This window comes from Parabacteroides sp. AF19-14, assembly GCF_003635485.1.
In the GTDB taxonomy this organism is placed as follows: Bacteria; Bacteroidota; Bacteroidia; order Bacteroidales; family Tannerellaceae; genus Parabacteroides; species Parabacteroides distasonis.
In genome coordinates this window covers 288,358-337,161 of record NZ_QTMJ01000004.1, presented here as the reverse complement: position 1 = coordinate 337,161, position 48,804 = coordinate 288,358, and the positions used below count along the sequence as shown (strand labels likewise).

General features: G+C 46.7%; 42 protein-coding genes (1 of these 42 only partly in view). 27 read left to right on the top strand and 15 right to left on the bottom strand.

All coding sequences use genetic code 11. The annotated features are described in order from the left end of the window. Window positions 1-197: 197 nt before the first annotated feature. From DWX33_RS06365 to DWX33_RS06350, 4 genes are all read right to left on the bottom strand, one after another. Entirely contained in the window at window positions 198-665 is a 468-nt protein-coding gene (locus DWX33_RS06365; protein WP_005857915.1) for an HU family DNA-binding protein, read from the bottom strand. Window positions 666-965: 300 nt separating this feature from the next. Next, window positions 966-1,172: a DUF4248 domain-containing protein gene (locus DWX33_RS06360; RefSeq protein ID WP_057326494.1), complete on the bottom strand. Its 207-nt coding sequence runs from the start codon at window positions 1,170-1,172 to the stop codon at window positions 966-968. A gap of 117 nt (window positions 1,173-1,289) precedes the next feature. Next, complete coding sequence (locus tag DWX33_RS06355; RefSeq protein ID WP_122380043.1) at window positions 1,290-3,095, bottom strand: DUF3987 domain-containing protein; 1,806 nt, start codon at window positions 3,093-3,095, stop codon at window positions 1,290-1,292. 68 nt (window positions 3,096-3,163) lie between these two features. Further along, on the bottom strand, window positions 3,164-3,733 hold the full coding sequence (locus DWX33_RS06350; RefSeq protein WP_057329605.1) for a BT4734/BF3469 family protein: 570 nt from the start codon (window positions 3,731-3,733) through the stop codon (window positions 3,164-3,166). A gap of 185 nt (window positions 3,734-3,918) precedes the next feature. On the opposite strand from DWX33_RS06350, the gene DWX33_RS06345 reads away from it, so the two are divergent. The 21 genes from DWX33_RS06345 to DWX33_RS06245 all read left to right on the top strand — a co-directional run bounded on the left by DWX33_RS06345 (window position 3,919) and on the right by DWX33_RS06245 (window position 28,830). After that, the gene (locus tag DWX33_RS06345) at window positions 3,919-4,413 is read left to right on the top strand and encodes a hypothetical protein (RefSeq protein ID WP_044544873.1); all 495 of its coding nucleotides are present in this window, start codon (window positions 3,919-3,921) and stop codon (window positions 4,411-4,413) included. A gap of 49 nt (window positions 4,414-4,462) precedes the next feature. After that, window positions 4,463-5,716 carry an AAA family ATPase gene (locus DWX33_RS06340; protein ID WP_122380042.1) on the top strand — a complete coding sequence of 418 codons (1,254 nt, stop codon included), beginning with the start codon at window positions 4,463-4,465 and terminating at the stop codon, window positions 5,714-5,716. Next, window positions 5,713-6,300 carry a hypothetical protein gene (locus tag DWX33_RS06335; protein ID WP_122380041.1) on the top strand — a complete coding sequence of 196 codons (588 nt, stop codon included), beginning with the start codon at window positions 5,713-5,715 and terminating at the stop codon, window positions 6,298-6,300. Before DWX33_RS06340 ends, DWX33_RS06335 begins: the two co-directional genes overlap by 4 nt. A 689-nt stretch (window positions 6,301-6,989) precedes the next feature. Beyond that, the gene (locus tag DWX33_RS06330; protein ID WP_147425496.1) at window positions 6,990-8,519 is read left to right on the top strand and encodes a lipopolysaccharide biosynthesis protein; all 1,530 of its coding nucleotides are present in this window, start codon (window positions 6,990-6,992) and stop codon (window positions 8,517-8,519) included. Between the two features lie 20 nt (window positions 8,520-8,539). After that, entirely contained in the window at window positions 8,540-9,655 is a 1,116-nt protein-coding gene (locus DWX33_RS06325) for an EpsG family protein (protein WP_122380039.1), read from the top strand. 45 nt (window positions 9,656-9,700) lie between these two features. After that, window positions 9,701-11,506 carry a glycosyltransferase family 2 protein gene (locus tag DWX33_RS06320; protein WP_122380038.1) on the top strand — a complete coding sequence of 602 codons (1,806 nt, stop codon included), beginning with the start codon at window positions 9,701-9,703 and terminating at the stop codon, window positions 11,504-11,506. Between the two features lie 12 nt (window positions 11,507-11,518). After that, entirely contained in the window at window positions 11,519-12,187 is a 669-nt protein-coding gene (locus DWX33_RS06315; protein ID WP_122380037.1) for an HAD family phosphatase, read from the top strand. 146 nt (window positions 12,188-12,333) lie between these two features. Beyond that, window positions 12,334-13,029, top strand: coding sequence for a hypothetical protein (locus DWX33_RS06310; protein ID WP_122380036.1), 696 nt, complete (start codon window positions 12,334-12,336; stop codon window positions 13,027-13,029). Between the two features lie 25 nt (window positions 13,030-13,054). Further along, window positions 13,055-14,155: a polysaccharide pyruvyl transferase family protein gene (locus tag DWX33_RS06305; RefSeq protein WP_122380035.1), complete on the top strand. Its 1,101-nt coding sequence runs from the start codon at window positions 13,055-13,057 to the stop codon at window positions 14,153-14,155. Further along, window positions 14,152-15,363: a Coenzyme F420 hydrogenase/dehydrogenase, beta subunit C-terminal domain gene (locus tag DWX33_RS06300; RefSeq protein ID WP_122380034.1), complete on the top strand. Its 1,212-nt coding sequence runs from the start codon at window positions 14,152-14,154 to the stop codon at window positions 15,361-15,363. Before DWX33_RS06305 ends, DWX33_RS06300 begins: the two co-directional genes overlap by 4 nt. Before the next feature lie 24 nt (window positions 15,364-15,387). Then, the gene (locus DWX33_RS06295; RefSeq protein ID WP_122380033.1) at window positions 15,388-16,503 is read left to right on the top strand and encodes a glycosyltransferase family 4 protein; all 1,116 of its coding nucleotides are present in this window, start codon (window positions 15,388-15,390) and stop codon (window positions 16,501-16,503) included. 366 nt (window positions 16,504-16,869) lie between these two features. Continuing rightward, a complete protein-coding gene (locus DWX33_RS06290; RefSeq protein ID WP_008772476.1) occupies window positions 16,870-18,168 on the top strand; it encodes an AAA family ATPase in 1,299 nt (432 codons plus the stop codon). A 17-nt stretch (window positions 18,169-18,185) separates the two neighbouring features. Then, window positions 18,186-18,620, top strand: coding sequence for a hypothetical protein (locus DWX33_RS06285; RefSeq protein ID WP_122380032.1), 435 nt, complete (start codon window positions 18,186-18,188; stop codon window positions 18,618-18,620). Between the two features lie 14 nt (window positions 18,621-18,634). Continuing rightward, window positions 18,635-18,820 (top strand): hypothetical protein, encoded by a 186-nt coding sequence (locus DWX33_RS06280; protein WP_122380031.1) that lies wholly within the window; start codon window positions 18,635-18,637, stop codon window positions 18,818-18,820. 202 nt (window positions 18,821-19,022) lie between these two features. Next, window positions 19,023-20,909, top strand: a complete 1,887-nt coding sequence (locus DWX33_RS06275) for an amidophosphoribosyltransferase (protein ID WP_022192178.1) — start codon at window positions 19,023-19,025, stop codon at window positions 20,907-20,909. Next, complete coding sequence (gene carA / locus DWX33_RS06270; protein ID WP_008772473.1) at window positions 20,906-22,087, top strand: glutamine-hydrolyzing carbamoyl-phosphate synthase small subunit; 1,182 nt, start codon at window positions 20,906-20,908, stop codon at window positions 22,085-22,087. Before DWX33_RS06275 ends, carA begins: the two co-directional genes overlap by 4 nt. A gap of 119 nt (window positions 22,088-22,206) precedes the next feature. Then, complete coding sequence (carB, locus tag DWX33_RS06265; RefSeq protein ID WP_005863118.1) at window positions 22,207-25,434, top strand: carbamoyl-phosphate synthase (glutamine-hydrolyzing) large subunit; 3,228 nt, start codon at window positions 22,207-22,209, stop codon at window positions 25,432-25,434. 72 nt (window positions 25,435-25,506) lie between these two features. Continuing rightward, window positions 25,507-26,088, top strand: a complete 582-nt coding sequence (locus DWX33_RS06260; RefSeq protein WP_005857857.1) for a Crp/Fnr family transcriptional regulator — start codon at window positions 25,507-25,509, stop codon at window positions 26,086-26,088. Window positions 26,089-26,147: 59 nt separating this feature from the next. Continuing rightward, window positions 26,148-26,888, top strand: coding sequence for a (Fe-S)-binding protein (locus DWX33_RS06255; protein ID WP_122380030.1), 741 nt, complete (start codon window positions 26,148-26,150; stop codon window positions 26,886-26,888). Further along, window positions 26,885-28,252 carry a lactate utilization protein B gene (locus tag DWX33_RS06250; RefSeq protein ID WP_009275003.1) on the top strand — a complete coding sequence of 456 codons (1,368 nt, stop codon included), beginning with the start codon at window positions 26,885-26,887 and terminating at the stop codon, window positions 28,250-28,252. Before DWX33_RS06255 ends, DWX33_RS06250 begins: the two co-directional genes overlap by 4 nt. Then, complete coding sequence (locus DWX33_RS06245) at window positions 28,252-28,830, top strand: LUD domain-containing protein (RefSeq protein WP_022192174.1); 579 nt, start codon at window positions 28,252-28,254, stop codon at window positions 28,828-28,830. Before DWX33_RS06250 ends, DWX33_RS06245 begins: the two co-directional genes overlap by 1 nt. A gap of 58 nt (window positions 28,831-28,888) precedes the next feature. On the opposite strand, the gene DWX33_RS06240 is transcribed toward DWX33_RS06245, so the two are convergent. The 8 genes from DWX33_RS06240 to trpB form a co-directional block, all read right to left on the bottom strand. Then, window positions 28,889-30,031: an iron-containing alcohol dehydrogenase gene (locus tag DWX33_RS06240; protein ID WP_122380029.1), complete on the bottom strand. Its 1,143-nt coding sequence runs from the start codon at window positions 30,029-30,031 to the stop codon at window positions 28,889-28,891. 42 nt (window positions 30,032-30,073) lie between these two features. Continuing rightward, window positions 30,074-30,847, bottom strand: coding sequence for a tryptophan synthase subunit alpha (gene trpA, locus DWX33_RS06235; RefSeq protein ID WP_008779670.1), 774 nt, complete (start codon window positions 30,845-30,847; stop codon window positions 30,074-30,076). A 25-nt stretch (window positions 30,848-30,872) separates the two neighbouring features. Then, window positions 30,873-31,538, bottom strand: coding sequence for a phosphoribosylanthranilate isomerase (locus tag DWX33_RS06230; RefSeq protein ID WP_122380028.1), 666 nt, complete (start codon window positions 31,536-31,538; stop codon window positions 30,873-30,875). Further along, window positions 31,535-32,329 carry an indole-3-glycerol phosphate synthase TrpC gene (gene trpC / locus DWX33_RS06225; RefSeq protein ID WP_122380027.1) on the bottom strand — a complete coding sequence of 265 codons (795 nt, stop codon included), beginning with the start codon at window positions 32,327-32,329 and terminating at the stop codon, window positions 31,535-31,537. The genes DWX33_RS06230 and trpC overlap by 4 nt, the downstream gene beginning before the upstream one ends. A gap of 16 nt (window positions 32,330-32,345) precedes the next feature. Continuing rightward, window positions 32,346-33,341, bottom strand: coding sequence for an anthranilate phosphoribosyltransferase (gene trpD, locus DWX33_RS06220; protein WP_122297685.1), 996 nt, complete (start codon window positions 33,339-33,341; stop codon window positions 32,346-32,348). A gap of 169 nt (window positions 33,342-33,510) precedes the next feature. Next, window positions 33,511-34,077, bottom strand: a complete 567-nt coding sequence (locus DWX33_RS06215; protein ID WP_005857839.1) for an aminodeoxychorismate/anthranilate synthase component II — start codon at window positions 34,075-34,077, stop codon at window positions 33,511-33,513. A gap of 59 nt (window positions 34,078-34,136) precedes the next feature. Beyond that, window positions 34,137-35,540 carry an anthranilate synthase component I family protein gene (locus DWX33_RS06210; protein ID WP_122380052.1) on the bottom strand — a complete coding sequence of 468 codons (1,404 nt, stop codon included), beginning with the start codon at window positions 35,538-35,540 and terminating at the stop codon, window positions 34,137-34,139. Window positions 35,541-35,550: 10 nt separating this feature from the next. Then, the gene (gene trpB, locus DWX33_RS06205; protein ID WP_122380026.1) at window positions 35,551-36,744 is read right to left on the bottom strand and encodes a tryptophan synthase subunit beta; all 1,194 of its coding nucleotides are present in this window, start codon (window positions 36,742-36,744) and stop codon (window positions 35,551-35,553) included. A 451-nt stretch (window positions 36,745-37,195) separates the two neighbouring features. Here trpB and DWX33_RS06195 point away from each other — a divergent pair, with 451 nt between their 5' ends. Together DWX33_RS06195 and DWX33_RS06190 are read left to right on the top strand one after the other, a co-directional pair. Further along, window positions 37,196-38,629 carry an aspartate ammonia-lyase gene (locus tag DWX33_RS06195; protein WP_005863095.1) on the top strand — a complete coding sequence of 478 codons (1,434 nt, stop codon included), beginning with the start codon at window positions 37,196-37,198 and terminating at the stop codon, window positions 38,627-38,629. Between the two features lie 118 nt (window positions 38,630-38,747). Continuing rightward, entirely contained in the window at window positions 38,748-39,683 is a 936-nt protein-coding gene (locus DWX33_RS06190) for a sugar phosphate isomerase/epimerase (RefSeq protein ID WP_005857832.1), read from the top strand. Between the two features lie 50 nt (window positions 39,684-39,733). On the opposite strand, the gene DWX33_RS06185 is transcribed toward DWX33_RS06190, so the two are convergent. The 3 genes from DWX33_RS06185 to DWX33_RS06175 all read right to left on the bottom strand — a co-directional run bounded on the left by DWX33_RS06185 (window position 39,734) and on the right by DWX33_RS06175 (window position 41,502). Next, window positions 39,734-40,306 carry an RNA polymerase sigma-70 factor gene (locus DWX33_RS06185; RefSeq protein ID WP_057326480.1) on the bottom strand — a complete coding sequence of 191 codons (573 nt, stop codon included), beginning with the start codon at window positions 40,304-40,306 and terminating at the stop codon, window positions 39,734-39,736. A 66-nt stretch (window positions 40,307-40,372) separates the two neighbouring features. Then, window positions 40,373-41,119 carry a 2,3-diphosphoglycerate-dependent phosphoglycerate mutase gene (gene gpmA / locus DWX33_RS06180; protein ID WP_048928687.1) on the bottom strand — a complete coding sequence of 249 codons (747 nt, stop codon included), beginning with the start codon at window positions 41,117-41,119 and terminating at the stop codon, window positions 40,373-40,375. A gap of 14 nt (window positions 41,120-41,133) precedes the next feature. Further along, window positions 41,134-41,502: a DUF488 domain-containing protein gene (locus tag DWX33_RS06175; RefSeq protein ID WP_121772484.1), complete on the bottom strand. Its 369-nt coding sequence runs from the start codon at window positions 41,500-41,502 to the stop codon at window positions 41,134-41,136. 160 nt (window positions 41,503-41,662) lie between these two features. On the opposite strand from DWX33_RS06175, the gene DWX33_RS06170 reads away from it, so the two are divergent. From DWX33_RS06170 to DWX33_RS06155, 4 genes are all read left to right on the top strand, one after another. Then, window positions 41,663-42,682 carry a FecR family protein gene (locus DWX33_RS06170; RefSeq protein WP_122380025.1) on the top strand — a complete coding sequence of 340 codons (1,020 nt, stop codon included), beginning with the start codon at window positions 41,663-41,665 and terminating at the stop codon, window positions 42,680-42,682. A gap of 165 nt (window positions 42,683-42,847) precedes the next feature. Further along, window positions 42,848-46,030, top strand: a complete 3,183-nt coding sequence (locus DWX33_RS06165; protein WP_005863087.1) for a TonB-dependent receptor — start codon at window positions 42,848-42,850, stop codon at window positions 46,028-46,030. A gap of 29 nt (window positions 46,031-46,059) precedes the next feature. Further along, a complete protein-coding gene (locus DWX33_RS06160) occupies window positions 46,060-47,724 on the top strand; it encodes a SusD/RagB family nutrient-binding outer membrane lipoprotein (protein WP_005863085.1) in 1,665 nt (554 codons plus the stop codon). 172 nt (window positions 47,725-47,896) lie between these two features. Continuing rightward, a protein-coding gene (locus tag DWX33_RS06155) for a SusC/RagA family TonB-linked outer membrane protein (RefSeq protein WP_122380024.1) crosses the window boundary here: on the top strand, window positions 47,897-48,804 show its 5' portion. Its footprint extends 2,398 nt past the window's final position; 908 of the gene's 3,306 nt are visible here — the first part of the coding sequence; it begins with the start codon at window positions 47,897-47,899; its stop codon lies beyond the right edge, outside the window.

The following is a 48,804-nucleotide window of genomic DNA, read 5'->3' as shown; positions in this document are numbered from 1 at the left end:
GATATAAGAGGAAAGCACCGCTTTCCTTCGGACGGCCTCAGCGGACGGGCGTCAAGCGAAGAGACCGTAGCGAACGTGAGGAGCATCCCTGTCTGAGCGAAGCGAGTTGGGATGCGACAGCGAGCGTAGGTCTCGAAGTAGCCCGTCAGCGTCAGCCTTGACCTTTTGGTTACTTTTGGGTCAAGCCAAAAGTGACACTAGATCTCATCAGGCGACTCAGAATCGGAACCGCCCCCTTCCTCCACCGGCGTCCCGAGTATCGTCACCTTGAGCAACGAAGTCTTCTCGCCCAGCAGCGAGTAGCGTCGTGCCCCGTTCAGTATGGTATAGGAAGGCGAGAATCCCGGCACGATAGTCCGTATATGCGTAGCCTTGACCTCGGGGGCGGTCGCTACCCCCTTCTCCGTGACGAAGCGGTTATAGACGGTTCCGAACCCCAGCAGCTCCACCTTGTAGCCTTTCTGGAGGTTCTTGATGACATACCGCTGGTAGCGGTCCAACACGTTCAATACGTCACCCTTCGTGAGCGACGACTCCTCGGCGATCTGGTCGGCCGCGTCTTGCGTGGACAGGGTACCGAAATAATAGGGAACCGGCTTGTACACCTCCTGCTTGGGATCCGTCTTGGGGATAAAAAATTTTCGTGCTTGAAATGCTTGTGGCATGGTAATTGAAAATTAAAAGTTGATAATAGAAAATTAATTATTTGCTGATCAACGTTACAAAGATAGGTTCCGCCGTAAGAGGCGGTGATGCCGGTTGATGCCCGAGGCAGGGAATAACGATTAATTAACATGGGACACGGTGATAACCGCCGGTTTCTTACGCTGCCCATCGTAAGCCCCTTTGAATAGGCATTATAAGAAGCCTTGGATGGGCATTGTAAAGACCTTAGAATGCCTGTTCTAGTTGACAAGTGACAATAGGCCGTTTTAATTTACCGCTGTGCGTAACTGTCAACTAATTTACGGTTCACCAAGATAGAGTATGATCAACCCCACCTGTCGTGGCGTAAATATACGTTGCTCGGGGCGGTAGCCCGTCTCCCGCAGCTTATCGTACAACTCCGTGCATCGGATGATCCAACGGCGTAGACGGTTACAAGCTTGATGGGAGGCCAGCTCAGGGAAATAGGATGCCGCCAATGCGGACTTTCTTAATGGTAAGGACATTTGATTTATGATTTATAGATTTGGGAGAATGAAACTTTCAAACTTTCAAACATTCGTCCCCCCCCTCACACACACGCCCGTTGGGTACATTATATAGGGGTGTGAGGGAGGCCGGGATTACTTATGGGTGACACGGTCGCCGAAGCTGTACTCGCCCCGGCCGTTCTTCTCCAGCGTGCCTCGTTCCTGCATTCGCTTGAGACAGGTATCTAGGGTGGCGGTGGGGATGTTGTTCCTCTCTGCTTCCTCCAAGGCCTGTTGTCGGTTGAAAGAGAGTGGAAGGGCCGCGAAGAGGGCCTCTTGGGGCGTTGGCGTACGAGAGCGTGGCACCTCGTCAGACGGAAGCAGGGAGAGTATGCCCGCCGAATGACGGTAGAGCGGCTCCACGAGCGAGAGGACGGCTTGAAAATCGTCATCGTTGATGCGTAATTCTAGGGAAGGAACGATACCGTCCCGTACGTTCTCCTCCGGGATCTCGGGGGCAGGCGAGAGACCGGGACAATTGAGAATTGAAAATTGAGAATAGAGAATGGCTTGTGGGATGAGGAGACTCTCCACCGATCGCAGGAAGGCCACCACGGAAGCGATCCGGCAGATATTGATGGCGATACGGGCCACGGAGCTTCGCATCGGATAACCGTAGGAAAGACCGGCGTGCCCGAATATGCGTGCGAAGCAGCTGTTGAATCGCTCCTTTTGCGTGTCGGAGAGATGGAATTGTATGACATTGACCCTCTCATGTAGGTAGTCCACGAGCATTTTCCACTGTCTCCCCCAATCGGAGAAGAGGCTATCCATGTCCTCGTCGCCCTGCTCGAACTGATCCGCCCACTCATCGATAGGCGGCATCCGGTAGAACAATTGGCGTGAGAACAGCCCGTTTTCGGCCGAGGGAATAAGTGGCCGTACCTGCGCTGGAGTACCGCTTAACAAGACACTGAGGTAAGAGGCCGGGCACTCCCGGTATTCCCGGTTCGTGCGTCGGTTGAAAGCCAGTCGCTCGTGGTCGTGGCATTTACGCAAGGTATCGCTCCAGTGCCCGTGCTCGGTGCCGATGGCCGTGCTCACGGTATCGGCCTCGGTCTCGCAGATCAGCCCTATGCCGTCGGCCTCGATGAGGTTCTCCAGCACGCCGGTGCCGGAATTGTTACCGGCGATAAGGAACATCTTGAGGGGAGGCATCTCGGGCTCCGGCGTATCGGATTTTTTCTTGCCCAGCGAGTCCCAACGGCTCTTCTCCTCCCGGTAAGCTTTATGCCTCTGCCGGTAGTTCGCCATCATCGCCTCATGTATCGGCTCGGCAAGCCGGCGTGTCCAAGCGAGGGCTCCCTTTCCCGAGGCGGGAGGGGCGACGATGAACGTTTGCAGGCAAGGGTAGTAGAATTTTCGCCCGTACGATATCCGGATCGATTTGTTGAGTGTCGCTCCCAACACGGTGATACCTCCCAGCAGGAGGATATCCTTTTGGGCGGGGGTATCGCCCCGGTCGATCATCCGTTTGAGGAAAGCGGGCCAAGGATACTCCGGAAAGGCGGGCGGGACATTTTTCACGGACTGTTCCTCGTGCGTACACGTGTGCGTGTGTGAAGGAGGCGTGAATGTTTGAAAGTTTGAAAGTTTCCCGGTCTCGGCCAAGGATTTGTCCAGCCTCACGCCGGCTAGGTCCGCCAAGTGGAATACGGATCCCAAGCCATTCCGTCCATTGCCTCCTTTGAGGGCATGGTCGTATAGCTTATCCGCCTCGGTAGAGACATATTTCTCCGACATCCGGCAGATACGATGAAAGAATGTCCGGCCGGCCTCTCCGCAATCGTTGGCGATGGCGAAGGCGATCGGCATATACTCTTGATAGGTGGGAGCGATGTTCGCCCCCTGTTTCTCGATGGCGGCAACGAGCCGCTCCAGATCTGATAATGGGTTCATGATGAATGAATAATGAATGGTGAATAATGAATAACGATTTATAACTGCCAACTGTCACTTGTCCTCTGTCAACGATTCCGGTCTCCTAGCCTCGCTGAGGGATCGTGGCAAAGGAAGCAAGCCCGTGAGAGGTCTGCGTTCGTGGCATCAGCTTTCAGCCCGTATTTCCACTCAAGATATTCCCAAGCGAATCGTACCGCCTCATCGAAAGACTCCTCTACGGTTTTCTTGATTGACAGGCGATAGGGTACGAGGAGCTTGATTCCCGTGGTACTGGGACTCACGAAGGAGAGATCGGGGCGTAGCCGCTCATCGGCGAACAGCGTGTCCCTCCAACAGATCGCCTCTTCGGGTGAGGAAAGGTGATCGATGTCGATGACGAACTCGCCCGAGGGCACGAGCAAGTGATCTTCCTTGCGGTAGGAGAAGATACCGGCGGGCGTGACATAGGGTAGCAAACTCTGTTTCAGCCGCCTGAACCGTTTCTCGTCGCTCGATGCGGCACGTACCTGATCGGTACGCTCACGCAGCCACTCGCTGGTGGTGATATAGGCGTACAATTGACTGACACAGACGACCCCGTTCGGTACTTGATTGGTGATGGGGGCGTTGAAAAAGGAAAAGATAGACTCTTTCATGATCGGATAAAATAAATTGATTATTCGGTTACTGCCGGTAAAGGAACGCGTTCCTGCCCGTTCCCGGAATAGCGATGGACGGGACGGGTACGGAAACGGACGTACGGTGGATGAAATGAGGATAGAAATAAAATATACCCCCGTGAAAGGGGTGATTATTGTTAACACTTAAATTAAAAACGGATATGACAGAAAATCAAGAGCGGGCGGAACAGGCACGTTCTGCCTTTACGGTCAATGGAGGTAACGTGCAGATCCTGCCCAATGCCACCATCGCTATCCAGAACATCCATTGGGGTGACGGGACGGTGACACGGACGGAACGTTGGATTACGCCCGCGGAATCGGGACTTCATGAGTCTCCGTCTCCTCCGATAAACTCTCCTGCCCCTCCAGTGACGGCTGAACCCTCCTCGTTGGCCTTGTTCATCCCGGACGAGGCGACCCGTCTTGTCTACGAGGCCCGCCTATGCGCCTGCCCGGACACGGTCACCCTTTGCCAGACGGTATTGACGGACCTTTACAACGAGATCCTAGCCGACTACTCGTCTCCCCTCAAGCTGGTCAAGAGCCGTGCCTTCATCAGCGCCCTCTTGCCTCACCTCACGTTCGTGAACGGGGCGAATGTACCGAGCATTCGGTATGGGATCAGGAAGTATGTGCTGGGGGAAGGAGGATAATTGAAAAAAAGAGCTATATTTGCATGAATAAGAACAAAAAGTGAAAAATATGTCCCGTTTGATTGTAAAAAATGTAGGACCCATAAAGTCCGTGGATATAGAACTGAAGAAGGTGAATATATTCATGGGTCCACAGAGTTGTGGCAAAAGTACATTGGCTAAAATTATCAGTTTTTGTACTTGGATGGAGAAAACAAATGCGTTTGAAGAGAAGATGGCATGGAAGGATGCCTATAAACGCTTACAATCTTATCATAAATTATCCGGTTCTTATTTTAATGAGGATTCCATGATCTATTATGCCGGCGATAACTTGACATATGCTTATAATTGGAATGAAGCCGAAGCGATACCGATCCCATATCGTGTTGAATATGAATCGGCACATTATAATGAGAAAGAGTTTTTCTTTTTCCCGATAGAAAAGAAAATCAATCCGAAGGTGATTTATATCCCGGCGGAACGAAATTTTGTCTCTGCCGTCCCCAATCTTCGTGACTATGCGGAAGATAATGATAATCTTCTGGATTTTATAAAGAATTGGTACGATGCCAAACGAAAATATCCTATTGACCATAAGATGGACATCTTGAATATGGGAATAGAATACTATTTAGGGGATGGAGATACGGACGTGTTGCAGATGCGGAACGGTAAAAAATTGATGTTGCGTACTGCATCCAGCGGATTGCAGTCTATCGTGCCATTGATCCTGTTGATCGATTGGCTCTCCAAGGGCATATATGAGGAAGAGAAACCTTATTCCTATGCGGAGGGAGAAAAGATCGTAAAACTGTTGGAAAAGCTGGACGGGGATAATCGGACATCAAAGGAAGTAGAGGAACTGAAAAGACGTTTAGCGGGCTTTATACAGGGAAAAGTATATACGCATACGCAGTTTGTGATAGAAGAACCCGAGCAAAATCTTTTCCCCGAGGCCCAGAGAGACCTTCTTTTCTATCTGTTAACCGCTATCAATCATGGAAGGAACCACCGTTTGGTGCTTACGACCCACAGCCCGTATATCCTCTATGCCTTGAATAACTGCTTGATGGCTTATAGGGTGAAAAGCGAGATGCCAGAAGAAGAGTATGAGGAATTGGATTGTAGAAATGCGGCGTTGAATCCGATAGATGTAGCGGTTTGGGAAATAGAGGATGGCAAGATGCGTTCGGATGGGAATAATCCTAACGGAACCATTCAGGATGCCTCCGGATTGATCCGGGCTAATTATTTCAATCGTATCATTCAAGGAATCATGAAGGATTTTAATAATATGCTTAATTATTATGAGGAGGGATGAGAGACGTATTTCCACATATAGAGAATCATAATTCGGATATTTATATAGCTGACTATACGGAGTATTCTAAGACACACGATACTTCTGTTTCTGGTGTGAAAATATTGGCAAATAAACCGGGGGAACTGGAAGTATTTCATTTGAAAAATAAAAAGGGTATTTCTATTGATGCTGTCAATTTTGAAGAGAACCAATCTGTGCTGAAAGACGAGCAGGGCAAGGTGGTAAAGCAATGTGAATGTATGTGTGCGTCTTCAGGAGCTAAAAACAAGGGATGGTTATTCTTACTCGAACTAAAATATTGCTTAGATAAAAATATAGCCTCGAATGCCGGTAATGCCTTGAGGCAATTGGAAAAAACATTCTTGTTCTTGAGAGACGAGAAAAAAATCATAAATCGCCAGTGTCATCGTGTTTACTGGATTATTTCTATCCCAGATCATAGCAGTAAAGCCCCTTTCGAAGCCTTCGTCCTAGATCAAGACAAGAAACTGAAATACAAGCAAGACTTAGATGTTATCATTTTCGGGGAAAATGAGGTTGAGGTGCTTAATGAGGGGTATTTAAGGGTTATTAAGGCTTAAAGGGGAATATATTTGGAGATGTTATTCCGTTGATTACAAACCACTTTTGTGCTGTTTGGAGGGAGACTAATAGGTAGTGAGCGACAAATGAAAGCCTTCTGCAAAGTTGGCAAGGTTTGTACCCCAAGGGGCTGTCATAGTTTTTGTTCTCGCCAATCTGTTCTTGCGCTATGTGTTTGACAGATGAATGCAGATACATTATCCTCAAATACCTTTTGAGAGATATGCGGATGATACAATCTGCCATTGTCAGTCAGAGGCAGAGGCAAAATATCAGAAGGAATCGATTCTCAATCTGCCGACTGTCGTTAAACCAAGAAAAGACAAAGGCTGTGTTATGCAAGAGTGGTTATAGGAAGTTGGATTATCTGGAGACCTCATTTGATTTCTTGGGATTCACATTCTGTCCACGCATGTTCATGGGCACTAAGTAGCCTCCTCTTGGAATCGCTGGACCAGATCTACGCCACGTTCTTTCATCTGGAGCCTTACCGGTTCCCAGAGCGGGAGTGGGAGATTGAGTGAGATGAGCTACGGTGTTCCTGTGACCGGATACTGGAACAAAGCTGTCCGCTGCCGAGGAAGGTGCGGGAGCGGGTGGGGAGGGAGAAAGGGAATTTGCCTACAAATAGCCGAAGCGTAGAAGTTTCACAGTGATGAGACCAAGCCGCATCAAATACCTCTGCCTAATGTCTGATACCTTAAGCAACAAACGAATAGTCAAGAACACGTTTTACCTATACATCCGTATGGGGGTCACGCTGCTGGTGCAGTTCTACACCTCGCGGGTGGTGTTGCAGGTGCTGGGCGTGGACGATTTCGGGCTGTGGAGTGTCATAGCTTCACTCATCGTGTCGTTTTCGTTCATGCAAGGGCCTCTCACGGTGGCCACGCAGCGGTTTCTGAACTACGAAATGGGGAGCGGGGGAAATCGGCTGAACCGGATATTCAGCACCTGTCTAATGCTGTTCCTGCTCATCGGGGCGGTGCTGTTCGTGGCGTTGGAGAGCGTAGGCGTGTGGTTCTTGAACACGCACATGAGCATCGCACCTGAAAAGCTTGCGGCAGCCAACTGGGTGTTCCAGTTCTCTGTTCTGTCGTTCATCGCCGCCTTTGTGCGGATGCCCTACGAGTCGGCTATTATCGCCTACGAACGGATGTCGTTCTACGCCGTGGTGTGTATTGTGGAAGCGGTATTACTGTTGGGCATCGTCTACGTCCTACTATTCCCTGCGGGAGTGGACAAGCTCGTGTTGTACGGGGCGCTGATGTTCGTGTCGAAGCTGGCGGTGGCACTTTGCTACAAACTTTACTGTAACCGGAAGATAGCCTGTACCCGTTTCCGCCCGGTGTGCGACGGTGCGTTGATGCGGCAAATCGCTTCGTTCTCGGGGTGGAATCTGTTCGGGGCACTGTCGTCGGCCACGGCCACGCAGGGCATCAACGTACTGATGAACCTTTTTTTCGGTGTAGCCGTGAATGCGGCTTATGGGGTGGCAAGCCAGGTAGGGGCGGGAGTCTACTCTTTCGTATTTAACTTTCAAAAAGCTACCAATCCTCAAATCGTGAAGAGTTATGCTTCGGGAGAAAAAGAGCATCTTCACAAATTGATTTGTATGAGCAGCAAATACTCTTTTCTGTTGCTGTTTGCTTTGGTGTGTCCGATTATGTACAATATGGATTTCGTTTTGCGTTTATGGTTGAATGAAAATGTACCCAATTATACATCTTGGTTTTGTCAGTTGACTTTGATTTACGTGTTGGTCGTTTGTTTTTCCATTCCGATGGATACAGCCATATTTGGAACAGGAAAAATTAAAAAATACCAAATAGTAATCAGTTTGCTATTGTTATTAAATATCCTAATTTCTTATTTTCTTTTTAAAGTAATTCATACACTTCCGATTTCGGCTTTGGTTGTGAAAGCCATCGTAGAAGTCCTTATATTAATTACTCGAATGCTTTTTGTGAAAAAAATTGCAGGTTTATCACTTCGTACATACATCCATAAAGTTTTTAAGCCTTCATTATTAATTGTCTGTGTTACTTTGTTGGGTATGCATGTTATGTTTTCTCATGTTACATGGGGTGGAGAATGGGAAAGATTATTCGGTATATGTGGAACATTTTTCTTGCTCTATGGAATAAGCCTTTGGGCGTTGGGTATGGATCGTTTAGAAAAAACGATTGTTAAAAAATGGCTTCTTGAAAGGTTTTGATAATTTGAATTATTACAATTATGCTATCTTATATAGGTTTACTGCTTATCAGCCTGTTTTGCGCTTGGTTTTATGACGTGAAGGGTCAGAAAACCGGGAAGCATTTTTGCTACTTGTTGCTTTGGGCATATGCTATCTTATTGTCGGGGTTGAGTTACCGGATAGGAGCAGACATCTATAATTATTCGAACAGTTATGATAATGTGCCGAGCTTTCCTGAACTGAGTTGGAGCGATTTGAGTAATTCATTATATCCGTTATTTTTGTTGTTTTGTGCTCTTTGTCGAAGTATATCACAGGAATTTTATGTTTTACACTTGTTTCAATCTGCAATCGTTTGTTCTGTGATATTCTTTTTTATTTATCGGAGAACCCAATATCGTTTCATAGGAGTATGCATATTTATAACTCTTTTCTATTCATATTTTTGTTTTGAGATATTAAAAGAATCTTTGGCAGTGGCAATGCTGTTGCTTGGATATGATTATTTGGATCGGAGAAAAAAAGGTAAGTACTTCTTGTTTGTTGTGATTGCGATTTTGTTCCATCCTTCTGCATTTGTAGCTTTAATACTGCCATTCATACGAAAAATAGGTTTCGACAAATCTTTCATATTTGGACTGGTATGTATAGGAGGATTTATAATAGCCTTATCTTCAATTTCTGAATATTTGTCCGTGGCAGAAAACATTTACAATAGAGTGCAGGCTTATACAGAAGAATACCGCAGTGTAAAATTTTATATTATACAGATTATCAGCAGTGTGATTATTCCATTCTTTCTGTTAGTCATATTCAAGGGCAGAGATAAAAACTTTCCGTTTGAATGGGCCTTTTGTGCATATGTGTTGTGTGGTATAGGTATATTACCGTACAAGGTAATTTTTCTCCGTTTTCTCAATTACTTGTTACCTTTCCTTGTGATTCCTTTAAGTGACGCTTTTGGCAATCTTCGTAAATCGTCTCCAAGCTTTCGTTTTTTCCTGCTTGGTTGCTATACGGCCTTTACCCTATCTCGTAATTTAGTTTATTGGTATAAGGATGGTTGGAAAATATACTATCCATATTCTTCTATCTTCACCAAAATGATAGACATCCAAAGAGAAAATTGGATGTACGATTTTTGGGGGTACTAATATCTGAAAATTGTCATAAAGTAAAAATAAATAGATGCTAATATTATGTTCGTATTCGCAATAATAGTCACTTATAACCCCGACTGTAGCCTTTTGAGGCGACAGTACGAATCCATCTGGGGTCAAGTGTCAGGAATCGTCTACGTAGACAATCACTCAACATGCCTTGCTTTGCCGGAAGAAGATGGGGTATACCACATCCTGAACAATAGAAACGAAGGTTTGGGGAAGGCTCAGAACCAAGGGATAACCTTTGCTCTGCAAAAAGGGGCGACACATGTTTTGCTTCTGGATCAGGATTCGGTGGCTTCGCCGCACATGGTAGACACGTTACTGGCAGTGGAAAAAGAGAATCGGGAGCGAGGGAAGCGTGTTGGGCTGGTGGGGCCTAATGTTTATGATCTTTTGGCAAATCCTCCTCAGTATGAATATGCAAACATAATCGAAGGGTTGAGAATAAAACGAGTGAAATTAGGCAGTGAAACGTTGTCTGTTTCCTATTGTATTGCTTCGGGTTCATTAATATCTATGGAAAGCATAAATGCTGTAGGAATGATGAAAGACGATTTATTTATAGACGGACTTGATGTGGAATGGTGTCTAAGAGCAAAAGCACTCGGATTTGAGATATTAATAACTCCACAAACTTCTTTGACACACCGGTTAGGAAATGGTGAGAAAGGAAAAATCCTTTCACACTCTCCGCAAAGAGAATACTTTATTTGCAGGAATAATTTACGTATATCTTCTTATAGCTACATTCCATTAAGGTTTCGGTTAAGGAAGAAGATTCTTGTACCGATGAGAATAGTCAGTTCCTTGCTTCATGGACATTGGGCTCATTTCAAAGCGGGTATGCAAGGGGCTTTGGATTGCAACAAATCAATATCACTCAATAAAAGAATTCAAATGAAAAGATTTAAACGATTGATCAAAGACTGGATAAAATCCAGACGGCTAAAAAAGTATTACAATCTTGCAGGCAACAAGGCTGGGAATACAAGCCAGTGGATTATCTATATGGCAGATGGGAAGATACTCCATGGAGGGCTTTCCGACAGGTTATGTGGACTGGTTTCGACGTATTGCTATTGCAAGGGACACAACATCTCATTCAAAGCTTTTTTTCATTCGCCCTATGATTTGGAAATTTTTTTGCAACCCAATACGTATGATTGGAGGATAGGAGAAGAGGATTTGTCTTATCATTCAGAGGATGCATTGCCCATCTATATATCCTACGATGAGAATCATTTGGATTCAAGGAGAAAAGCAAATGGAAAACTCTGTAAAAAAAATAAGCAGCTTCATGTATACACAAACATAAGATACTTTGCAAACGAAGACTTCAAGGTTCTATTTGACGAACTCTTTAAGCCGTCTGCACAATTGCTCGCTCTTGTTCGGTTTAATCTAGAACGCATAGGCGGGGTATTTATTTCTGTAACGTTCAGGTTCCAGCAGCTGTTAGGGGATTTCACAGAGGGTAATTTCCCTATTTTGCCAGAATCTGAAAGAAATGGATTATTAGACAAGTGCTTGAGCAAAATAGAAGACTTACACAGTTTGCATTTAGGCAAAAGAATCCTTGTCACGTCTGATAGCAAAACGTTCCTGTCTAAAGCGGCAACTTTAGGATATACCTATATAATCCCAGGTGATGTTATTCATTTAGAGTATACTCCCGCTGAAAATCTGGATATTCATATGAAATCATTCGTCGACTTATTAATGGTCAGTAAGGCCAGCAAGGTATATCTGGTTTTTTCGGATTTGTTATATCACAGCACTTTCGCTAAAACTGCTTCACTGATATCTGGTACCCAGTATGAAGAAATTCTACTACCATAAATTAATCTCATCATGCTTCCAGCCATAGTCATTATTGATATTTGCGGCACACTTTATGCGTCCAACACTACCATGGATTTTCTAGAGTGTTCGTTTGGTTCTTCTAAGATATATCGATTATATAGGAATATATCAAAAACATTCTGTGCCCGTGTGGTGAACAAATTACTGCTACAAGTATTTTCTTTCGATTTAATACGTTGTTTTGGGATCTTATTTTTACGTGGAAAAACGAAAGATGAGATAAAGGTGATGGTTGATAAGTTTTACTCTTCTTTCTTGAAATTTAGAATGCAAAGAGAGTCAATAGAAATAGTAGAATCTTATCGAAAAAAAGGATGCCGATTGGTATTAGTCTCAGCTACTTTGGATTGTGTCGCTAGCAAAGTTGCGGAAGAGTTACATATCTTGGAATATCTTTCTTCTGAATTATGTTACGATAAAGGTGTTTGCTTAGGCAAATTGTCTACAGACTTGCTGCATAATAAGCGAAAAGCATTGGTAAAATGTGGTTATTTAGCACCCTATGAAATGACTGTATCGGACAATCTTTCGGACTTTGATTTAATGAGCCTATCCAGTGCAAGCTATATTGTCAGCTCTTGTCAAAAGAAAAAAAAATGGTTGAAGGTCATTCGAGATAAACACATCAGTAACTTTAAATTTTTGATAGTGAAATGAGAAGTTTTATTTTTTATTTACCCATCTTGTACACCTATATTACGAGATTAAGAACTCCGCTGAAATGTTTTTCTTGGAGTTGCATATATGTGATCCCTATAATCTGTCTGCTATTTCTGCAAAATGCTCAATGGAACATTTCTATAATGAATATACTATTTACCTTGTTGGTTATTGTGACAGTATATAACTTTTACGAAATCGGTTATATACAAAATGATACAGAAACAATCAAGAATGAACATAAACCGACCGCTCGTCTGTCGGCTGAGATGCTTGGTTATTATGAACGTCATAAAGAATTGATATATCTACAACGAATGGTGCAGGGCTTACTTTTGATTTTTTCTTTGTGGCTATTGAAAGCAGAATTGACAGGATGTATTTTGTTCTTATTCGCAATGGTTTTACTTTTGTTGGTTTATCAGTTTTACAACCATATACGTGGTCATTGGAATATGATTTTATATTTCATGCTGGTTTCCATAAGATATTGCTCTCCTTTATTGCTTTTCTCTGATAATCTTTCTTGGAGTTTGTTTGTCTTGGCCTTGATGGTGTTTCCTGTCATTAAGACTACAGAGTTTCGTTCTACTAAGCCTACGGAAATCACTACAAATATTTATTTCAGAAGATATATTATCAAGTTTGATAAAAACAGAATTACAGGCTATCGAGTAATGGCTTATGCTTTTTTGTCCCTTATAGCCTTCTTTTTTTATTGGATTAGTTTTTTCTCATTCATGGATGTATGCTTGATATTGTACATGTTTTTGTTTAGGTGTAGCTTGTATTTATTGATTAAGAGTGGTTTTGTCTTCCATGAGTATTTAAAGAATTAGTATTATCTATTTTAGTTAGTTTAAAATGAAAATCGGTATCCTTACCCATTACGATGTAAACAATCAAGGGGCGCAATTACAATTGTTTGCTACTTATAAAGTGTTAGAAAAATTGGGGCATATTCCCATAGTCTTAACTTATCGAAAGAATTACGACTTTATACCCCAACTAGAACGTCGGAATCAAATTTCGCTGGCTTCGGTTCCTTATATTATCAAACATTTCTTGCTGGAGAAAGGAGTGAAACTTACATGGCATAATGTACGCAAATATTTGGTCAATAAGAGGTTTCGTGAACAATGTTTTCGTAGCGATCGTTATCACTCTGCATCGATAGATGCCGCTTTAGTCGGAGCTGATGAGGTCTTCAGTTTGGAATTGGGGGTGAATATGATGATGTTTGGTCATGGAGTGAATACGGAAAATATGATCGCTTATGCGCCATCATGTGGTCAAACCGATCTAGATCGGATCCGTCAATTTCATTGTGAGGAACTTATAGGAAGTGGTTTAAGCCGGTTTAAGGCATTGTCTGCAAGGGATGAGCAAACTAGAAAAATCATTCATGAGCTGACCGGAAAATTTGCGGAGTTGGTATGTGATCCTGTGTTGTTGTATAAGTTTCCCTTAGATACTTATAGATTCCCTAAAGAGACTCCTCGAAAGGATTATATGGTGGTATATTCGTATGATGCCCGTTTTGTGGATTCCTCTGAGATAGAAGCGGTGAAGGAATTTGCGAGGAAAAATCATTTGTTGACCGTCTCGCCGGGAACTTATCATGGATGGTGCGATGTTAATATTGTTTGTAATGCGTTAGAATGGCTAAAATGTATTCAAGGAGCAAAAGCAGTTGTCACGGATACTTTCCATGGTACTATAGCGGCTGCGATTACGAATAGGCCCATGGCTATCTATTACAGCAAGAGTGTCAACTCTTCCAAAATGTTGGATTTGGTTGGCCGGTTGGGGCTGGAATATCGTTTGCTTAAAGAGGTTTCACTGCGTGAACTGGAGCGAGTTTTTGCGGAGGACATTGATTGCTTGGCTTTGAATGAGTGTATTGAAAGGTATCGGCAAAAATCGATCGGTTATTTGAAAAATGCATTAGATCTTGTGAAATGAAAAAGAATATCTTGGCTTATTCACGAATAGCATGTACCGGATGTGGCACTTGTGTTGCGAGTTGTCCGAAAAAAGCCATAGGATTGAATGTGAGTGAAGATGGTTTTTTAGCGCCTGTAATAGACGATGATCTTTGTGTGGATTGTGGAATTTGCCAAAAGGTTTGCTATCGTTTTATAAATCCTGCTTCTCAAGCTTGTGTAATGTGGGATAAAATGGTATATGGTGCTTTTTCTTCAGATCAAGGGATACAACAAACGACAACCTCGGGAGGTTTTGCGCATGAGTTGTCTTTATGGGGTATAGAGCATGGATATAAGATAATGGGGGTGATCTATGATTATGAAAAGGATCAAGCAAAAACAGTCTTGATAAGCCAACTGGAAGATATGAAATTACTGAAAGGGTCAAAGTATATTCAAAGCGACAGCTCGGAAGCTTTTACGCTATTATTGGAGGAGGCTAAGAAAGATCTATCGCAAAAGTATATTTGCATAGGTACTCCGTGTCAAATATTCGGATTAAGACAATTGATACGACAGCATCGCTTGACGAATGAATTTATATTGGTGGATTTGTTTTGTCATGGTGTCCCTTCCTATAATGTATGGAAACCCTATATCTCTCAAAAACGAAGAGAGCTTGGGAAATTGGATCAAGTGCAATTCCGCTATAAAGGGAATGGATGGCATCAATATATGATTCGGTTGACGGGGGAAAAAGGTGTTTATACCGAGTTTGCTTATAAAGATATTTTTTATCGTTACTTTTTTGATAATGTCGCATTGAATACCTCGTGTTTTACCTGTGCCTTACGCAAGGAATATGTAGCGTCCGATCTTCGTTTGGGGGATTTTTGGGGGAGTGCTTATGAGCAGCGGGAAGATGGTGTATCTGCTGTGTTGGTGGCTACAGATAAAGGCCAAATCGTTTTGAATAAACTTCAAGATGAAAAAAGAATTATAGTGGATGAAACATGGGAAGCCAAGATTTGTTTGGATTATCAAAGTACGAGTGATTATTCGAGAATAGGTCTTCGTGATAAAGTCATTGAACGATTAAGCTTCGGGGAGAGTTTACATGATGTACAACACTTTTATTTTAATCAATTACCATTTAAGGCTCGTTTACTTTCTTTTCTGAAAAGGCTGGCTACTTTCTTTCCTAATTCCGCATTGATCAAAATTAGGCGTTTGGTTAGATCTTGACTTTGTTCAAACTCATACAATAATATGAAAATCTTATTTACCGACAACTCCCTCTGGAGTCAATTGAACTTTAGGGGATGTATCATCACGCACTTGTGCGATCTGGGGCACGAGGTGGTGGTGGTGTCACCTGTAGATGCTCCAAGTAAGGGAATGAATGTGCCCGACGGGGTACGGCATATCGCTATAAATATGCGGCGAACAAGTACGAATCCCTTGCATGACGTGCGATATTTTTTCCGTTTGCTACGTATTTACCGGGAAGAGTGGCCGGATTATATCTTCCATTTTACGATCAAGCCGAATATATACGGTACGCTGGCGGCTCGCTTATTGGGTATTCACAGTACGGCGATGGTAGCGGGGCTGGGTTTCACCTTTTCGCATGGTGGTTTGGCCAGTAAGGTGGCGCATCGTCTATTTCGATTGGGATTGAGTTTGGCTGATAAGGTTATGGTATTGAATGAGGAGAACTTGCGTATCTTGGTAGAGCGGGGAGTGGCCCGGAAAGAGCAGATCATACTGTTGGAAGGGGGTGAGGGAGTGGACTTGGATAAGTTCGCTTTCTCGGATAATCGATCTGATAAAACGATCTTTCTGATGGTAGCTCGAGTTCTTTACGACAAGGGCTATAAGGAAGTCGTGGAGGCAGCCAAGATCGTGAAGCGTACGCATCCGGAGGTGAAGGTACAATTACTCGGTCCGGTGGACGAGGCGTATCCGAATGCCGTGAGCCGTGAGCAGATCCAAAAGGATGAGGAGAGCGGTGCCATCACGTATCTGGGCTATACGACCGAACCGAAGAAGTTTATGGGAAGACCCGGTATATTATTGTTGTTATTAAGCAGTTATCATGAGGGCTTGAATCGCTCTTTGATGGAGGGCTGTGCCTTGGGCAAACCGATCATCGCATCCGATATTCCCGGATGTCGGGAAACTGTGCGTGAGGGTGAGAATGGCTATTTGGTCCCTACGAAAGATGTAAACGCTTTGGCGGACGCGATGCTTCGCTATTTGTCGTTGAGCGATGAGGAAAAGGAGTCTATGAGTATCAATAGCCGACGGCTGGCGGAAGAGCGATTTGATATTAAGTCTGTAAGGAGTTGCTATGAGCGAATTTTACAGGAATATGATTCTTGATTCCGATAAAAGAAGAAAAGAAAGATCTCATGTTAAGGCCTCCGCTAAAAGGAGGCTTTTTTTGTTTCCGGAAACATTACATTATGTTTCTTACCGCCTTTGTATTACAGAAGACTAAATGATTCAACAGTTCCGCATCAGGTTGTGTAGGTAATATTGTGTCATAGAAAGAATTTATGCAAGAATATTTCTGTGTCAGAAAGAATATTGACGTTTTTCTTTCTGTTGCGGAAATATTACGTTATACTTCTCACCACCTTAAAATACATTCTCGGCTTAACCGTTTGTCGGAGTGAAAATAATAGCTTACCTTTGCATATAATAGCTTGATTTTAACGTTTGTCATTAAGCTGGTGAGGAAGACTTATGAAAGAGATTAGATTAGAGAATTTTCGGTGTTATACAGAGCTATCCATCCCCTTGAAAAGTAGAGTCAATTTGCTTGTAGGTGATAACGCTACCGGGAAGACATCCGTGTTGCGAGCTTGTAAGTTTGTGTTGAGCGCATTCTTCAGCGGGTTTAGCGATGATAATACCAAATGGGTTAATCCCGGCAATGAGGATTTCATGCAAATGGAGACCGGTGGAATCTTATTGCAGGAGCGTCCTATTCATATTTCTTTTGATGTGGCTGATGTGATGGGGAAGGAGGCGGATTCCACGGGTGGAGATTCGTTTTATACTTTGATAAAGAAAAGCAAGAAAAATAGCCGTTCCTTGACTTCGGGACTTAAGGAGTATAAGGATTGGGCAGCTTTGTTGATGCATAACTATATTAGTAAGGAGGGACAGAGAATCGCTTTACCTCTTTTCGCGAATTTCTCGACAGAAGATATTCATGCCATTCGAAAGATCGATTTTGGAAAGTTCAAGGAGTATAACCATAAGCCTTCTTTTGGCTATTATGAATGCTTGGAGGGGGATGGCTTTTTCCCTTATTGGATTAAGCGATTGCTGGTCTTACAGGAAGGTAGGGAAAACCATTTGGAGATAGATATAGTTCGCAAGGCTATACAGAAGGCTCTTGGAGCGGGTGGTTGTGCGATTATTCAAGACATGGAGGTTCGGCCTATCCGGAAAAAAGTATATTATATCTTGATGGATGGGCGAGAGGTAGAAGCTGATTTCTTGTCAGATGGATATCGAAGGCTGGTTTATATAGTAACGGATCTAGCTTTTCGTTGCGCATTGCTAAACCGGGGTATTTATGGTGAGGAGACTTGTGCGAAAACCCGGGGTACCGTCTTGATTGATGAGGTGGATTTGCATTTACATCCAACGTTGCAATCGGTGGTGCTGAAAGGATTGTGCGAGGCATTTCCTGGATTGCAGTTTATCGTCAGTTCCCATGCTCCGATGGTTATGTCGGGGGTGGAAAGTAATGAGGAGAATATTGTTTATAAGTTGAGTTACTCGGAGGAACAGGGCTATCGTATAATGCCGACTGTCACTTATGGTATGGATATGTCGACGTTGACCTATGTCGTGCTTGGTCAAACGCCTCGTGCGGTTGAAGTAGATAGGCAGTTGAACGAATTGTTTGAGTTGATAGATGTGGATCGCTTGAAAGAGGCTGGAGATTTGTTACGGAAGTTGAGAGGGAAATATGGAGATTCTTTACCCGAACTTGCCCGGGCGGAAGCGATGTTGAACTGCTTGATTTAAGATGATTTAAGATAGGGATGAGAAAGATAGACAAACGACCGGAACCAAAGGAGTGGGTGGAATATCGGCAGACCCCCGGTGCTAAGTATGAAGCGATATCTGAACTGCGAAGTTCGTTGCTTGAGGAGCAAGGATATGTTTGTGCTTATTGTATGCGTAGGATTCCTGTGAAAGACCGGAATAGTAATGAAACCAGCCGGATAGAACATGTGCTGAGCCGAGAAAAGCATCCGGATAGGGAATTGGATTATCATAACATGGTGATATGCTGTCCTGGGGCAATCTCTTCTGACTTTCATTGCGATAAGTTGAAAGGTAATGAGGATCTAACATTTAACCTTTTTGATGATGAGCTTTTTACAAGCCTTTCTTATAAAAGTAAATCTGGGAAGATTGTCTCGGCGAATGAAGATTATGATAGGCAGATCAATCAGTTGCTTAACTTAATTTGAACAACCGCTGGTTGATGGCTAATCGTTTGCAGGCTTTGCTGGGAGTGATTGATTATTTGAATCGTAAAGGCTGGATAGCTTCTAATTTAAACCAGCAAATAAGTAAGTGGAGTAATATGGATGCGGAAGGACGTTATAAGGAGTATAATAGTATTGTCGTTTGGTATTTGAAAAAAAAGCAGAGGCAATGTGATTTATAAGGCCGTAGTTTTCATGCTCCTTCATGCCTCATTATGGATTGAAAACAAACCCTCCCTTTTGCTTATAAAATGTAAGCTTTGTTAACCAAACGTCCGATAAAAACATTTTTTCCGTGAAAGTGTCAATTATTTTATGTTTGTTTAAACAATATGTTAGGGATTGTCTGTATCTTTGCGGCAAAATCAAAAAGTTGATTCGACAATGGAAGTATTGAAGCACGAGTGTGGTGTCGCCATGGTCCGGTTACTGAAGCCTTTGGAGTATTATCACGAGAAGTACGGTAGTTGGATGTATGGACTGAACAAGCTCTATTTGCTGATGGAAAAGCAGCATAACAGGGGGCAGGAAGGAGCGGGTTTAGCCTGCGTGAAGTTAGAGGCAAATGCCGGAGAGGAATATATGTTCCGTGAACGGGCCGTCGGGACCGGAGCTATTACCGAGATATTTGCCGCAGTTCACGAACACTACAAGGATTTAACCCCCGAACAACTCAACGATCCGTTATTCGCCAAAGCCAACCTACCTTTCGCCGGAGAGCTTTATATGGGCCACCTCCGTTATAGTACCACCGGAAAATCCGGAATCTCTTATATCCATCCTTTTTTACGACGCAATAACTGGCGTGCAAAGAACCTCGCCGTTTGCGGAAATTTCAACCTGACAAATGTTCATGAGGTATTCGAGGAGATCACGGCGATCGGCCAGCATCCCCGGAAATATTCCGATACCTATATTATGCTGGAGCAGCTGGGACATCGATTAGACAGGGAAGTGGAGCGCCTGTACCAAAAGTGTGAGGCGGAAGGATTGAGAGGGATGGATATCACGCATGCCATCGAGGATCAAATCGATTTGTCGAACGTGCTGAAGCGCTGTACTCCGGGCTGGGATGGTGGTTTCGTGATTTGCGGTATCACCGGTAGTGGCGAGTCGTTTAGCGTACGGGACCCGTGGGGAATCCGTCCGGCCTTCTATTATGCGGATGATGAGATTATCGTGTTGGCTTCCGAGCGTCCGGTTATACAAACCGTGATGAACGTGCAGGTAGAGAATATCCGGGAGTTGAATCGGGGAGAGGCGATACTCGTCAACAAGAAAGGCGAGTGGCATATCTCCCAGATCGTGGAGCCGAAAGAGAATAAGGCTTGTTCCTTCGAGCGTATCTACTTCTCACGGGGTAGCGACGTGGATATTTACAGGGAAAGGAAGCGTTTGGGAGATAATCTCGTGCATCCGATCTTGAAAGCGGTGGATTATGATTTGAATCATACCGTCTTCTCTTTTATCCCGAATACGGCCGAGGTCGCTTATTTCGGGATGCAGGAGGGATTGAACAACTATTTGAATAAGCTGAAAAAAGAATGGATCGCCGATCGTAGTCACTTGCTCAGGGAAGAGGAACTGGAACAAATCCTTTCCATGCGAATCCGCTCGGAGAAAGTAGCTATAAAAGATATAAAATTACGTACATTTATCGCTGAGGGCAATAGCCGCAATGATCTGGCAGCGCACGTGTATGATATTACTTACGGAAGTATTGAACCTTTTATCGATAATCTGGTTGTGATAGATGATAGCATCGTGCGGGGTACTACCTTACGCCAGAGTATTATCGGTATCTTGGATCGCCTGCATCCGAAGAAAATCGTGATCGTAAGTTCTTCTCCGCAGGTACGTTACCCGGATTATTACGGTATCGATATGTCCCGGATGAACGAGTTTATCGCTTTTAAGGCTGCGGTGGCCCTGTTACGTGACCGGGGGATGGAATACGTGATCTTGGACGCTTATCAAAAGGCGAAGCGACAACAAACAGCGGCGGATGGTCCGTTGGTGAATTACGTAAAGGAGATATACGCCCCGTTTACGGACGAGGAGATATCCGTTAAGATGGTGGAGTTGCTTACACCGGCCGGGACGCAGGCGAAAGTAGAGATCGTCTACCAGACTTTGGAGGGCTTGCATGCCTCTTGTCCGGAGCATCCGGGTGACTGGTATTTCTCCGGCGATTACCCGACACCGGGCGGAACTCGGTTAGTGAACGAGGCTTTTATTCACTATATGGAAGAAGAATATTTAGTGAAATGACACAACATACAGATTCTATGCAGACAAACAGAACAGCAACTTTAATGTTAGACGACGGTACCGTCTTCCGTGGCTACTCTTTCGGCTATGAGAGACCGGTGGCCGGCGAGGTCGTGTTCAATACCGCTATGACCGGATATCCGGAGAGCTTGACGGACCCTTCGTACGCAGGCCAGTTGATGGTGTTGACTTATCCGCTCGTTGGTAACTACGGTGTCCCGCCTCGTACGTTCGAGCCGAACGGGATCGCTACGTTTATGGAGAGCGAGAAGATCCACGCCGAGGCGATTATCGTTAGCGATTACAGCCATGAGTATAGCCACTGGAACGCCGAGTGCAGCTTGGGCGACTGGTTGAAGGAGGAGAAGATCCCGGGCATATACGGTATCGATACGCGTGCGTTGACTAAGAAATTGCGTGAGCATGGCGTGATGATGGGACGTATCGTTATCGGCGATGCCGATAACGAAATTGGAAATGGGGAATTGAAGATCGAGGATTATGAGCATGTGAACTATGTGGATCGGGTATCGTGCAAGGAGATTATTTGTTACCTGCCCGATGGTACGAGCCAGACCTGTTCTTTATCGGAAGCCTCCGATTCCCGATTCTCGATTCTCAATTCTCAATTCCTAAAGCGCGTCGTGCTTTTGGACTGCGGCGTGAAACATAACATCATTCGTTGCCTGTTGAGGCGTAACGTGGCGGTGATCCGTGTGCCTTGGGACTACGACTTCAATCAGCTGGAATACGATGGCTTGTTTATCAGCAACGGTCCGGGCGATCCGGATACTTGCGATGCCGCCGTGCGGAATATCCGTAAGGCGCTTTCCGGGGATAAGCCGATTTGCGGTATTTGCATGGGTAACCAGTTGTTGGCGAAAGCCGGCGGTGCTTCTATTTATAAATTGAAGTACGGTCATCGTAGCCATAACCAGCCGGTACGTATGGTAGGCACGGAGAAATGCTTCATCACCTCGCAGAACCATGGTTACGCCGTGGATAACGATACGCTGGGTGAGGAGTGGGAACCGCTGTTCATCAATATGAATGACGGGACGAACGAGGGTATCAAGCATAAGACGAAGCCTTTCTTCTCCTCTCAGTTCCATCCCGAGGCTTGCAGCGGGCCGCTGGATACGGAGTTCATGTTTGATAAGTTCGCGGACTTACTGTAGCCCCGTTCGTTTCCGGGTGTCGGAATAACCCGTTTCCGGGTGTCGGAATAACTCGTTTCCGGGTACTGGAATAACCCGTTTCCGGGTGTCGTAAATACAAACATTAAAAAAATGAAGCAATGAAAGAAGATATAAAGAAAGTCCTGATACTCGGCAGCGGAGCCTTGAAGATTGGTGAGGCGGGCGAGTTCGATTATTCAGGCAGCCAAGCCCTGAAGGCGATTAAGGAAGAGGGGATTCAAACGGTATTGATCAATCCGAATATCGCTACGGTACAGACCTCGGAAGGAGTCGCGGACACGGTTTATTTCCTGCCCGTTACTCCTTTTTTTGTGGAAAAGGTGATCGAGAAGGAACGTCCGGAAGGTATCTTGCTCGCTTTCGGCGGGCAGACGGCGTTGAATTGTGGCGTGGCCCTTTACCAAAGCGGCGTGCTGGAGAAGTATGGCGTGAAGGTATTGGGTACCCCGGTGCAGGCTATCATGGATACCGAGGATCGGGAGTTGTTCGTACGCAAGCTGGATGAGATCGACGTGAAGACGATCAAGAGCGAGGCCGTGGAGAATGCCGCTGACGCTCGCCGTGCGGCCGCCGAGCTGGGGTATCCGGTCATCGTCCGTGCCGCTTATGCGCTGGGGGGCTTGGGTTCCGGTTTCTGCGACAATGAGGAAGAATTGGACGTGTTGGTAGAGAAGGCTTTCTCTTTCTCTCCGCAAGTATTGGTGGAGAAAAGCTTGAAGGGCTGGAAAGAGGTAGAGTACGAGGTGGTGCGCGACCGCTTCGATAACTGTATCACGGTATGTAACATGGAGAATTTCGACCCGCTGGGAATCCATACGGGAGAGTCTATCGTGATTGCCCCCTCGCAGACCTTGAGCAATACGGATTATCATAAGTTACGTGAGTTGGCGATCCGTATCATTCGCCATATCGGTATCGTGGGCGAGTGTAACGTGCAATACGCTTACGATCCGGAGAGTGAGGATTACCGGGTGATCGAGGTGAACGCCCGCTTGAGCCGTTCTTCGGCCTTGGCTTCTAAGGCGACCGGTTATCCGTTGGCTTTCGTGGCCGCTAAATTAGGCTTGGGCTACGGTTTGTTCGACTTGAAAAACTCCGTGACGAAAACGACTAGCGCTTTCTTTGAGCCGGCTCTCGATTACGTGGTATGTAAGATCCCTCGCTGGGACTTGGGTAAGTTCCACGGCGTGGCTCGTGAGTTGGGTTCCAGCATGAAGTCGGTTGGCGAGGTGATGGCGATCGGACGTACTTTCGAGGAGGCTATCCAGAAGGGCTTGCGTATGATCGGGCAGGGTATGCACGGTTTCGTGGAGAATAAGGAGTTGGTGATCGAGGATATCGATAAGGCTTTGCATGAGCCTACCGACCGCCGTATCTTCGTTATCTCGAAGGCATTCCGAGCCGGTTATACGGTAGACCAGATTCATGAGCTTACCAAGATAGACCGATGGTTCCTACAGAAACTATATGGAATCATGCAGACCTCCAAGGAGCTTCACGCTTTCGATATGAAGGGGATCCAACGTTGGCGCATCAATCCGGAGTTGATCCGCCGGGCGAAGATACAAGGTTTCTCTGATTTCCAGATCGCCCGTGCGATCGGTCTCGACGGGGATGTGGAGAAGGGTATGATGTTGGTTCGCCAGTTCCGTAAGGAGCATGGCATTCTTCCGGTGGTGAAACAGATCGATACCTTGGCCGCCGAGTATCCGGCGCAGACGAATTACCTGTACCTGACGTATAGCGGAACGGAGAATGACGTGACGTACTTGGGCGATCATCGCTCGATTGTCGTGCTGGGTTCCGGCGCTTACCGCATCGGTAGCTCGGTGGAGTTCGACTGGTGTGGCGTGCAGGCCTTGAATACGATCCGTAAGGAGGGTTACCGCTCCGTGATGATCAACTACAATCCCGAGACGGTATCTACCGACTATGATATGTGCGACCGCCTTTATTTCGACGAGCTTACCTTCGAGCGTGTGATGGATATCCTTGAGCTGGAGAACCCCCACGGCGTGATCGTCTCCACCGGTGGCCAGATCCCGAATAACTTGGCGATGCGTCTGGACGAGCAGCATGTGAATATCTTGGGGACATCTGCCAAGAGCATCGATAATGCCGAGGACCGTGAGAAGTTCTCCGCCATGTTGGATCGTATCGGCGTGGATCAGCCCCGCTGGAAAGAGCTTTCTTCCATGGAGGATATCAATGGTTTCGTGGCGGAGGTAGGCTTCCCCGTGTTGGTTCGCCCGAGTTACGTGCTGAGTGGTGCCGCCATGAATGTCTGCTCGAATCAAGAGGAGTTGGAGCGTTTCTTGAAATTGGCCGCCAACGTCAGCCAAAAGCATCCGGTGGTGGTAAGCCAGTTCATCGAGCATGCAAAAGAGGTGGAGATGGATGCCGTGGCCGATCATGGCGAGATCGTGATGTATGCCATCAGCGAGCATATCGAGTTTGCCGGGGTACATTCCGGCGACGCTACGATTCAGTTCCCGGCCCAGAAATTATATGTGGAGACGGTTCGTCGTATCAAGCGTATCAGTAAGCAGATCGCTAAGGAGCTGAATATCTCCGGCCCGTTCAATATCCAATATCTGGCGAAGGGCAATGAGATCAAGGTGATCGAGTGTAACCTTCGTGCCAGCCGTTCTTTCCCGTTCGTGAGCAAGGTGCTGAAGATAAACTTCATCGAGTTGGCTACCCGTGTCATGCTGGGCTTGCCGGTAGAGAAACCGAATAAGAATGAGTTCGATTTGGATTACGTGGGTATCAAGGCCTCTCAATTCTCGTTCAATCGCTTGCAGAAAGCCGATCCGGTATTAGGGGTCGATATGGCTTCCACGGGCGAGGTGGGTTGTCTGGGCGACGATGTATCCGAGGCGGTGTTGACGAGTATGCTCGCTGTCGGGCAACGGGTTCCGGAGAAGAATATCCTCCTGTCCACCGGTACGCCGAAGCAGAAGGTAGCCATGCTGGATGCCGCTAAGATGTTGGCGACGAAAGGCTACAACCTATTCGCTACGGGAGGTACGCACCGTTTCTTGGCGGAGAATGGCATTCCGAGTACGAAGGTGTACTGGCCGAGCGAGAAGGGAGAACCGCAGGCGCTTAAGATGCTTCATGAGAAGCAGATCGATATGGTCGTGAATATCCCTCGTGACCTTTCCGCCGGCGAGCTTGACAACGGCTATAAGATCCGCCGTGCCGCCATCGACCTGAATATCCCGTTGATTACGAATGCCCGTCTGGCGAGCGCTTTCATTCAAGCCTTCTGTACCTTGAGCGTAGATGATATCTGCATCAAGAGTTGGCAGGAATATAAATAAATGGGGGCTTGATGTAAATCAAGTGGTATTTATTTCGTAAGTTTGCGGAAACAAACAAAAACAACCATGAATATGGATACAGCGATATTTATAGCTCGCAGGATTGCGGCGCAATCGATTCTACTCAGTGAGGAAGCCGCCCAGAAACTGGCCTCTATCTTAATCCGGACAGAATTGAAAAAAGGCGCCCTGTTTTTGAGCGAAGGAGAGGTTTGTACGCAACTCGGTTATGTCTATAAGGGAATGGTTCGCCAGTTTTACTTCAAGAATAAGAAAGAGCTGACCGAGCATTTCGCCAGCGAGGACAACATCTTCATTTGCATCGAGAGCTTCTTGCGCCAGCGTCCCGCTAATCTGTTGGTGGAGGCCTTGGAGAATACGGTGCTGTATGGCATTCCTCATGATCCTTTATTGGCATTGTGCGCCGAGGATTACGAGATCGAGGTCATGTATCGCCGCCTGTTGGAGAATTCGCTGATCCTGTCTCAACGGAAGGCGGATTTCCTTCGTTTCGAGACCGCTAATGAACGTTATGCCCGCTTATTGAAAGAACACCCTGAGATCGTGCAGCGTGCCCCCTTGTCCCATATCGCCTCTTATTTGCTGATGACTCCCGAGACATTAAGCAGGGTAAGGGCCAATATGCAGCTATGAGGGGCTTGTAGGTGTTAATTATATACGGTGTCGTATATGATATATAAGATAAAATTAGTATGAAGGTAGGATTATTTATCCCATGTTACATTAACGCGGTGTACCCCGAAGTGGGTATCGCCTCGTATAAATTGTTGAGGCATGTGGGTGTGGATGTCGATTATCCGATGGACCAGACCTGTTGCGGACAACCCATGGCGAACGCCGGCTTCGAGGATGAGGCGGCTCGCTTGGCCCTCCGGATGGAGGAACAGTTTAAGAACTATGACTACGTGGTAGGCCCCTCGGCCAGTTGCGTAGCCTTCGTAAAAGAGAACCATTCCCATATATTGGGAAAGCGGGATCACGTTTGTATGAACAGTAAGAAGATTTATGATATCTGCGAGTTCTTGCACGACGTGGTGAGACCGGGATCCCTGCCGGCCGTTTTCCCGCATAAGGTGAGTATCCATAATAGTTGCCACGGGGTGCGTGAGTTGCATCTCTCGTCGCCCAGCGAGCGTAATATCCCGTACTATTCCAAGTTACGTGATCTCCTTTCCTTGGTGAAAGGTATCGAGGTGTTCGAGCCGAAGCGGGTGGACGAATGTTGCGGTTTCGGCGGTATGTTCGCCATCGAGGAGCCTGAGGTCTCTACTTGCATGGGACAAGACAAGGTAAAGGATCATATGAGTACCGGCGCCGAGTATATCACCGGTGCGGATAGCTCTTGCCTGATGCATATGGAAGGGGTTATCAAGCGGGAGAAACTTCCGATCAAGACTATTCACATCGTTCAAATATTAGCGTCCGGATTATGAGTACGAAACATGCTATAGCAGCGGCCCGTTTCCTAGAGAATAAGGAGAATGAGGCTTGGCACGACCATACGCTTTGGATGGTACGTACCAAACGGGATAAGATGAGCCATTCGCTTCCAGAGTGGGAGCGGTTGAGGGAGTTGGCCTCGGAGATCAAGCTTTACTCCAACAGCCATCTGGACACGCTTCTGGAGGAGTTCGAGAAAAACGCGATCGCCAACGGGGCTATCGTGCATTGGGCGAAAGATGCCGAGGAGCATAACGAGATCGTCTTGCGGATCTTGCGCCAGCATGATGCCCGGAACCTGATCAAGAGCAAATCGATGCTGACGGAGGAATGCCATATGAACGAGTTCTTGATGTCGAAAGGAATCGATGTGGTGGAGAGCGATTTGGGTGAGCGTATCTTGCAATTGATGCATTTGGCCCCGAGCCATATCGTGATGCCGGCGATCCATATCAAACGGGAGCAGATCAGCGAGATGATGGAGCGTGAGATGGGAACGGAGAAAGGGAATATCGACCCTACCTACCTGACGCATGCCGCCCGTAAGAATCTGCGTGAGAAATTCCTGCATGCCGACGTGGCGATGACGGGTGCTAACTTCGCCGTCGCCTCTACGGGCGAGATCGTGGTTTGTACCAATGAGGGAAACGCCGATATGGGAACCTCCTTCCCGAAGGTGCATATCGCTACGATGGGGATGGAGAAGATCGTACCGAATCTGGAGGCATTGGGCGTATTCACTCGTTTGCTGGCTCGTTCGGGTACGGGGCAACCCATCACGTCTTATACTTCCCATTATCGCCGTCCGCCCGAGGGACAAGAGTTCCATATCATTATCGTGGATAACGGGCGTAGTGATATCTTGGCGAAACCGGATCATATTCGTACGTTGAATTGCATCCGTTGTGGCGAGTGCATGAATACCTGTCCAGTATATCGCAGGAGTGGTGGCTATTCGTATACGTATTTCATTCCGGGACCGATCGGGATCAACTTGGGTATGCTGAGGAATCCGGAGGAATATTCGGATAACGTATCGGCTTGCTCCTTATGTCTTTCTTGCTCGAACGTTTGTCCGGTAAAGATCGACTTGGGCGAGCAGATTTACCGTTGGCGGCAAGATTTGGATAAGATCGGTAAGGCGAGCAAGGAGAAGAAAGTGATGTCTTTCGGGATGAAGTTCCTGATGGAACGTCCGGGATTGTTCAATACGGCGTTGAAGTTTGCTCCGGTAGTGAATCATTTGCCCCGTTTCATGGTCTACAATGGCTTGAACGCTTGGGGCAAGGGACGTGAGCTTCCGGCTTTCGCCAAGGAGTCGTTTAATGATATGTGGAAGAATAATAAGGTGAGATAATGAGTAGTAAAGATTCTATATTGGCGAGTATCCGTCGTCATACGGGTGCACGCCACGAGATGCCTGAGCTTACGTTGGAGGCGATTACCTATGCGGATAAGTTGGCTACGTTCTCGGAAGTGCTAGCCGGGGCGGGTGGCAAGGCCATCGAGTTAAAGCCCGGCGAGGATGTGAATGAGGTGATCCGCCGTGAGTTTCCGGAGGCGAAACGTATCGCCTCGAATTTGAAGGAGATTACTTGCGCTACCTTTAACCCGGATGAGCTGACCGATCCCCGGGAGTTGAACGGGACGGACGTATCTGTGGTGGAGGGTAGTTTCGGCGTGGCGGAGAATGCCGCTGTCTGGTTACCCCGTCAGGTACGTTATAAAGGTCTGTACTTTATCTCGAACGCTTTGGTGATCTTGTTGGACAAGACTCAATTGGTTCATACGATGAATGAGGCTTACCGCCGTACTGCCACTATGGATTATGATTACGGAGTCTTCATGTCCGGTCCCTCAAAGACTGCTGACATTGAACAAGCCTTGGTATTCGGGGCGCATGGCCCGATCCAAGTAGTAGTCCTGTTAAGATAAAATCTATACCCTTTTGAGGGGATGAGACGGGGCACGCCCCGTCTCTACAAGTTGTACGTTATTTACAGCTCTCCAATATTTCCCGTGCCACGCTACCCGTTACATTCTTCGCCTCCCCGAAGGCGGCGTTTCGTTCATTGAAGCGATTCTCGATCTCGGTGATTGTCGTATTGCTGATCTTCTCTTGGCTGAGGCGGGTAGATAAACCGAGGCTTTGGAAAAATTGCTCGGTCTTCTCGATGGCTTGGCTTACCCGTTCCTCTGTCGTTCCACTATTGATACCCCATACCCGTTCGCCGTATTGCAGGATCTTGCCCTCTTTCTGCTTGCGTAGGGTGCGTAAGGTTCCGGGGAAGACGATCGCTAAGGTCGCTCCATGCGTCAATCCGTGAAGGGCGGTTAGCTCGTGTCCGATCATATGGGTAGCCCAGTCCTGCGTTACGCCCATAGCGATAAAGCCGTTCAAGCCCATCGTGGCGGATAGCATGAAATCTGCCATCAGGTCGTAATTCCTCGGATCTTCCTTAATCTTCGGGGCGATCTCAACCAAGGTGCTTAAGATGCTTTCCGCCCAATGATCCATCAAGCGGGATTGGTCGGTCGTAGTCATATATTGCTCCATCACGTGGACGAAGGTATCAGCGATACCGCAAGCCACTTGATACGGGGGCAGGCTGAAGGTCGTCTCCGGGTCCAAGATCGAGAATACGGGGAAATTGCTGTAGAACGGGAATTTCTCTTGCGTCTCTTTCCGGGAGATCACCGCCCCGCTATTCATCTCGGAACCTGTGGCGGGCAGGGTCAGTACGGTACCCATGGGCACAGTATGATAGTAATACCCTTTCTGCACCAATTCCCAAGGATCGCCGTCGTACTGGATACCGGCGGAGATTAGCTTCGTCCCGTCTATGACGGAGCCACCGCCTACCGCCAATAGGAAATCCACCTGCTTGCCTTTCGCTATCTGGATAGCTTCTCGCAAGGTCTCGATGGTGGGATTAGGCTCGATGCCCCAGAACTCGATATAGTCACGATCCTTTAGCGCCTTGATCACTTGGTCGTACACACCGTTTTGCTTTACGCTACCTCCTCCAAAAGTGATCATGATGCGATGCACCATCGGGATGGCCGTACTCAGTTTCTCAATCATGCCCTTACCGAATAATAAACGGGTTGGGTTGTGAAAAGTGAAGTTATTCATAGGACTATTTACTGTTTTTATATGTAAACATGAATAGGGTTCCTATTGTTTTAGGGCTTCCAGTAACTTATCGACCGCCTCGGCGGGAGTAGCTTCGCTCTTTAGTAACTGGACGAACTTGCTACCGATGATGGCACCGGAAGAATGGGCTGTCGCCGCCTCGAAAGTGGCTTTATTGCTGATGCCGAAACCTACCAAGCGGGGATTCTGTAGGTTCATGGCGTTGATACGACGGAAATAGGCTTGTTTCTGTTCGTTGAAATCTTGTTGGGCTCCGGTCGTGGCGGCGCTGGATACCATATAGATAAATCCGCTGGTATGGGCATCGATCTGCCGGATTCGTTCCTCGGAGGTCTCTGGGGTGATCAGCATGATCATTTTTAGGTCATGGCGATCGGCGATTTCCTTGTAATCGGAGATATAATCGGCGTAAGGCAGGTCGGGGATGATCATTCCGTCTACGCCGGCCTCTACGCAACTGGCGCAGAATTTCTCGAAACCGTATTGCATGATGGGATTCAGGTAGCCCATTAGGATGATCGGGATCTGTACTTCGCTCCGGATCTCTTTCAATTGCTCGAATAGGAGGTGCAGTGACATCCCGTTACGCAACGCTTGCGTGGCGGCCTCTTGGATGACAGGGCCGTCTGCCATCGGGTCGGAGAAGGGGATTCCTACTTCTACCATGTGGATACCTTTAGCCTGTAAGGCTTTTAAGATGCTTGCCGTATCGTTTAAGTTCGGATAACCGGCGGTGAAATAGACGGAGAGTATTCCGTCTTTCTGGGTCTGGAATAAGTTTGTGATGCGATTCATTTTGAATTCTATTTTAAAAATACTATCAGACGGTGGGAGACGGGGCACGCCCTGTCTCTACAGCTGGATGTAAAATTTGTTGGATGAAATTCTTTAGTTTGTCGACGTCTTTCAATCCCGGCTCAATCTCGAAGCCACTGTTGAGGTCGATACCTGCGAAACGGGGATGCCGGAAGTTCCGGATCGCCTCTGCGTTTTCCGGACGGATGCCTCCGCTGAGCAAGAAGGGAGTCTCTCCTTTATATTCGGTTAGGATGGACCAATCGAAACGTTTGCCTGAGCCTCCATAGCCCTCGCATCTCGTATCGAAAAGGAAATAATCCACTCGGCCCTCATACTCCTTGGTCTTCTTGAAATCCTCTTTGGAGGCGATCGGGAAGGCTTTGATTAAGGAGTATCCTCTTTTCTGTAGGGTGTGGCAATCTTCCGGCGATTCGTTACCGTGAAGTTGGAGATAGTCTAGCTTGTAGGCGGAGGCTTTCTCCATCATGGACTCGATGGTAGCGTTGACGAAAACGCCCACTTTCTTAGGGGACAATTGTTCACTGTCCGTTACCTGCTGCTCCATCGGGCATCGCTCGACAAAGCGCTTGGAACGTTCGTAGAAGATAAAGCCGATCCAGTTGATGGCTAGGGCGGCTACTTCCCGGATATTCTGAGGCTCCCGCATTCCGCAAACTTTGATGATCATGCCAGTCCTCCTATAAAATCGGCTAGGGTATCGCCCGGCCTCTCGGTTTTCATGAAGGTCTCTCCGATCAGGAATCCGCGGAAACCGGCCTCACGCAATCGGCGTACGGTATCGGTCTCGGAGATTCCGCTCTCGGACACTAAAAGAGGGGAGAAGCCTCGCATCTTATCGACCAACTTGAATGAGTTGTTTACGTCCGTATGGAAGGTGCCGAGATTGCGGTTGTTCACGCCGAGCATATCGATATCCGCATTCAGGTATTTGAGCTCGTCCTCGCTATGGACTTCCAGCAAGACTTCCAATTGCAGGCTATGGGCGGTCTCGGCGAGTACCCGGCATTCTTCTTCTGTAAGGGCGGCGGCGATCAACAAGACAGCGTCGGCGCCCATCACCCGGGCTTGGAAGAGTTGGTAGGTATCGATGATGAAGTCCTTGCGAAGTAACGGGAGATCCACCAGCTTGCGGGCCTTTTGCAAGTCGCCCAAGGAACCCCCGAAGAAATCCCCGTCCGTAAGGATCGAGCAGGCGGAGGCTCCTCCGGCCTCGTAAGCGGGCACCACGTCGGCGATATTCGCACCCGGATGCAGCCAACCTTTGGAGGGGCTTTTACGCTTGAACTCGGCGATAATACCGGAGGGGGATGATTCCAGCGCCGCACGCATGGAACGTGTGTCATGCTCCATACGGTCGCTACCTAGAGCCAATAAGGTCTGTAAGCTTACGGCCTGTTTTTGCCGGGCTACCTCGATGCGCTTATTGGCGATAATATCTTGTAAGATGTCCTTTTTCATAGGATATGTTTTTTTATCAATGGTTCAAAGATATAAATTTACGGAATGTAGCCAATGCTTTTCCGCTTTCCAATGATTCACGTGCCTCGGCGATACATGTCTCGATCTTCTTCTCGGGACAGATCACTTGGATGGCGAAGGCGGAGTTGGCGATCACGCAGCTCTTTTGGGCCTCGGTAGCCCTGTTCCCTAATACGGCGTCGAAGATACGGGCCGCTTCCTCCGGGGTCTCGCCGCCGTCGAGGTCCGCTTCCGTGCAACGTTTGAATCCGAGCATCTCCGGGGTATAAAGCTTCTCTTTCTCCGGCATGGCTACCTTGAAATCGGCCGTGAGGGAGATCTCGTCGTAACCGTCCAAGCTATGTACCACGGCGAAACGGGTACCGCTCTCTTGATACGTATAATTATATAGGCGGAGTAGCGGGAGGTTATATACGCCTAACAATTGGTAAGTAGGCATGACCGGGTTGACCAGCGGGCCGAGCATATTGAAGAAGCTGCGCACGCCGAGGCTCTTCCGTACCGGAGCTACCGCTTTCAGCGCCGGGTTGAACAAGGGTGCGTGGAGGTAGGCGATATGACAGGTATCCATGGAGGTACGTAGTTTACCGATATCGTTCGTGAATTTTACGCCGTGTTGCTCCATCACGTTGCTGGCGCCGCTCACCGAGGTAGCCCCGTAGTTACCGTGCTTTACGACATGGTAACCGGCACCGGCCACTACGAAACAGGAACAGGTACTGATGTTGAACGTGTTTTTCCCGTCGCCTCCGGTACCTACGATATCGATCGGCTTGTATTCGCTTAGATCTACCGGTACACGCATCTCCAGCAAAGCTTCCCGGAATCCGGTCAATTCCTCTACGGAGATACTTCGCATCAGGAATACGGTGATCAGGCTGGCGATCTGGGAATCGTTGTAGCGTCCCTCCGCTATGTTCTGGAGGATATTCCGGGCTTCTTCCCGGCCTAGATATTGGTGCTCGAATAATCTGTATAATATTTGCTTCATGTCTGTAATGTGTTGAATGATAAAATATTGCAGTTTTGCGATATTTCTTTATCGAAAAACTTTTGTTTCTCTAGGGGAAAACTCTTGTTTCTTGCTTGAGAAACATTAGTTTCACCATAGAGAAACTGATGTTTCGTTAGGAAGAAACTATAAGTGCCTTAGGAGGTAATTAGCGTTTCAGCCAGTTCTCTATAATTGTCTTCCCTTTGGGTGTCAACACGGATTCCGGATGGAATTGGATACCTCGTACATTGTACTCACGATGGCGCAAGCCCATGATCTGTCCTTCTTCCGTATCGACCGCCGTGATTTCCAGACAATCCGGGAAGTTTTCCTTGGAGACCGCCCAAGAATGATAACGCCCAACACGTATACCCGGTTCCAGTCCCTCGAAGATAGGATCTTTAGCGACAATCCGTATATCGGAGCAAACGCCGTGATGCACATCGGTAAGGTTTATCAATGTGGCGCCGAATGCCTCGCCGATGGCCTGCTCGCCTAGGCAGACACCTAGGATGCTCTTTGTCGGGGCGTACCGGCGGATCAAGGGGAGGAGGATGCCGGCTTCCTCGGGGATGCCCGGTCCCGGGGATAGTAAGATCTTATCGAAACGCTCTATCTCTTCCAAGGAGATCTTGTCGTTGCGGTGTACCTCTACGTCCGCACCCAGTTCCTTCAATATATGTAGCAAATTGTAGGTGAAGGAATCGTAATTATCAAATAATAATATCTTCATTTTATATGTATTGTTGTTGTTGTAGAGACGGGGCGTGCCCCGTCTCTACAACCGGATAATCAATTGATTAATTTCTCCGCTAGGTCTATCGCCTTCTTCAAGGCTCCCAGCTTATTGTTTACCTCTTGTAATTCACGCTCATCGTTGCTTTTGGCCACGATCCCGGCTCCCGCCTGATAGTAAAGTACGTTGCCACGGCTGACGAAGGTACGGATCGTGATCGCTTGGTTCAAATCACCGTCCAGACCGATAAAGCCGATACAGCCGCCGTAAGCGCCCCGGTTATGATGCTCGATGTCGGTGATCAGTTGCATGGCCCGTACTTTGGGGGCTCCGCTCAACGTGCCGGCGGGGAAGGTATCGACGTAGGTCTTTACCGGGTCGCTATCGGCGTTGATCTCGCCGCTCACACGGGATACGAGGTGGATGACGTGGCTGTAGTATTGTACCTCCTTATAGAAATCCACTTGCACGTCGTGGGCGTTCCGGCTTAGGTCGTTGCGGGCGAGGTCTACCAGCATCACGTGCTCGGCGTTCTCCTTGGGGTCGGCTAGCAGGGCCTCGGTACGTTGTTTGTCTACCTCGATATTACCGGTACGGAAAGCGGTCCCGGCGATCGGGTCGATGCTGGCGTGTCTGCCCGTTACCTTGCAATGCGTCTCGGGGGAAGAGCCGAAGATACGGAAACCTCCGAAATCGAAGTAGAACAAATAAGGAGAGGGATTGATGCTGCGAAGAGCCCGGTACACCTTGAAGTCGTCTCCCTTGAACGGTTGCTCGAAGCGACGGCTCAATACGATCTGGAAGACATCTCCCCTGAGGCAGTGCTTGATGCCTTGGCGGACCATCGCCTTGTATTCCTCGCCGGTGATCGGGGAGGTCTCGGGACCCGCTGTCTGGAAGTTATAGGAGGCGAAGTTACGGTTCTCGATCAATGTCTCGATTTCTTCCAGCCGGCTAGCCTCGTCCTCTTGGAGCATCTCCACTAGGGTCAACTCGTTCTTGAAATGATTGAAGACAAGGATATACTTATATAATATGTATAGCATATCGGGGGCGTCGTTCTCCTCGTGATGAACTTCCATGACCGGGATGTTCTCGAAATAACGGACGGCATCGAAAGCCGTGTAGCCGAATAATCCGCAGACCTTCTTGTCCGCTCCCTCCACCTTGAAGCGGCCGAGAAAAGCGTTCATCGCCTCCGGTACGTTATAGTCTTCGGTGAGCGGGGTAACCTCACGGGTCTCGTCGGGGAAGGTCGTCGTGCATTCCCCGTTGTTGATACCGATGCTCGCCAAGGGGCGGAGCGCTATAAAGGAAAGGCTATTCTCGTTTCCGTGAAAGTCTGAGCTTTCCAACAGGGCCGATTCCGGGTAGATATCCCGCACTTTCAGATAGATGCTTACGGGAGTGTGAAGGTCGCCCATCACCTTCTTGCTTATTGTCCTAAAGGTATAATCCATCATATAATTTTCAATTTTCAATTCTCAATTTATAATTAATGTAAGTGTCCATATCTTTATCGCCACGGCCCGAGACAGTCAGTACCACCACGTCTTCCGGCTTGAAGGTTACCTTGGCCAAGGCTCCCAAGGCATGGGCGCTTTCCAAGGCCGGGATGATTCCTTCCAGACGGGTCAACTCGAAAGCGGCCTCCAACGCCTCGTCATCATCGACCGCTAGGATTTGCGCACGGTGCTTTACGGAGAGGTTCGCGTGGATCGGGCCGATGCCCGGGTAATCCAAGCCGGCGGAAACAGAATAAGGTTCCTCGATCTGTCCGTCCTCGTTCTGCATGACCAAGGTACGTGCCCCGTGGATGATGCCCTCTTTACCCAATTGGATCGTGGCGGCGCTCATGCCGGAGTGGATACCCTTGCCGCCGGCCTCGGCCAAGACGATCTTCACCCGCTCGTCGTCCACGAAATGATAGATCGTACCGGCGGCGTTACTTCCCCCGCCTACGCAGGCGATCAGGTAATCCGGGTGATCCCTTCCTTCCTTCTCCAGCAGTTGCTTCTTGATCTCCTCGCTGATAACGGATTGCAGCCGGGCTACCATATCCGGATAAGGATGGGGGCCTACCGTAGAACCGATAATATAATACGTATCCGAAGGATGACAGCACCAGTCACGGATCGCCTCGTTCGTGGCGTCTTTCAAGGTCATGTTTCCCGAGGTCACGGGCACGACGGTAGCTCCCAGCATCTCCATCTTCTGTACGTTGGCATGTTGGCGTTCCACGTCTGTCTTCCCCATATAAACGATACATTCCATATTCATCAAGGCACATACCGTAGCCGTAGCCACTCCATGCTGTCCGGCACCCGTCTCGGCGATGATACGGGTCTTCCCCATGCGGCGGGCTAGGAGGATCTGGCCGATCGTATTGTTGATCTTATGTGCTCCGGTATGGTTCAAGTCTTCCCGTTTCAAATAGATCTTGCATCCGTATTTCTCGCTCAACCGTTTGGCCAAGTAAAGAGGGGAGGGGCGGCCTACATAATCACGCAATAACTGATCGAACTCTTCCTTGAAGCTATCGCTCTCCAACACTTGCAGATAGGTATTCTGTAAATTTTCCACGCATTGATGAAGGATCTCGGGAACATAGGCCCCGCCGAACTCACCATAGTAACCATTCTTGTCAACTTGATACGTTTTCATCTTTTATCTATTTTAGTTATTTTCCTTTTGGATTTGCCATAAAAAGAAAAGAGGCCTGCCGCAAGTGCGACAGACCTCTTTATATCTTTATGTAGTGTTTATATATACATACGAGTCTTCGTTCCTTACGACCTTTTGAGTTGTACGGAGCGCCACCACCAATATGTATTTACTACGAATGTTCTCATGACTCTGTTTTGTTATTACGGCAGCAAATATATGGAATCTTTGACAAACAGCAAATAAAATCGTACTTTTTTTATGAATGAGATAAAAAAGATCAGAAGGTCTATTAAAACTGCTCTATTGACAAATTGTAATTCATTGAGCCTTGTGTAGACGTGTATTGGCGTTTTTTGTATTTGTTTTTATTATTTCGAAGAATAATTTGCTTTCAAAATAATAGTTTCTACCTTTGCGGAAACAATAAAAAACGATTAATATTTCTAATATGGATACTAAATTAACTGGAAAAACTCGCATAGAGAGCGATTTGATCGGCGCTCGTGAAATCCCCGCCGAAGCATTATACGGAGTTCAAACCTTGAGAGGAATCGAGAATTTCTCAATCAGTAAATTCCGTTTGAGTGAATATCCTTTATTCATTAAAGGATTAGCTATAACAAAAATGGCGGCTGCCATGGCTAACTTTGAATTAGGCTTGCTTACCGTAGAGCAAAAAGACGCTATCATCGCCGCTTGTGGGGAGATTCTCGATGGTAAACATCACGACCAGTTCCCGGTGGATATGATCCAAGGCGGAGCGGGTACCACTACGAATATGAACGCGAATGAGGTGATCGCCAACCGTGCCTTGGAGCTGATGGGGCATGAGCGGGGTGAATACCAATACTGCTCACCGAACGACCATGTGAACTGCTCGCAATCCACGAACGACGCATATCCGACCGCTATCCATATCGGTATGTATTTTAAGCATCTTCAATTGCTTCCCCATTTGGAGGAATTGATCGCCTCTTTCCGTAAGAAAGGAGAGGAGTTCTCGCAAATTATCAAGATGGGACGTACGCAGTTGGAGGATGCCGTACCTATGACGTTGGGGCAGACCTTTAATGGCTTCGCCAGCATCTTGCAGGATGAGATCGCTCACTTGAATGAGGCCGCCGCCGATTTCTTGGTGGTTAATATGGGAGCTACCGCTATCGGTACGGGTATTTGTGCCGAGCCGGGATACGCGGAGAAATGTATCGCGGCTTTACGTGAGATAACCGGATGGGATATCCGTCTCTCCTCCGATTTGGTAGGAGCTACCTCGGATACTTCTTGCTTGGTAGGCTATGCTTCCGCCATGAAGCGGGTTTGCGTGAAGATGAATAAGATATGTAATGACCTTCGCTTGTTGGCAAGCGGCCCTCGTTGCGGTTTGGGTGAGTTTAACTTGCCTGCTATGCAGCCGGGTTCTTCTATCATGCCGGGTAAGGTGAATCCTGTGATCCCGGAGGTGATGAACCAGATCGCTTATAAGGTAATGGGTAATGAATTATGTGTGACCATGGCCGGGGAAGCCGCCCAGATGGAGCTGAACGCCATGGAGCCGGTGATGGCACAATGCTGCTTCGAGTCCGTGGATTTGCTGATCAATGGTTTCGATACCTTGCGTACCCGTTGCGTGGACGGTATTATCGCTAACGAGGATCGTTGCCGTGAGGAGGTACATCATAGCATCGGCGTGGTGACGGCCTTGAATCCGGTAATCGGCTATAAGAACTCGACCAAGATCGCGAAGGAGGCGTTGGAGACCGGTGTTAGCGTTTATCAATTGGTACTGGATCATGGTATCTTGACCAAGGAGGAATTGGATACGATCTTAAGCCCGGAGAATATGATCAAGCCGGTGAAGTTGGATATCAAGCCTCGCCGTTAATCGAGTCCTATTATATAATGTATACCATTTGTGGACCGTATAGGTGGATTTTTCCATCCTATGCGGTCTTTTTTTAGATTATAATCTCTATCTTTGGACTGACTTAATTCTAATAATCATGATAAATAGACGAGATTTTTTAAAGAATGCGTCCCTTTTCACCTTGGGTGGCCTGATGGCCGGAAAGGTCGGGAGCGCAGATGCGGCTAAACCTGTCACTTCTGAAACGATGGCCGCTAAGACAGTTGGTTTACAAATCTATTCTTTAGGCAAGGAACTTTATGCGGATGTACCCGGTGGATTGAAAAAGATCAAGCAAATGGGGTACACGAATCTGGAATTGGCCGGTTACAAGGAAGGTAAGATCGGCGGTGTAGACATGATGGAATTCAAGAAGATGGTGGATGATGCCGGATTGAAGATCACCAGTTCCCACGTGAATCCTCCGGTACGTGAGTACACGAAGGCCAATCGCTCTCAGATCTCCGAGTATTGGAAGAAGACGGCTGATGACCATGCCAAACTAGGCGTGAAGTACTTGATCCAGCCCGGGCAACCGAGTACCCGTAGCACCGAGGAAACCGCTTTCGTCTGCGAGATTTTTAACGAGGCGGGTAAGATCGTGAAAGCGGCCGGTATTCCTTTCGGCTATCACAACCATGAGATGGAGTTCGCCAAGGTAAATCCGGGCAGTACGGAGGCCAAGCTGGGAAGGCGTGTGAAAGGAGATTGCATCTATGAGTTGTTCTTGAAGAATACTGATCCTTCGCTTGTATTTTTCGAGATGGATGTTTATTGGGCCGTGATGGGACAACAAGATCCGATAGAGTGGTTGAAGAAATATCCGAACCGTATCAAGGTATTGCATATCAAGGACCGTGCTATTCTAGGCGAGTCCGGGATGATGAATTTCGAGAATATATTCCGGCAAGCTTACGCGAATGGAATCAAGGATTATTTCGTGGAGTTGGAGGGTATGCCTGACGGACGTTCCCAGTTTGAGGGCGTGAAAGGCTGCGTGGATTATTTATTGAAAGCACCGTTCGTGAAATAAGTCTTTTGACTCATTAAAAAAACGCTCATGGCGGTAGGATGCTTCCTCCGTTATGAGCGTGTTTGTTCGTAAAGCAGCCATACCAATAAAGGGATATAGTCCTTTAATTCCGTCCGTAATATCTTGAGCGCTTGAGAGATGCGGTATGCGATTGTTTTGGGGGATACGCCTGTCTGCTCGGCGATCTCGTTGTAGGTCATTTCCTCGAAACGGTTCATCTCGAATGCCTTACGGTATTCATCCGGGAGCTCCCGGATGGCCTTGGAGGCCAAGGCCATCAGTTCTCCTATATAAAAATCAGGATTCTCGAATTGCTCTTGGAACTTGGCGTACAATCTCTCGTGCACTTGTTGCTTAACCTGTATGTGGCTGATCGTATTGAGGCATTTATTGCGGACAATCGTGAAAAGGAGTGATTTCAGGGACATGTCCGCTACTAGGGATTTTCGGTTTTCCCACAGCCACATCATCACGTCTTGTACGATCTCCTCTGATTCTGGTACTGTTACATATTGGGAGGCGAAGGCGCACAATCCCCGGTAATATTGTTTGTACACGGTGTCGAACGCTTGTTCGTCTCCTGCGATAAGTTCTAGTGAAATTCGTTCTGCGTTCTCGTCCACAATAGTGTTTAAGTTTGTTTGGTTGCAAACTTAATGAATAATTCCGGATAAGAGGCATGAATCCCGCTACTTTTTCTTTCCTTGGTTGGCTACGGCTTCCATGAGTTTCTTGATTTCCTCCGGGTCGCCAAGGAAATAATCATTCACGAGTTTTAAGTCATCATCGAACTCGAACACGTATGGAACGGCTGTCGGGAGATTCAGATGAACGATCTCTTCATCGGAGATGTTTTTTAAATATTTGATGATTCCCCGCAAGCTGTTTCCGTGAGCGGCGACAAGGATCTGGTCGGCGGTCCGGAGCGTCGGGAAGATAACCTCTTTCCAATAAGGGAGAATCCGCTCAACCGTATCTTTCAAGGATTCCGTACGGGGCAACTCTTTATCCGGCACGTCTTTGTAGCGGATATCGAAGCGAGGGTTACGAGGGTCGCCTTCCGATAGGGGAAGCGGGGCTATATCGTAACTGCGACGCCAGATCAAGACCTGCTCGTCTCCATACTTTTGGGCGGTCTCGCTCTTGTTCAACCCTTGTAGCGATCCGTAATGTTTCTCGTTCAGCCTCCAGCTCTTCTCCACCGGGATCCAGTCTTGGTCCATGCGATCCAATACACAATTCAAGGTTTTGACGGCCCGTTTTAAATAAGAGGTATAGGCTTTATTGAACACATATCCTTTTTCTTTCAATAGGTTGCCGGCCCTATAAGCTTCGGCCACGCCTTTTTCTGTCAAATCCACATCGGTCCAACCGGTGAACCGGTTCTCTTTATTCCATACACTTTCGCCGTGGCGAAGCAATACGATACTTTTCATAGGTCTTTTTATTTTTATGATTTGTTTTTCTCGAAATCCTCGATGACTTCTTTTAATATAGGTAGATGACTATGTTGTACATCCTTCGCTGCCGTGAGGAAAGTGACAACCGGATGCTTCTCGATCTCTCGTAAGAAAGGAATGAAATCCGGGTTCTGCTTGATTTCCATCCCGTAGCGACCTTGGAATACTTCCCAATGCCTGTCTTTATCCTCGTGGAACCATTGGCGTAACTCCTTAGATGGAGTGATTTCTTTTCTCCATTCGTCAAACTTCGCATCCTCTTTCTTCAGTCCTCTGGGCCATAGCCTGTCGAGAAGAATGCGATAACCATCCGCCTCACTTGGCTCCTCATAAATCCGTTTTAAAAGAATCTTTACCATAAGAAGTCTCATTTTGTGGTAAAACAGTAGAAAGAGGGATATTGTTGAGCCTTTCTTTAGGAACGGTATTTTTGTCATTATTCAATTTTCTTGAAAAAAATCGTTTTTTTGTTTAGTACATCTTTTGTCTCAACTGTATTAATTATAGAAACAAGAAAAAATGGAAATAAACGAAGACATATTGATCCGATACATCGATGGGATGTTGACCGAGGAGGAAGCTGCGGAGGTGAAAAACTGGCGGGCCGCCTCTCTAGAAAACGAGAAACTGTTGGAGCAGGTCTATTTTACGACTCAAGTGGCAAGTCGCCTAAAAGTCATGCGGACCGTGAACCCGGACGAGGCGTTGTCTCGTTTTAAATCAAGAATCCATAAGAAAGAGAAAAGATTAGCTTTAAGACAAGTGTTAGGTGTTATTCAACGGGCTGCGGCCGTGTTATTCATTCCAGTCTTTCTTTTATCCGCTTATTTGTTCATACAGCAGGGTCAAGGGAACGTGCGTACGCTAGCCGTACGCACGAATCCTGGGGTGGTTTCGGCATTCGATTTACCTGACGGTTCTAAGGTTTGGCTGAATGCCAATAGCGAATTGAGATATCCTTCGGATTTCAATGCGGATACCCGTACGGTGGAATTAACCGGACAAGGATATTTCGAGGTGACGAAGAATGCCCATAAGCCTTTTATTGTGAAAGCGGATAAAGATTACTCGGTAGAGGTGTTGGGTACTTCTTTCAATGTATCCGCTTACAAAGACGAGAGTATGATAGAGACCACCTTGGTAGAGGGATCGGTAAAGTTGAACGTCGTGTCCGGAGGAAAGCGAATGACACAGATGTTGAAGCCAAACGAGAAAGCTGAGTATCAAAAGGGTGCTGACAAGATCAAGGTGTTCGACGTGAATACCGAATATGACACGGCTTGGAAGAACGGGGAGATTATCTTCAGGAACCATCCGATGGATAAAGTATTGAAAACGCTGGAACGTCATTATCACGTAGTATTCGAGGTAAAAGATAACGAGATACTCAAGTCCATAATAACAGCCCGTTTCAAGGACGAGCAATTGCCTCAAGTATTGGAATACCTGAAATTGGCGTCGGGAATCCAGTATGCGATACATAAACCTACCGTTAAGGACAGTGGATCGGGAACCTCAGTCGTGGAAATATCAAAATGAGAAATAATGTGTAACCTTCTAAAATACGTCTGCCCATGAAGAAAGAATAAACAAGGATTAAAAACATACGGAAGAATATTGGCGTATTCTCCCGTACGAAAAGTCAAGAAGAGCTGTTGGCGCAGCTACAAATAACTTTATTATAAATAGTAACACTACAAAAATATGAATAAAATTGTAACCTTAAATGCTTTAAGGGGGAATAGTTATTCTCTTTTTCGAAAAATTCCGTTAATGATTAACATGGGGGTATGCGCATTCTGTTTGGTACCGGCCATGGTTTTCGCAGAGAACACGCATGAAGTCACAGTCTTAAACGCTCAACAACAGACACGAAAAGCAGTCGGTGTCGTTACGGACAAAACGGGCGAGGCTATTATTGGTGCTAACGTAATTGTTAAAGGAACTACCAACGGTACCATCACGGATATGGATGGCCGTTTCGAGTTGGATGTTCCTAACAATGCGACTTTACAAGTTTCCTATATCGGTTTTAATACGCAAGAGATCGTCTTTACCGGACAACCTTCTATCGAGGTTCAATTGGTCGATGATACGCAAGCCTTGGATGAAGTCGTGGTAACCGCTTTGGGTATCAAGCGAGAGAAAAAGGCTTTGGGATATTCTATGTCTGAATTGAAAGGCGAGTCCCTGACGCAAACCCGTGATGCTAACGTGGCCAACGCTTTGGCTGGTAAGGTAGCAGGTTTGCAGATCAAGCAAAATGGTACCGGTGTCGGTGGTTCCTCTCGTATCGTGATTCGTGGTAATAACTCTATTACTGGTAATAACCAGCCGTTGATCGTTGTGGACGGTGTACCTATCGATAACTTTAGCGGTGGTACGGATGACTATTGGGGTAACGGTAACGTGGATAAAGGTTCCGGTATCTCTGATATCTCCCCGGATGATATCGAGAGTATGTCCGTATTGAAAGGCCCGGCAGCCGCGGCGTTGTATGGTAGCCGTGCAGGTAACGGTGTCGTGATGATCACGACTAAGAAAGGTAGCCAGAATAAAGGTTGGGGCGTAAGTATCAACTCGAATTTCACGGCTGAGAACCCGATGCAAACCCCGAAGTTCCAAGATGTATACGGACAAGGTATCGACGGCGCTTTCGATAATAATAAAGCGACGAGCTGGGGTGCCGCTATGGACGGTTCTTCTAAGGATATGGCGATGGGTTCTTACCAGTATGCGGCGAGAGACAATGATTTATATAAGGATTTCTTGCGCACTGGTACCACTTGGACAAACAGCGTGGATTTGAGCAAGAGTTCCGAGGATATCACTTTCCGTGCCGGCGTGACACGCTTGGATAATAAGGGTGTTGTTCCGAATAGCGGAATGGATCGTACGTCTATCAACTTGCGTTCTACGGCTAAACTGTCTAAATGGTTATCGGCCGACGTGAAGGTTAATTATGTAAGCCAGCATACGAACAACCGTGTGAAATTAGCGGGCGACCCGGATAATATCTTCCTTAACTATTTAAGTATGCCCCGAAGTGTGGGCTTCTCTGACTATGACGCCTATAAAGATAATGATTGGAAACGTGCGGACGGAAAGCCCGCTGGTTATCTGATCGACACGGGAGCCAACGCCAATAACCCGTATTGGTCCGCTTACCGCAATACGAACAAGGATAAGAAAGACCGCTTTATCGGATTCGCGGCCTTGGATTTCACGTTTACGGATTGGTTGAGCTTGAAGCTTCGCTCTGGTATGGATAATTACACCATCCAGTATGAGACAATCCGTGCGACAGGTAACCCGTATTGGGAGAACAACGGTAGCATGACAGCCAATATGGAGAAATTCACCGAGATCAACTCCGATTTCTTATTGACAGCTAAAGGCAACTGGGATCGATTCGGTATCGTAGGTACGGTAGGTGGTAATATGATGTACCGTAATTCTACATGGTACAAGGAATCATCCGGTGAGTTTGTGATTCCCGATTTCCATGCGATCGCCAACGGTAAGACACATGGTGGTGAGTATACTCGCAACCGTAAACAAATCAACTCGCTATATGCTACGGCATCATTGTCTTGGGACGACTATTTGTATTTGGACTTAACTGCTCGTAACGACTGGTCTTCAACACTTCCAAAAGACAATGACTCTTATTTCTACCCGTCGGTAGGTGTTAGCTGGATTTTCACCCAAATGTTGAATAAGATGGGGCATAACACGGGTATTCTTTCTTTCGGTAAGATCCGTGCGTCTTGGGCTCAGGTAGGTAATGATACGGACGCTTATATGTTGCGTGACTATTATAATATCAGTTATGATATTAAAGGGGGTATTTTTAATGCCAGCAACGAGGATTGGATGGCAAATCCAAATTTAAAGAATGAGACGATCAACTCTTGGGAGTTAGGCCTTGAGTTGAAGGCGTTTGAGAATAGGGTTGGTGTCGACGTAGCGTATTATAAGAAGAACGCCAAAGACCAGATCTTAAAGATCGATGTTCCTTCCGCTACAGGGTTCAAGAAAAAGATGATCAACGCCGGTAATATTGAGAATAAGGGTGTAGAGGTTGCGTTTAACGCTACTCCTTATATCTCCGAGAGTGGTTTCCAATGGGATACTCAGTTGAACTGGTCAAAGAATATCAACAAGGTAATTTCATTGACAGATGATACGAAAGAGCAGATCCTTAGTGACGCATCAGTAAGTTTCTTGAAGATCGTCGCTCACGAGGGTGGAGCCTATGGAGATATTTACGGTTACGCTTATCAACGGGATGATAACGGCAACATTATTATCGGTGCCGATGGTGTTCCTTTGAGAACGGACGATATGGTATTGTTGGGTAACAACCAGCCGAAATGGATGATGGGTTGGAGCAATACCTTGTCATATAAGAATTTCGTGTTGAACTTCATGTTCGATATGCGTTATGGTGGTGATGTGTATATGGGATCTATCCGTGCGGGTGCTTCATCCGGTAATTTAGAGATGACGTTGGATGGTCGTGATGGTATGGTTGTTCCGGGGGTATTGGCCGATGGTACTCCCAATACGAAGAGTATTACGGCTCAAGCTTATTGGAATGGTCTTTCTAGCAATAACGTGACAGAGGCTTATATGTACGATGCGACAAACATCCGTTTACGTGAGTTGAGTTTGGGTTATAATTTCCCGAGAACGATGTTGGCGAAGACTCCATTTACTTCCGCTCGCTTGAGTTTCGTGGCTCGTAACTTGTTCATGATTTATAGTAAGACAAAGGGATTCGACCCGGAGGCTGCTTATACATCTGGTAACGCCCAAGGTATCGAGTACGGTTCTATGCCTACTATGAGAAGCTTAGGTTTCAATATTAATTTGGCATTTTAATGAAACATAAATCTAAAAATGGAATTATTATGAAAAGTAATATAAAGATATTAGCAGCTTGTTCGTTTATGATGGCGAGTATGGCCAGTTGCGACCTGACAGGTATAAATGATAACCCGGATAAGCCGACGGATGATGTAAATTACAATATGAGCGAACCTCGATTGGCCTCTACGCTACGTGGTGGGATGATTATCGATGGTGATGTGGAACAACGCTTGAAACCTTTGCAAATTGATTTCTACTCTCAAATGTTGGTCGATGGCGGTGGTTGGGCAACTAAGAATTATATCCAAAATGACGAGTGGAACAATTTAACATGGCAAGCGTATCTGACACAGATTTCTTCTATCAATATCGTGATCCGTAGTTTGATGGAAAAAGATAAGGACTTATACGCTAATACGATCGCTTTCGCTCGTATCTGGCGTGTGTATATCCATAGCCTGGCTGCGGATAAGTTTGGTCCGATGCCTTTCCCGGCCTATGCTACCGTAGAAGATAATCCTCCTTATAAATCGGTGAAGGATATCTATTATGAATATTTCACGGAATTGGATGAGGCGTTGAATAGCTTTAGCGATAGCGCTGAGCCTATATTCTCGGATGCAGGTATCGACTTGGTCTATAAGAATGACGTTTCTCTTTGGAAAAAATTTGGAAACTCCTTGCGTCTTCGTTTCGCTGTTCGTCTATCTGAGGTGGATCGAGAGAAATGTGTCGCTGAGGCAAATGCCGCTTTGACATCTCCTTGTGGTTTGATCTCAAGCAAGGCTGATAATGCTTATATGCCTCCAAAAGCGGATGGTTCTTGGGGACAGGACTATAACTATACGATGTTCCAGATTACTTGGAGCGGTCCGATCTGTATGTCTAAGTCATTTGAGAAATTAGTGACTAATATCGGTAATATCGATTGGCCTGCCGGCGTGGTAAACCAGACATCCGGAGTTGCCGTATCGAATGTACATCCCGCTAAGGTAGACCCTCGTGCCCCGAAGATGTTCCAGCCGGGTATTGAGAATGGTGATTGGAAAGGTTTGGTATACGGTGCGAAAGCAGAGGAGGCGAATACTGGTATTTATCAGTCTAAGCAATGTGCAGAGATGGGCTTTATTATTAAAGATGGCGCTCCGTATAAATCTCGTCCTTATGATATGTTCCTTTCTGAGGAAGTTGATTTCTTGAAAGCTGAGTTGTTCGCCCGTAATTTGGTCGCCGGTGATGCTAAAGCTGCTTATGAGGCAGGTGTACGTGCTTCCTTCGAGACTTGGGGTGTATCGGGTGATGTTGAGGAGTATTTGGCTTCCACGGAAAAGAATGAGGCTGGTACCAGCGCGAAATATGACGATCAACAAGGCGCAGGCAATACGGCTTTAGAGAAGATCATCACGCAGAAATATATCGCCGGACTTCCAGATTTGGCGCAGGAAGCTTGGAATGACAAGCGTCGTTTGAACTTGCCTCGTTTGGATGTGGCTGTTTATCGAGATCAAGCTGTATATAATAATAGTGATACAAATATCTTGAATCCTCAAAATTTCATCAAACGTATGAAATACCCGATGAAAGAGCAATTGGTAAATGCTGCTGAATATGAGAAAGGCAAATCCATGTTAGGTGGGAAAGGTGATGTGGTTTCGACCCCGATTTGGTGGGATAAGAATTCCAACTATTGCACATCTTCAAAATAAATAAACAGACAGATTGATTATATTGAGCTTTAACAGAAGCTGATGGTTATTCTCGTTTGGAGATACTTATCTGTGAAGAACAGTACTCCAAGCGAGATTTTTTTGTTATAATTGAATAGTATTAGATAATAATTCTTACATTTACCCATGATAAATTGTGCGTGTGTAAATTATGAGATTATATATTTATATCTTCATTCTACTATTATTATGTATATTCCCGCTGGGCGCCCAACAGGAACGTTCGGAATCCTATATTCGTATCTCTCCCCCGGTTAGCTTGGCTGGCGCTCTGGATGAGATTGAGAGTCAAACCAATTATTCTTTTATTTATGACGCTCAGGTGATCAATTTATCTGAGAAAGTGCGTAAATCTTTATCCGGACGTACGGTTTTCGAGATTTTAAATTTATTATTTAAGAACACGGAGATCGTCTATACGGTCATGAATGACCAGATCATCTTGAATAAGAAAGAGGCGATAATCCAAATGCAACAAAAGCTGGATGGTAAGGTAAAAGGCATCGTGACCGATCACAAAGGAGAGCCTATTGCCTGCGTGAATGTGGTGGAAAAAGGAACGAGAAACGGTACGATTACGGATATGGATGGCAGCTTTGTATTGGAGCTTCCCGAGGAGGCTACTTTGGTTTTTTCTTATATCGGTTATCGTTCACGGGAAATTGAGTATGAGGGGCAATTGTCATTGAATGTGCAGTTGGAGGATGACGCCCAGATTTTGGACGAGGTAGTTATTACGGCTCTTGGTATCGAGAAGAAAGAATCTTCCTTGCCTTATGCCACCCAGTTAATCACAGGTGGGGAATTGGTAAGGGCCAAGGATTTTAATTTTATGAGTACGCTTTCCGGAAAGATGGCTGGACTCCAGATTAACCGGACTTCCGCCGGTCTGGGTAGCTCGTCCCGGGTGATTATTCGAGGTAGTCGTTCCGCATCCGGAAATAACCAGCCTTTGTATGTGATAGACGGTGTCCCGATCTTGAGCATTAGCAGTGAGCAAGCCTTGACAACGATCGGTGGTACGGCCGATGCCGGTAACCGGGATGCGGGCGATGGTAT

Excerpts from the sequence above, each read along its gene's own strand:
- DWX33_RS06310 (WP_122380036.1), top strand. The coding sequence starts at position 12,334 with ATGAATATACTATTTACCTTGTTGGTTATTGTGACAGTATATAACTTT.
- DWX33_RS06195 (WP_005863095.1), top strand. The coding sequence starts at position 37,196 with ATGGATACTAAATTAACTGGAAAAACTCGCATAGAGAGCGATTTGATC.
- DWX33_RS06280 (WP_122380031.1), top strand. The coding sequence starts at position 18,635 with ATGGCTAATCGTTTGCAGGCTTTGCTGGGAGTGATTGATTATTTGAAT.
- DWX33_RS06305 (WP_122380035.1), top strand. The coding sequence starts at position 13,055 with ATGAAAATCGGTATCCTTACCCATTACGATGTAAACAATCAAGGGGCG.
- DWX33_RS06245 (WP_022192174.1), top strand. The coding sequence starts at position 28,252 with ATGAGTAGTAAAGATTCTATATTGGCGAGTATCCGTCGTCATACGGGT.
- DWX33_RS06165 (WP_005863087.1), top strand. The coding sequence starts at position 42,848 with ATGAATAAAATTGTAACCTTAAATGCTTTAAGGGGGAATAGTTATTCT.
- DWX33_RS06335 (WP_122380041.1), top strand. The coding sequence starts at position 5,713 with ATGAGAGACGTATTTCCACATATAGAGAATCATAATTCGGATATTTAT.
- carA (WP_008772473.1), top strand. The coding sequence starts at position 20,906 with ATGACACAACATACAGATTCTATGCAGACAAACAGAACAGCAACTTTA.
- DWX33_RS06260 (WP_005857857.1), top strand. The coding sequence starts at position 25,507 with ATGGATACAGCGATATTTATAGCTCGCAGGATTGCGGCGCAATCGATT.
- DWX33_RS06300 (WP_122380034.1), top strand. The coding sequence starts at position 14,152 with ATGAAAAAGAATATCTTGGCTTATTCACGAATAGCATGTACCGGATGT.
- DWX33_RS06240 (WP_122380029.1), bottom strand. The coding sequence starts at position 30,031 with ATGAATAACTTCACTTTTCACAACCCAACCCGTTTATTATTCGGTAAG.
- DWX33_RS06355 (WP_122380043.1), bottom strand. The coding sequence starts at position 3,095 with ATGAACCCATTATCAGATCTGGAGCGGCTCGTTGCCGCCATCGAGAAA.
- DWX33_RS06345 (WP_044544873.1), top strand. The coding sequence starts at position 3,919 with ATGACAGAAAATCAAGAGCGGGCGGAACAGGCACGTTCTGCCTTTACG.
- DWX33_RS06295 (WP_122380033.1), top strand. The coding sequence starts at position 15,388 with ATGAAAATCTTATTTACCGACAACTCCCTCTGGAGTCAATTGAACTTT.
- DWX33_RS06325 (WP_122380039.1), top strand. The coding sequence starts at position 8,540 with ATGCTATCTTATATAGGTTTACTGCTTATCAGCCTGTTTTGCGCTTGG.
- trpB (WP_122380026.1), bottom strand. The coding sequence starts at position 36,744 with ATGAAAACGTATCAAGTTGACAAGAATGGTTACTATGGTGAGTTCGGC.
- DWX33_RS06250 (WP_009275003.1), top strand. The coding sequence starts at position 26,885 with ATGAGTACGAAACATGCTATAGCAGCGGCCCGTTTCCTAGAGAATAAG.
- DWX33_RS06360 (WP_057326494.1), bottom strand. The coding sequence starts at position 1,172 with ATGTCCTTACCATTAAGAAAGTCCGCATTGGCGGCATCCTATTTCCCT.
- DWX33_RS06320 (WP_122380038.1), top strand. The coding sequence starts at position 9,701 with ATGTTCGTATTCGCAATAATAGTCACTTATAACCCCGACTGTAGCCTT.
- DWX33_RS06275 (WP_022192178.1), top strand. The coding sequence starts at position 19,023 with ATGGAAGTATTGAAGCACGAGTGTGGTGTCGCCATGGTCCGGTTACTG.
- trpD (WP_122297685.1), bottom strand. The coding sequence starts at position 33,341 with ATGAAGCAAATATTATACAGATTATTCGAGCACCAATATCTAGGCCGG.
- DWX33_RS06230 (WP_122380028.1), bottom strand. The coding sequence starts at position 31,538 with ATGATCATCAAAGTTTGCGGAATGCGGGAGCCTCAGAATATCCGGGAA.
- DWX33_RS06365 (WP_005857915.1), bottom strand. The coding sequence starts at position 665 with ATGCCACAAGCATTTCAAGCACGAAAATTTTTTATCCCCAAGACGGAT.
- DWX33_RS06170 (WP_122380025.1), top strand. The coding sequence starts at position 41,663 with ATGGAAATAAACGAAGACATATTGATCCGATACATCGATGGGATGTTG.
- carB (WP_005863118.1), top strand. The coding sequence starts at position 22,207 with ATGAAAGAAGATATAAAGAAAGTCCTGATACTCGGCAGCGGAGCCTTG.
- DWX33_RS06285 (WP_122380032.1), top strand. The coding sequence starts at position 18,186 with ATGAGAAAGATAGACAAACGACCGGAACCAAAGGAGTGGGTGGAATAT.
- DWX33_RS06215 (WP_005857839.1), bottom strand. The coding sequence starts at position 34,077 with ATGAAGATATTATTATTTGATAATTACGATTCCTTCACCTACAATTTG.
- trpA (WP_008779670.1), bottom strand. The coding sequence starts at position 30,847 with ATGAATCGCATCACAAACTTATTCCAGACCCAGAAAGACGGAATACTC.
- DWX33_RS06350 (WP_057329605.1), bottom strand. The coding sequence starts at position 3,733 with ATGAAAGAGTCTATCTTTTCCTTTTTCAACGCCCCCATCACCAATCAA.
- DWX33_RS06175 (WP_121772484.1), bottom strand. The coding sequence starts at position 41,502 with ATGGTAAAGATTCTTTTAAAACGGATTTATGAGGAGCCAAGTGAGGCG.
- DWX33_RS06290 (WP_008772476.1), top strand. The coding sequence starts at position 16,870 with ATGAAAGAGATTAGATTAGAGAATTTTCGGTGTTATACAGAGCTATCC.
- DWX33_RS06330 (WP_147425496.1), top strand. The coding sequence starts at position 6,990 with ATGTCTGATACCTTAAGCAACAAACGAATAGTCAAGAACACGTTTTAC.
- DWX33_RS06160 (WP_005863085.1), top strand. The coding sequence starts at position 46,060 with ATGAAAAGTAATATAAAGATATTAGCAGCTTGTTCGTTTATGATGGCG.
- DWX33_RS06255 (WP_122380030.1), top strand. The coding sequence starts at position 26,148 with ATGAAGGTAGGATTATTTATCCCATGTTACATTAACGCGGTGTACCCC.
- gpmA (WP_048928687.1), bottom strand. The coding sequence starts at position 41,119 with ATGAAAAGTATCGTATTGCTTCGCCACGGCGAAAGTGTATGGAATAAA.
- DWX33_RS06315 (WP_122380037.1), top strand. The coding sequence starts at position 11,519 with ATGCTTCCAGCCATAGTCATTATTGATATTTGCGGCACACTTTATGCG.
- trpC (WP_122380027.1), bottom strand. The coding sequence starts at position 32,329 with ATGAAAAAGGACATCTTACAAGATATTATCGCCAATAAGCGCATCGAG.
- DWX33_RS06210 (WP_122380052.1), bottom strand. The coding sequence starts at position 35,540 with ATGGATTATACCTTTAGGACAATAAGCAAGAAGGTGATGGGCGACCTT.
- DWX33_RS06190 (WP_005857832.1), top strand. The coding sequence starts at position 38,748 with ATGATAAATAGACGAGATTTTTTAAAGAATGCGTCCCTTTTCACCTTG.
- DWX33_RS06340 (WP_122380042.1), top strand. The coding sequence starts at position 4,463 with ATGTCCCGTTTGATTGTAAAAAATGTAGGACCCATAAAGTCCGTGGAT.